This window comes from Niveispirillum sp. CC-CTL257 (assembly GCF_059489915.1).
In genome coordinates this window covers 807,401-854,103 of record NZ_JCAJXE010000004.1, presented here as the reverse complement: position 1 = coordinate 854,103, position 46,703 = coordinate 807,401, and the positions used below count along the sequence as shown (strand labels likewise).

Annotated in this window: 45 protein-coding genes and 1 pseudogene (1 of these 46 cut by a window edge); 26 read left to right on the top strand and 20 right to left on the bottom strand. The window is 64.2% G+C overall.

Annotated features, from left to right (window positions below; translation table 11 throughout):
* From ABC729_RS24195 to ABC729_RS24160, 8 genes and pseudogenes are all read left to right on the top strand, one after another.
* Positions 1–844 (top strand): annotated as a pseudogene (locus tag ABC729_RS24195) (beta strand repeat-containing protein); the annotation flags it as partial.
* A gap of 139 nt (positions 845–983) precedes the next feature.
* Entirely contained in the window at positions 984–1,430 is a 447-nt protein-coding gene (locus tag ABC729_RS24190) for a hypothetical protein (protein WP_495610175.1), read from the top strand.
* A 430-nt stretch (positions 1,431–1,860) separates the two neighbouring features.
* Positions 1,861–3,459: a sigma-54-dependent transcriptional regulator gene (locus tag ABC729_RS24185; protein WP_495610174.1), complete on the top strand. Its 1,599-nt coding sequence runs from the start codon at positions 1,861–1,863 to the stop codon at positions 3,457–3,459.
* 22 nt (positions 3,460–3,481) lie between these two features.
* Positions 3,482–3,805 carry a hypothetical protein gene (locus ABC729_RS24180; protein ID WP_495610173.1) on the top strand — a complete coding sequence of 108 codons (324 nt, stop codon included), beginning with the start codon at positions 3,482–3,484 and terminating at the stop codon, positions 3,803–3,805.
* 137 nt (positions 3,806–3,942) lie between these two features.
* Positions 3,943–4,134 (top strand): hypothetical protein, encoded by a 192-nt coding sequence (locus ABC729_RS24175; RefSeq protein WP_495610172.1) that lies wholly within the window; start codon positions 3,943–3,945, stop codon positions 4,132–4,134.
* A gap of 185 nt (positions 4,135–4,319) precedes the next feature.
* Positions 4,320–5,096 (top strand): tonB-system energizer ExbB, encoded by a 777-nt coding sequence (gene exbB / locus ABC729_RS24170; protein ID WP_495610171.1) that lies wholly within the window; start codon positions 4,320–4,322, stop codon positions 5,094–5,096.
* 5 nt (positions 5,097–5,101) lie between these two features.
* The gene (gene exbD / locus ABC729_RS24165) at positions 5,102–5,542 is read left to right on the top strand and encodes a TonB system transport protein ExbD (protein ID WP_495610170.1); all 441 of its coding nucleotides are present in this window, start codon (positions 5,102–5,104) and stop codon (positions 5,540–5,542) included.
* A 5-nt stretch (positions 5,543–5,547) separates the two neighbouring features.
* Positions 5,548–6,240 carry an energy transducer TonB family protein gene (locus tag ABC729_RS24160; protein ID WP_495610186.1) on the top strand — a complete coding sequence of 231 codons (693 nt, stop codon included), beginning with the start codon at positions 5,548–5,550 and terminating at the stop codon, positions 6,238–6,240.
* Between the two features lie 7 nt (positions 6,241–6,247).
* On the opposite strand, the gene ABC729_RS24155 is transcribed toward ABC729_RS24160, so the two are convergent.
* The 4 genes from ABC729_RS24155 to ABC729_RS24140 form a co-directional block, all read right to left on the bottom strand.
* A complete protein-coding gene (locus ABC729_RS24155) occupies positions 6,248–6,487 on the bottom strand; it encodes a DUF1272 domain-containing protein (RefSeq protein WP_495610185.1) in 240 nt (79 codons plus the stop codon).
* Positions 6,488–6,584: 97 nt separating this feature from the next.
* Positions 6,585–7,364, bottom strand: a complete 780-nt coding sequence (locus tag ABC729_RS24150) for an amino acid ABC transporter permease (RefSeq protein WP_495610169.1) — start codon at positions 7,362–7,364, stop codon at positions 6,585–6,587.
* Positions 7,361–8,167 carry a transporter substrate-binding domain-containing protein gene (locus ABC729_RS24145; RefSeq protein WP_495610168.1) on the bottom strand — a complete coding sequence of 269 codons (807 nt, stop codon included), beginning with the start codon at positions 8,165–8,167 and terminating at the stop codon, positions 7,361–7,363. The genes ABC729_RS24150 and ABC729_RS24145 overlap by 4 nt, the downstream gene beginning before the upstream one ends.
* A gap of 184 nt (positions 8,168–8,351) precedes the next feature.
* Positions 8,352–8,813: a hypothetical protein gene (locus ABC729_RS24140; protein ID WP_495608608.1), complete on the bottom strand. Its 462-nt coding sequence runs from the start codon at positions 8,811–8,813 to the stop codon at positions 8,352–8,354.
* Positions 8,814–9,490: 677 nt separating this feature from the next.
* On the opposite strand from ABC729_RS24140, the gene ABC729_RS24135 reads away from it, so the two are divergent.
* The gene (locus tag ABC729_RS24135) at positions 9,491–10,762 is read left to right on the top strand and encodes a GGDEF domain-containing protein (protein ID WP_495610167.1); all 1,272 of its coding nucleotides are present in this window, start codon (positions 9,491–9,493) and stop codon (positions 10,760–10,762) included.
* 86 nt (positions 10,763–10,848) lie between these two features.
* On the opposite strand, the gene ABC729_RS24130 is transcribed toward ABC729_RS24135, so the two are convergent.
* The 4 genes from ABC729_RS24130 to ABC729_RS24115 form a co-directional block, all read right to left on the bottom strand.
* Positions 10,849–12,282, bottom strand: a complete 1,434-nt coding sequence (locus ABC729_RS24130; RefSeq protein ID WP_495610166.1) for a mannose-1-phosphate guanylyltransferase/mannose-6-phosphate isomerase — start codon at positions 12,280–12,282, stop codon at positions 10,849–10,851.
* Positions 12,283–12,380: 98 nt separating this feature from the next.
* A complete protein-coding gene (locus ABC729_RS24125) occupies positions 12,381–13,895 on the bottom strand; it encodes a tetratricopeptide repeat protein (RefSeq protein WP_495610165.1) in 1,515 nt (504 codons plus the stop codon).
* A 135-nt stretch (positions 13,896–14,030) separates the two neighbouring features.
* On the bottom strand, positions 14,031–14,849 hold the full coding sequence (locus ABC729_RS24120) for an enoyl-CoA hydratase/isomerase family protein (protein WP_495610164.1): 819 nt from the start codon (positions 14,847–14,849) through the stop codon (positions 14,031–14,033).
* Between the two features lie 227 nt (positions 14,850–15,076).
* Complete coding sequence (locus tag ABC729_RS24115; RefSeq protein ID WP_495610163.1) at positions 15,077–16,363, bottom strand: class I SAM-dependent methyltransferase; 1,287 nt, start codon at positions 16,361–16,363, stop codon at positions 15,077–15,079.
* Positions 16,364–16,806: 443 nt separating this feature from the next.
* On the opposite strand from ABC729_RS24115, the gene ABC729_RS24110 reads away from it, so the two are divergent.
* The 6 genes from ABC729_RS24110 (at position 16,807) to ABC729_RS24085 (ending at position 23,579) form a co-directional block, all read left to right on the top strand.
* Positions 16,807–18,060 carry a porin gene (locus tag ABC729_RS24110; RefSeq protein ID WP_495610162.1) on the top strand — a complete coding sequence of 418 codons (1,254 nt, stop codon included), beginning with the start codon at positions 16,807–16,809 and terminating at the stop codon, positions 18,058–18,060.
* An 82-nt stretch (positions 18,061–18,142) separates the two neighbouring features.
* A complete protein-coding gene (locus ABC729_RS24105) occupies positions 18,143–19,186 on the top strand; it encodes an alpha/beta hydrolase (protein ID WP_495610161.1) in 1,044 nt (347 codons plus the stop codon).
* Positions 19,187–19,313: 127 nt separating this feature from the next.
* Complete coding sequence (kynU, locus tag ABC729_RS24100) at positions 19,314–20,549, top strand: kynureninase (protein WP_495610160.1); 1,236 nt, start codon at positions 19,314–19,316, stop codon at positions 20,547–20,549.
* 119 nt (positions 20,550–20,668) lie between these two features.
* Complete coding sequence (locus ABC729_RS24095) at positions 20,669–21,505, top strand: hypothetical protein (RefSeq protein WP_495610159.1); 837 nt, start codon at positions 20,669–20,671, stop codon at positions 21,503–21,505.
* 90 nt (positions 21,506–21,595) lie between these two features.
* Positions 21,596–22,594, top strand: a complete 999-nt coding sequence (locus tag ABC729_RS24090; protein ID WP_495610158.1) for an MBL fold metallo-hydrolase — start codon at positions 21,596–21,598, stop codon at positions 22,592–22,594.
* A gap of 205 nt (positions 22,595–22,799) precedes the next feature.
* Complete coding sequence (locus ABC729_RS24085) at positions 22,800–23,579, top strand: class II aldolase/adducin family protein (RefSeq protein ID WP_495610157.1); 780 nt, start codon at positions 22,800–22,802, stop codon at positions 23,577–23,579.
* Between the two features lie 19 nt (positions 23,580–23,598).
* Here ABC729_RS24085 and ABC729_RS24080 read toward each other — a convergent pair whose 3' ends face one another.
* From ABC729_RS24080 to ABC729_RS24065, 4 genes are read right to left on the bottom strand one after another with little or no spacing between them, the layout of a single operon-like run.
* Complete coding sequence (locus ABC729_RS24080) at positions 23,599–23,970, bottom strand: hotdog family protein (RefSeq protein ID WP_495610156.1); 372 nt, start codon at positions 23,968–23,970, stop codon at positions 23,599–23,601.
* Positions 23,967–24,353, bottom strand: coding sequence for a MaoC/PaaZ C-terminal domain-containing protein (locus tag ABC729_RS24075; RefSeq protein WP_495610155.1), 387 nt, complete (start codon positions 24,351–24,353; stop codon positions 23,967–23,969). Before ABC729_RS24075 ends, ABC729_RS24080 begins: the two co-directional genes overlap by 4 nt.
* Positions 24,354–24,363: 10 nt before the next feature.
* Positions 24,364–25,854, bottom strand: a complete 1,491-nt coding sequence (locus ABC729_RS24070; RefSeq protein WP_495610154.1) for an acyl-CoA synthetase — start codon at positions 25,852–25,854, stop codon at positions 24,364–24,366.
* The gene (locus tag ABC729_RS24065; RefSeq protein ID WP_495610153.1) at positions 25,851–26,480 is read right to left on the bottom strand and encodes a TetR/AcrR family transcriptional regulator; all 630 of its coding nucleotides are present in this window, start codon (positions 26,478–26,480) and stop codon (positions 25,851–25,853) included. The genes ABC729_RS24070 and ABC729_RS24065 overlap by 4 nt, the downstream gene beginning before the upstream one ends.
* A 192-nt stretch (positions 26,481–26,672) precedes the next feature.
* On the opposite strand from ABC729_RS24065, the gene ABC729_RS24060 reads away from it, so the two are divergent.
* The 3 genes from ABC729_RS24060 to ABC729_RS24050 all read left to right on the top strand — a co-directional run bounded on the left by ABC729_RS24060 (position 26,673) and on the right by ABC729_RS24050 (position 31,208).
* Complete coding sequence (locus ABC729_RS24060) at positions 26,673–27,554, top strand: alpha/beta fold hydrolase (protein ID WP_495610152.1); 882 nt, start codon at positions 26,673–26,675, stop codon at positions 27,552–27,554.
* Positions 27,555–27,571: 17 nt separating this feature from the next.
* Positions 27,572–29,794: a TonB-dependent receptor gene (locus ABC729_RS24055; protein ID WP_495610151.1), complete on the top strand. Its 2,223-nt coding sequence runs from the start codon at positions 27,572–27,574 to the stop codon at positions 29,792–29,794.
* A 133-nt stretch (positions 29,795–29,927) separates the two neighbouring features.
* On the top strand, positions 29,928–31,208 hold the full coding sequence (locus tag ABC729_RS24050; RefSeq protein ID WP_495610150.1) for a spinster family MFS transporter: 1,281 nt from the start codon (positions 29,928–29,930) through the stop codon (positions 31,206–31,208).
* Between the two features lie 6 nt (positions 31,209–31,214).
* On the opposite strand, the gene ABC729_RS24045 is transcribed toward ABC729_RS24050, so the two are convergent.
* The 3 genes from ABC729_RS24045 to ABC729_RS24035 are packed head-to-tail and all read right to left on the bottom strand — an operon-like array spanning position 31,215 to position 33,181.
* Positions 31,215–31,847 (bottom strand): glutathione S-transferase, encoded by a 633-nt coding sequence (locus tag ABC729_RS24045; RefSeq protein WP_495610149.1) that lies wholly within the window; start codon positions 31,845–31,847, stop codon positions 31,215–31,217.
* Positions 31,848–31,866: 19 nt separating this feature from the next.
* Complete coding sequence (locus ABC729_RS24040; protein ID WP_495610148.1) at positions 31,867–32,760, bottom strand: pirin family protein; 894 nt, start codon at positions 32,758–32,760, stop codon at positions 31,867–31,869.
* A gap of 7 nt (positions 32,761–32,767) precedes the next feature.
* Complete coding sequence (locus tag ABC729_RS24035) at positions 32,768–33,181, bottom strand: acyl-CoA thioesterase (RefSeq protein ID WP_495610147.1); 414 nt, start codon at positions 33,179–33,181, stop codon at positions 32,768–32,770.
* Positions 33,182–33,363: 182 nt separating this feature from the next.
* Here ABC729_RS24035 and cysE point away from each other — a divergent pair, with 182 nt between their 5' ends.
* On the top strand, positions 33,364–34,203 hold the full coding sequence (gene cysE / locus ABC729_RS24030; protein ID WP_094455239.1) for a serine O-acetyltransferase: 840 nt from the start codon (positions 33,364–33,366) through the stop codon (positions 34,201–34,203).
* Between the two features lie 50 nt (positions 34,204–34,253).
* Here cysE and ABC729_RS24025 read toward each other — a convergent pair whose 3' ends face one another.
* On the bottom strand, positions 34,254–35,027 hold the full coding sequence (locus ABC729_RS24025) for a ferredoxin--NADP reductase (protein WP_495610146.1): 774 nt from the start codon (positions 35,025–35,027) through the stop codon (positions 34,254–34,256).
* Between the two features lie 336 nt (positions 35,028–35,363).
* On the opposite strand from ABC729_RS24025, the gene cysG reads away from it, so the two are divergent.
* From cysG to cysC, 7 genes are read left to right on the top strand one after another with little or no spacing between them, the layout of a single operon-like run.
* Positions 35,364–36,770 carry a siroheme synthase CysG gene (gene cysG, locus ABC729_RS24020; protein WP_495610145.1) on the top strand — a complete coding sequence of 469 codons (1,407 nt, stop codon included), beginning with the start codon at positions 35,364–35,366 and terminating at the stop codon, positions 36,768–36,770.
* Between the two features lie 19 nt (positions 36,771–36,789).
* Complete coding sequence (locus ABC729_RS24015) at positions 36,790–37,113, top strand: DUF2849 domain-containing protein (protein WP_495610144.1); 324 nt, start codon at positions 36,790–36,792, stop codon at positions 37,111–37,113.
* 37 nt (positions 37,114–37,150) lie between these two features.
* Positions 37,151–38,869, top strand: a complete 1,719-nt coding sequence (locus ABC729_RS24010) for a nitrite/sulfite reductase (RefSeq protein ID WP_495610143.1) — start codon at positions 37,151–37,153, stop codon at positions 38,867–38,869.
* On the top strand, positions 38,856–39,365 hold the full coding sequence (locus tag ABC729_RS24005; protein ID WP_495610142.1) for a DUF934 domain-containing protein: 510 nt from the start codon (positions 38,856–38,858) through the stop codon (positions 39,363–39,365). Before ABC729_RS24010 ends, ABC729_RS24005 begins: the two co-directional genes overlap by 14 nt.
* On the top strand, positions 39,362–40,087 hold the full coding sequence (locus ABC729_RS24000) for a phosphoadenylyl-sulfate reductase (protein ID WP_495610141.1): 726 nt from the start codon (positions 39,362–39,364) through the stop codon (positions 40,085–40,087). Before ABC729_RS24005 ends, ABC729_RS24000 begins: the two co-directional genes overlap by 4 nt.
* Positions 40,087–40,902 carry a sulfate adenylyltransferase subunit CysD gene (cysD, locus tag ABC729_RS23995; protein ID WP_495610140.1) on the top strand — a complete coding sequence of 272 codons (816 nt, stop codon included), beginning with the start codon at positions 40,087–40,089 and terminating at the stop codon, positions 40,900–40,902. The genes ABC729_RS24000 and cysD overlap by 1 nt, the downstream gene beginning before the upstream one ends.
* An 18-nt stretch (positions 40,903–40,920) precedes the next feature.
* Positions 40,921–42,852 carry an adenylyl-sulfate kinase gene (cysC, locus tag ABC729_RS23990; RefSeq protein ID WP_495610139.1) on the top strand — a complete coding sequence of 644 codons (1,932 nt, stop codon included), beginning with the start codon at positions 40,921–40,923 and terminating at the stop codon, positions 42,850–42,852.
* A gap of 54 nt (positions 42,853–42,906) precedes the next feature.
* Here cysC and ABC729_RS23985 read toward each other — a convergent pair whose 3' ends face one another.
* The 4 genes from ABC729_RS23985 to ABC729_RS23970 all read right to left on the bottom strand — a co-directional run.
* On the bottom strand, positions 42,907–43,362 hold the full coding sequence (locus ABC729_RS23985; RefSeq protein ID WP_495610138.1) for a hypothetical protein: 456 nt from the start codon (positions 43,360–43,362) through the stop codon (positions 42,907–42,909).
* A gap of 21 nt (positions 43,363–43,383) precedes the next feature.
* Positions 43,384–44,496 (bottom strand): hypothetical protein, encoded by a 1,113-nt coding sequence (locus ABC729_RS23980; RefSeq protein ID WP_495610137.1) that lies wholly within the window; start codon positions 44,494–44,496, stop codon positions 43,384–43,386.
* Positions 44,497–44,630: 134 nt separating this feature from the next.
* Positions 44,631–46,073, bottom strand: coding sequence for a sulfite reductase subunit alpha (locus tag ABC729_RS23975; RefSeq protein ID WP_495610136.1), 1,443 nt, complete (start codon positions 46,071–46,073; stop codon positions 44,631–44,633).
* Positions 46,073–46,703, bottom strand: the 3' portion of a protein-coding gene (locus tag ABC729_RS23970; RefSeq protein WP_495610135.1) for an FAD:protein FMN transferase. Its footprint extends 356 nt past the window's final position; 631 of the gene's 987 nt are visible here — the last part of the coding sequence; the start codon falls outside the window, past its right edge — the gene reads right to left on this strand; it ends in the stop codon at positions 46,073–46,075. Before ABC729_RS23970 ends, ABC729_RS23975 begins: the two co-directional genes overlap by 1 nt.

Genomic DNA, 46,703 nt, shown 5'->3' with positions numbered 1-46,703 from the left:
GCAGATCACCACCCTCACCACCACTCAGATCGGGGCACTGAACAGCACACAGTTCGGGGCCATTGAGACGACCGATCTGGCCGTGCTGACCACCACCCAGTTCCGGATACTGAACACCACCCAGATCGCAGGCCTGACCTCCACACAGGTCGGTGTGCTCTCCACCACCCAGATCGCGGGCCTCACCACCACCCAGGTCCGCGCCATCGAGACAACCGATCTGGCAGCCATGAGCTCCACCCAGATCGGCGTCCTGACGACTACTGCGGTTGGCGTCTTGAGCACGACGCAGATTGCATCCCTGGAAACGACCGATGTAGCGATCCTGAACAGCACCCAGGTCGCCACATTGTCCGCGACATTGGTTGCGGCGATGACGACTACTCAGTTTGCTGTCTTCGGCACCACTCACATCGGCGCCATGAACACCACCCAAATCCGGGCGATTGAAAGCAGCGACATTGCTGTACTGGGCACTGCACAAGTCACCTTCCTGAACAGTACCCAGCTTGCAGCACTGACGACTACTCAGGTATCCAGCTTCAGCACTACATCCGTGGCGCAGCTGACAGGTGGACAGCAGTTCCCGGTGTTCACCACCACCTTTGTCTCCGGCTTGACCACAACCCAGTTGGGTGTGTTGAGCACAACTCAGATTTCTGCCTTCACCACAACCGCAATGAGGGGTCTGTCGACCACGCAAATTGGTTCCCTCAACACGACACAGATCGGTGGTCTTGAGACGAGCGATCTTTCCGCTCTGACCACCACGCAGATTGCAGGCTTCCAGTCCACGCAGGTTGCTGCCATGACCTCTACCCAAATCAGCTCGATCTTCCTGTAAGAGCGGATTTAGAAAGAAGCCGGGCCTGTCCCTTCGGACAGGCCCGGCTTTTCTTTTTAGGGCTTCCCGATCCGGTCGCATTGCCCCCGTGTCCGACATCGTCCAGGATGGAACATCGTCAATTATCGGGCCGTGAGACATGCATCATCGCCAGATTCTGGATATGGCGTTGCGGGAGTTGCCAGCGGCAAAGGCCGCCTACCTTTCCCGTGTGGCCGACAGTCTGTCGCGCGACCCGACCCTGGATGAGCGTTCACATCTGCTCTATCCGGTACTGGCGGCAGCGGCGTCAGGCATCGAGCCGGTTCTGGAGCCTGAGGAATGTGCAGCGTTGGTGGTGCATTTTCTGATCGCCAATGCCGACGGCATCGCGCATGCCTTGTACTCTGCCGCTTATCTGCGGGATGGGCCGGGCACCATGGCGCCCTGGTCCGCACGGCTATTGGCCACGATATCAACCGCCATCATGGACCGGCTGCAACGTGGCGAGCTGATCCTGGACGAACCTAAAGTCTGGCGATTCGGCGAGAACACGCGCGACGACGCCCCCTTCCCCTATGGGGATGAGGACGACGATGATCTCTGATCGGGGAAAGTGCGGCACGGCGACCGGGGCGGGCCGCCGTGCCAACAAGTTTCCGCATCTTCGCCCTGAACCGAAAATGGGGCCCGGCGGCGGGGCTGCCGGTACGACGGTGGAAAGAAACCACTCCTGTGGAATGTTCCTCCCCACAACGCCTGTCTTACCGCCCGGACCGGATCAACCCGCGGGCGGCTAATCATTGTGGCGAACTCTGTCATCGCCGCTAAATCTGGTTATGGATAAAGCAAAGGCTAGGCCATTCCCATTGCCCTGACCCGATTTCCAGCATTTGCGCCGTTTCCATGGACACGTCGTATGGAAACTCGCTGCAGGACAAGGCCACAGCCTGACGATTTCATGCATTTTGCAATTGCTCATCCATAAATCATAAGAGTTCCTTGCTGAACGCAACGCCCCATGCAATCATCAGATCATGCCGCTCGAACCCGCCCGCATCCTGATTGTCGAACCCGCTCCGTCGCTCTCACATGCTTATGTGACGGCCCTGAAGCGTGATGGCTATGATATCAGTGTGGTGGAGGGGGCCGCCGCCGCCAGACGGGCCTTAGGCGTTTCTGGCGGTGCCGATCTGCTGCTGATCAATCTGCAACTAACCGACGGGCCAGGCATCGATCTGTTGCGGGACCTCACCCAGAATGGCTTGGTGTCCCGAGCGGTGGCGCTGACAGCGCAGGGTTCGGTACAGGTGGCCGTTGATGCCATGCGGGCGGGTGCGGCGGATGTGCTGCTGCTGCCCGTGGGCACGGATCGGCTGCGCGGTGCGGTCACCACCGTCCTGGCACAGCCGACGGCCGCGCGTGAGATGCCGGTGGGCAAGGCCGCCAAGGGCAGGGGCAGCAGGGCCCCGGCGGCCGCAGCGGAACCTACCGTCACCGAATATTCCTTTTACGGTTTCATCGGCGCCTCCCCGCCCATGAAGGCCGCCTATCGCCTGATCGAGGCGGCAGCCCCGTCCAAGGCCACGGTTTTCATCACCGGCGAGAGCGGCACCGGCAAGGAGGTCTGCGCTGAGGCGATCCATCGCCGCAGCCCGCGTGGCGATGGCCCCTTCATCGCCATCAATTGCGCCGCGATCCCCAAGGATCTGATGGAGTCGGAGATTTTTGGTCATGTGAAGGGTGCCTTCACGGGGGCCAGCACCGACCATGCCGGTGCGGCACTGCAGGCCGATGGCGGCACCCTGTTCCTGGACGAGATCGGGGAGATGGACCTGTCGCTTCAGGCCAAGCTGCTGCGTTTCCTTCAGACCGGCATGGTGAAGAAGGTGGGCAGCGAGAAGCTGGAGCCTGTGGATGTCCGCATCGTCTGCGCCACCAACCGCGATCCCTATGCCGAGGTGCAGGCCGGCCGTTTCCGCGAGGACCTGTTCTACCGCCTGCAGGTGATTTCCATCGAACTGCCGGCGCTGCGCGAACGCGGTGACGATATCCTGTTGATCGCCCGCCATTTCCTGGAGAAATATGGGCGCGAGGAACGGAAATCCTTCAAGGGCTTCTCCAAGGATGCCGAGGGCATCCTGCAGACCTATGCCTGGCCTGGCAATGTGCGGCAGCTGCTGAACGTGGTGCGCAATGTCGTGGTGCTGAATGACGGGGATGAGATCAAGCCCTTCATGCTGCCACCGCCGTTGAACAAGCCGACAATGATCGTGCCCCCGATTCTCCAGGATCCGCGCTGGGCCGCCGTCGCGGGACCGCTGGCCAGCCAGATCGGGCAGGCTTTCCCGGCCCTGGCCGCGCCGCCATCTGGTCCCTTCGTGGGCATGGGCATTCCGGGCGTGCCCATTCCCGGCATCGGTCCGGCGACCACAACGCCCGCCGCGTCGGCACCCGCGCCGTCGGACAATTGGCAGGATGAAGAACGCCGCATCCGCCCGCTCTGGCAGGTGGAGGAGGAAGCGATTGACGAGGCGATACGCCTCTGCCACGGCAATATCACCCGTGCGGCGGCTTTGCTGGAAATAAATCCCTGCACCATTTATCGTCGTCGCCAGAAAAAGCGCACAGGCTGAGACGGAAACGGAAAGAACGGCCATGATCACCGAGATCCGGCACATCATCTTCTCCAACGATGAACTGAAGCTTGTCTTTCAGTCGGTGCCGCTTGATGGGTTCGATCCCGCGCGGCGAATTACCCGTATTCAGGTGGTGGAAGGCCCCCCGCCCTCGATCCGCATTCAGAGCGAGGCAGCAGCCGGCGGTAGCCGGACAGAGCTGGAGGTAGAAAGCTATCAGCTGGCCCGCCTGATGGTCGCCTATTGCCGGGACAAGAAAATCCCGCTGCCCAAGGATGCGCTGAAAACCATCCATGCCCAGGGCGATGCGCTCTGCTTCTCGATCATGAGCACCTTGGGCTGAGCGACCGGCCTTCCCATCGGTATATACCGATGGAACAGGTCGCGGCTTGGATTCCATCCACGGACGTTCTATATTGTGTGGTGTAGGAACAGTCCCGGTGGGCAATCACCGGTTCACGACCAACGGAAGACACGCACATGGAAGTCAGCAGCTCTGCCGGCTATGCCACGGCCTTGAATCAGCTGAATATTAGCAGGCAGGTTCAGACCGAACAGGTGCGCGCCTCTTCGGACCAGTCGCAGCAGGTGACTGACCTGCTGGCGGGGGGCGGTTCCACCCGTCCCGCGGCGACCGGTGGTCGTGGCCAGATTGTCGATATCCAGGCCTGATCCCGCCATCTCAAGATTCTCCGAACCTAAAAAGGGCCCGGTCGGCATATCGACCGGGCTTTTCCTTTTGAGTTCAGACCCAGACGCGACGTTTCGGCACGACACCCCTATCGCGAACGCAGTTGCAACTCAATCGCATCTAAAGTACCACCAGATCGGGACATGTTTCCGTGTGGGAGCCGGCGATGGCGAAGCGAGATATCGGGTGTATGGTGGCGGGTGTCGCTCTGTCGGGACTGTTGACCGGGCCGGCCCTGGCCGAACCTGTCATTGGCGGCCACGCCTTGTCGCCCTGGGGCATGTTCATGGCCGCCGACTGGGTGGTGAAGTCGGTGATGATCGGCCTTGCCGGGGCCTCCGTCGCCACCTGGACCATTTTCGGGGCCAAGCTTCTGGAACTGTCGTCAGCTCGGCGTCGCGCCGTGGCGTCACTTGACCGGTTGGACAGGGTTCGCGGTCTGGCCGATGCCACCGCCGGCCTGGACAGTGATCAGGACCCGGCGGCCCCCCTACTGCGGGCCGTCCTGGAAGAGCTGGAACAATCGGCTGACCTGCCGCCCGACGGCATCAAGGAACGCGCCGCCAGCCGTCTGGAGCGGATCGAGGCGGCCACGGGCCGCGCCACCGCGCGGGGCACCGGCATCCTGGCTTCCATCGGTGCCACCGCTCCCTTTGTGGGCCTGTTCGGCACCGTCTGGGGCATCATGAACAGCTTTATCGGCATTGCCGAGAGCCACACGACCAATCTGGCCGTGGTGGCACCGGGGATTGCTGAGGCGCTGCTGGCCACTGCCATCGGTCTGGTGGCCGCGATTCCTGCCGTGCTGGTTTACAACGCTCTGACACGCAGCATCGGCGGTTACCGCGCCCAGGTCGGCGATATCGCCGCCGCCGTTCTGCGGCTTCTGTCGCGCGATCTGGACCGGCGTGGGGTCAAGCCCCGCCTGCGCGCGGCGGAGTAAGGACGATGGCCGCCAAGCTGCGCACCGGCGGGGATGATGACCTGTCCGTCAATCACGAGATCAATGTCACGCCTTTCATCGATGTGATGCTGGTGCTGTTGATCATCTTCATGGTGGCGGCGCCCCTGGCAACCGTCGATGTGCCTGTCGATCTGCCGGCGTCCAGCGCGCCACAGGCCGAGCGCCCGCCCAAGCCGCTGTTCCTGTCGGTGAAGGCTGACCTGTCATTGGCCATCGACGATACGCCCGTGTCCGGCAATGACGCGCTTGCCGCCGCCCTGGATGCCGCAACCGGCGGGGACAAGGAACAGCGCGTGTTCCTGCGCGCCGACAAAACCGTGGCCTATGGCGACCTGATGGCGGTGATGAACCGGCTGCGTGATGCCGGCTATCTGAAGGTGGCACTGGTCGGGCTGGATGGTGCCGCCGTGGGGGCCGCACCGTGAGCGTGATGGCCGCCGCCCCGGCCCCCGGCGGCATACGTTGGGGCCTGGCCTTCACGTTGGCCCTGGGCGCGCATCTGGCCGTCGCCGGTTTCGTGGCGTTGAAGCCGCAGGCACCCGCCCCGCTGCAACCGCCTCCGCCGCCAGCCCTGCTGCTGGACCTGGCACCACCCACACCGCTGCCACCCCCTCCCCCACCGCCGCCAAGGCCAGTGGCACAGGCACCAACGCCCAAGCCACCCCCGGTGATTGAGCGGGCGGTCGCCAAACTGCCGCCACCGCCAAAGACACCGCCCCGCGCCGAACCCGCCGCCGATCTGCCGCCCGCACCGGTGGCATCACCCGATGTCACCCCGGCCCCGATCGATCCCGCCCCGGCGCAAGCCAGCGCGCCCACCGGGCCGCCGCCCGACGTTATGGCCGCTTTTCAGGGGCGTCTGATGGCACATCTGGGCAAGCATAAGCGCTACCCGATGAGCGCGCGGCAGCGTCGGCAGCAGGGCATCGCCTGGGTGCGCCTGACCCTGAACCGCAATGGCCGGGTCCTGTCACGCCGTCTGGAACAGGGAAGCGGGATTGAGGCGCTGGATCGGGAGGCCGAAGAATTGCTGGACCGTGCCCAACCCCTGCCCCCAATCCCCGCTGACCTGAAAGAGGATCAGATGGAGCTGGTGCTGCCCGTGGAATTCAGCCTGCGGTAAGGCGTCGTCAGAAGGCGGCCCCGCATTTTTCCGGCTTGAACACCCGCACTGTGGATGGCGGTGACCCGGCCCATTTCTCCCGCGCGCGTGTCGGGCGGGGGGACAGGGTGCCGCCGCAATTGGGACAGCGTCCGCGCAAGCGTCCTTCCGCACAATCGCGGCACCAAGTGCATTCGAAAGAGCAGATGAAGGCCCCCTCCTGATCCGCCGGCAGATCCTTGTCACAGCATTCACAACCCGGTCGCATGTCCAGCATGTCACCCTCCCCATTACGGGATCAGTGAAGCGGGAAAGCAGGGCGGCGACAAGACCGGGAGCGGACGAGCGGCGGACATTTCCGGCCCTCAGCCCTTGGCCCCCCACCGCCCCTCCAGCCAGCGCGAAAGGCGCGACAGCAGCAGCAGGATGACCAGATATTCCAGCGCCAGCAGCGTATAAAGCTCCAGTGGGCGATAGGTCTGGGTCTGCAATTCCGTGGCCCGGCGGGTCAATTCCGCCAAACCGATGGCCGAGGCCAGCGAACTGTCCTTCACCGTATGGATGAACTGCCCCACCGTCGGCGGCAGCATGCGGCGCAGCGCCTGGGGCAACACGATGCGCCGCAGGGTCAGCCAGCGGCCCATGCCCAGCGATTGCGCCGCCTCCACCTGACCCTTGGGCACGCCTTCGATCCCGGCCCGAAAAATCTCCGACAGAAACGCGCCGGCATTCAGGGCCAGCGCGATGACCGCCGCCGTAAAGGGCGTCAGCTCGGCCACCCAGCCCAGCAGGGCGAAGCCCACGCCGTCACGCTCCAGTCCCTGCACCAGGATGGGCAGCGCATAGAAAACCCAGAGCAGCAGCACGAACAGCGGCAATGTCCGCATAAGCTCGACATAGGCACCGCTGAGCATCCGCACGGCCCGCCAGCGGCTACCCCGTGCGACGGCAGTAATCAGACCGATGACCATGGCCAAACCGAGCGCCGAGGCTGAGAGGCCCAGGGTCAAACCGGCACCGGTCAGCAGAAAGGACAGGTTTCCCCACCCTTCGTCGGTACGCGGATCGACGATATGCCACCCTTCTCCGCCACAACCCGACAGAAGCAACGCCAGCAGCAACAGCGGGGAGAGGCCAGGCCTCACGGCGCTTTCCCCATACCCTCGAACCAGACCTTGAACAGTGCGTCAAAGAACCCGTCGGCCAGCCGCGCATCCACCCATTTATTCAGCCACAGCATCCATTCCCCGTCGCCGGGCAGGGTCATCATAGCATTTTCCGTGTCGGTGCCGGGCCGGGCCCCCTGGGTCAGCATGGTCAGCTGCGGATATTCGCGGCCGATCTTGGTCAGGAAATAAAGATTGTCGGTAAAGGCCGCCTGCGCCCGACCGGCCAGCACTTCAGTGAAGTCGATGACAGGATCGGCGACCGACAGGATGCGGGCCTTGGCGAAGACCTTCTTTGCCATGGTTTCCGGTGCCGTGCCCTGCTGCACCGAAATGGTCACGCCCGGTTGATCCAGATCGTCCCAGCTTTTGAAGCGGTCGGCATCCTTCTTCAGGATCAGAGGGATGAAGGTTGGCCGCAGATAGGCCTTGGTGAAGGCCACGGCCTTGGCGCGTTCCGGGGTCACCGTCACGCCTGTGGCGGCGATGTCGTATTTCCGGGCCATCAGGCCCGCCACCAGGGTCGGCCACGTGGCCTGTACCAGTTGCAACTTCACGCCAAGGTCAGCCGCCAACCGTTCAGCCACCTGTACCTCATAGCCCTGGAACCCGCCCGTTTTCACATCGCGGAAGGAATAGGGGAAATAATCCCCCGTAGTCCCGACACGCAGCACCCCCGCCTTGCGCACCTTCTCCAACAACGACACCCCCTGCGCCAGGACAGGTCCGGCCAGGGCAGAGGCAAGGGAAGCAAGGATCAGGTCGCGGCGATGAAGGCGCATGCTGGCTCCGTCAGGAAGGGCGAGCCATGGTTGCCGCACTGCGAAACCGGGTCAACAGGGAAAGCGTTCGGAATAAAAAAGCCCCGCCCGGTTGCCCGGACGGGGGAGCAGGCTAGAACTGCCCGATGAAGCTGGACAGAGCGGACGAAGGCCGCTCCGGCGCCTGAGGAACTCAAAAAAACCCTTACTTGGCGGCGATGGTGACCGTGACGGTGTCGGCATAGTCGCCGGCGATATACTGATCGGAGGCGGCAATGGTGACCTTCAGGTCGGACTTCTTGCCGAACTGGGCGGTAGAGCGGTCAACGACCATCTGGCTGGTCAGGGCGCCGCCCTGGCCGTCATAATTGACGGAGTAATCGATGGTGAAGTTGCCGGACTTCAGCTTGCCGGCATTGGCGGAGGCCAGCGTGATCTTGTAGCCGGAGCCGGAATTGCAGGTCTCGGTGACCGAACCGACCGTCTTGGCGGTTTCACCGGCCTTAAGGGCCAGCGACTGGTTCAGGTCCTGGACGGCGATGGTGCAGGACAGAGCGACATTGCCCTTCAGCTGGATCGTGCCGGACGCGTTCTGGGCCATGGCGGGGGCGGCGATGGCGGCGGCGAGAGCGGCGGCGGCGGCGGTCTTGGCGAAGAACTTGTTCATGTCGGTCTCCATCGGTTCGTCGGTGTGAGGCGTTGTCGCCTTCATGCCAACCGAGGATTGCAGGCGGGATGCCAAGTGGTGCCGCCTCCGGGAAGTTGAGGATTTCTGCGGCTTTGGGGTGTGTGTTTACCTTCCATTGACATAATGCATTCTGCAAAACTGCCTTATGCATGTTGCATATAGCAATTATCACTGCAAAATGACACGATACGCGCCGCCGGGGTGCAACCTAACCTTTGGGATAGAAAATGCCTCCCCAATAGTCGGGACCGCCCCTTAAAACGCATGGCTGCCCCCGATAGGTTACGGCGACATTCCGTCCGCCGGAGGGAATAAATTTCGATCCCCCACGATTTTTAGAATCCGCACAGATCAGATTGACAAAAAAAAGATTGCTACAGTCTTCATACTTCGCATTCCAGGACAATACAGGTTATTATCAACAGAAATTATCGTTAAGATTTTGTTAATTTAAATAGAGTAACTAAATTGCAACAATCGAAACTAAAATATTACTGCTCATTTTTTCCAAGCCATGCCCCTCATCTATACTAAAAATTCATAAGAATTTTGTTATATGCAGAAAACATTGAGAGCAATTATCATCCGCATGATTTGTCAATTCGACCTAAGCCATATAGAATTGGTTGGAGTTGAGCCACGGCACATACCTGCATATGCAAATCCTATTCATCAGCGCCGAAAAGGAACGCCAGTCATTCGGTCCGCCCGAGATACTGGCCGCCCATGGTATCGAACTGACCCAGGTCTTCCCGCATGACCTGCAAGGTGCCTTGTCTTCCCCTGGCATGATCGGTCGGCATTTCGATGCCGTTATCGTTGACCCCGATGCGTTGACCGGGGTGGAGTGGCTGCTCAACCTTCTCTCGACAACGGGGCGCGCCGCCCTGCTGCTCAGCCTGACGCGCAATGACGCCCGGCAGAACGAGGCCGTCCTACGCCGCCTGGGTGTCGACACAGTGCTGGTTTCAGATCAGTTGGACGCTGCCGGCCTGACGGCGGAAATCACACGTTTGCGTCAGCTTCACGCCCAGCAGACGCCGGCGGCCACCGTGGCGGACCATGCCCCCGATGCCTTGGTCGGCGTCGATGGCGACGGCACTATCCGCTTCTTCAATGCTGCTGCGGAACGTCTGTTCGGGCGGACAACGGACATGACGGTCGGCCAACCCCTGTCCCTGCTGCTCCCGCCCCGCTTCCGGGCGGCGCACGGTCCGATGGTAATGGGTTTTCGTGACGATCTCGATGCGGACACGCACATGGCGTGGCGGCGTGGTGTCTTTGCCCTGCATACTGACGGCCATGAGATACCTGTCGAAATATCCCTGTCACGCCTGGAAACAGTTGATGGACGGCTGATGCTGGCCGCCATCCGCGATATCAGCGACCGGTTAAATCAGGAGGCGGAATATTACCGTCTGGCCACGCATGATTCGCTGACCGGCCTGTTCAACCGCGCCAGCCTGTGGGACATCCTGCGCCGCGATATCGCGCGAACGCGCCGCAACGGTCAGGATATTGCCGTACTGCTGCTGGATGTGGATCGGTTCAAGCAGGTCAATGACACGCTGGGCCATCTGGCCGGTGACGAGGTGTTGAGTGCTGTCGCCACCCGCGTCGATGATGCGATGCGGGCCGGCGACGCCTGCTGCCGCTTTGGTGGGGAGGAATTTGTTGTCATCCTGCCCGACACGTCAGCAGACGGTGCCATGGTGGTCGCCGAACGGCTGCGCGCCCTGATCGCCGACACACCCATCATCACGCGGGGCGGCACCGTCCAATGCACCGTCAGTATCGGCGTCGCGGCCTTGTCCACCATAGAGGCCAAGGACGCTGAGGCCTTGCTGCACGCCGCCGACATGGCGATGCTGAACGCCAAGCGCGCCGGCCGCAACCGGGTGCATCAACACCAGATGGAAACGGCTTAGAGCGGTTTTCCATTGACTGGAAAACCGCTCTGGCGACCGAAGAGAACGAAAAACCAGAGCGTGTTTTCGGTCAGCAGAAGCACGCCTTAAGCCCGCCCGTAATGATCCTCAATGCGCAGGATGTCGTCAGGGCTGATCATCTCGCCCGTCTGCACCTCCACCAGGCACAGGTCGGTGTCACCGTCATTTTCCAGACGGTGGGGAACGCCGGCGGGGATGAAGACGCTCTCATTCACCCGCACGATGCGCCGTTCCTCGCCCAGCGTCACCTTGGCCTCCCCCTGCACCACGACCCAGTGCTCGGCGCGGTGTTCATGCTTTTGCAAGGAGATTTTGTGGCCGGGCCGGATGGTCAGGCGCAGCACCTGGAAGCCGGGGGCGGCATGCACCAGATGCGAATAGCCCCAGGGGCGATAGGTGCGGCGATGATCCAGCCGTTCGGTTCGCCCCTCCGCCTTCAACCGGTCCACGACCGCCTTCACATCCTGCACGCGGGCGCGGTCGGCCACCAGGACGGCATCGTCGGTGGTAATGACCACCAGATCCTTGACGCCAACCAACGCCGTCAGCCCGACCTCGCCACGCACCAGATTGTTGCTGGCATCGACCAGGATGGCATCGCCCAGCACGGCATTGCCGCCCGCATCCTTCTCCGCGATATCCCATAAGGCACTCCACGCCCCCACATCGGTCCAGCCGATATCGCAGGGCACGATGGCCGCACTGTCCGTTTTCTCCATCACCGCGAAATCGATGGAGATATTGGGGGCCTTGGCAAAGGCGTCAGGGTCAAGGCGCAGGAAATCCAGGTCCACGCGCGCCGCTGCGATGGCCGCATCGGCGGCGGTCAGGGCATCCGGGGCATGGCGTTCCAGCTCGGCCACGAACTTGTCGGCGCGGAACAGGAACATGCCGCTGTTCCACAGGTGCCGCCCGCCGGCCAGATAGGCCTGCGCCACCTCCAGCTTCGGCTTCTCCGCGAACTGCTTCACGGCAAAGGCACCATCGGCACCCGGCACGCCGTCGCCCTTCTCGATATAGCCATAACCGGTTTCGGGGCTGGTCGGCTGAATGCCGAAGGTCACCAGCTTGCCCTGCGCTGCCGCAACGGCACCCGTTGCCACCGCCGCGCGAAAGGCATCGGGTGCCAGGATGGCGTGATCGGCGGGCAGCAGCAGGACCAGGGCCTGCGGATCGCGCCGTGCCGCCAGACGCGCCGCCACGGCTGCCGCCGGTGCCGTATTGCGCCCGAACGGTTCCAGAACCAGTTCGGTGGGGCGAATGCCCACTTCCTGCAACTGCTCGGCAATGGCGAAGCGATGTTCCTGATTGCAGATGACGATGGGGTCGGCAAAGCCGAAATCCCGGCCCACGCGCAGGGCGGTTTCCTGGATCATGGTCCGGTCGCCGCACAGGTTCAAAAGCTGCTTGGGAAACCGTTCGCGCGATACCGGCCACAGGCGGGAACCCGATCCGCCGGACAGAAGAACGGGAATGATGGTGGCAATGCTGTCGGTCATCTCTACACGCGGAATATCATTCGGGAAAACCAGGCGTCAGGCACCACGCATCCAGGCTCCGCAGCCCTGACCCATGGTGATTGCGCGGCAACGCCCTTTCAGCGGCTGGCGATGGCCAGAACGCCTTCGACAGCCCGGCCGCCCTCATAACGCAGCACCATGGGCATCAGTTCCAGAACCTTCAGCCCCGCTGCATTCAGGCTTTCCTGCAAATGGGCCGGATCATGGGCGTAACGCCCGCTTTCCTGCAAAATATAGGGCTTACCGCCCGACATCGTCTCCGCCGACACGATCCACAGCCCGCCGGGCCGCAGGGATGCCGCCACCTGCTGGAACAGGTCCCCGACCTCCCCGAAATAGCACAGCACGTCCCCCGCCACGATCACGTCGAAGCTGGCGGGTCGCGCCATCAGATAGGCACCCAGTTCCGCCTGATCCAGCGAAGAGTACAAGCCCCGGCGCAGCGCCTGCTGCAACATGGACAGCGACAGGTCGACACCCGTCAGGCTCTTGGCATAGGCGGCCAGGTGCGGGGCGGCCAGACCCGTGCCGCACCCGGCATCCAGAATATCCTTGTCGCCCTTGCCCGGCCCCAGATGGCGCAGCAGGGCCTCGCCCAGTGCCTCCGGCACGGCATAGCCCAAGGCACCGATCATTTCGTCAAACCGCTTGGCCGACGCATCGAAGGTCTGGGACAGGTAGGCGTCGCTGGCCCGGGCCGGGGGCGGTGTCTCACCCAACGCTGCCAGCGTATGCTGATACTGCGCCGTCTCCCCGGCGACCTCGCGCCAGCTTTCCAGCAGGACCTTCAGCGTCGCCTCATCCCCCGTGCGGCGCAGATTGGCGGCCACGGACCCCAGTTCCACCTGGGCCGGCGTGCTGTCGGGTGCCAGCTTCAGCGCCTTCAGCGCGGCATCGGCCGCCATGTCCAGCCGCCCAACCCCGCGCCAAGCCAGCGAGATATTGATATGCAGGGATGAACTGTCAGGGTCCATAGCCAGCGCCTGCCCGAAACAGGCAATGGCCTCATCATAATACCCGGCCTCGGCCAGGGTCAGGCCCAGGTTGGAATGGGTGATGGTCAGGTCGGGACGCAGACGGAGCGCCAGACGGAACTGCTCAATCGCCTCGTCCTGGCGACCAAGGCGGCGTAGGGCCAAGCCCAGATTACTGGCGGCTTCGGCATAGTCGGGCCGGGCCTTCAGGGCATTACCATAATGCTCCGCCGCGATCTCGATATGGCCGGCATCAAAGAACAGGGTGCCCAGATTGTAATAGGCCTCGGCGAACATCGGTTCCCGTTCCAGCGTGTTCAGGTAATGGTTGGCCGCGTCATGCGGCCGCCCCTGCGCCTGCGCCACGGCCCCCTGGTTGAAATGATAGATTGGATTGTCCGGCTCCAGCGCGGCTGCCGCCGCATAGGCCTGGGCGGCCCCGTCATAATCCTCCAGCGTTTCCAGGGCGACCCCCAGGTCAGCGCGCAGCGTCGCGTCACCCGGATCATCCAGGATGGCCTCGCGCAGCAGGCCCACAGCCTCGGCATGATTACCGGCATCCATCGCCATGCGGCCCATGTCCGCCGGGCCACCCACGCCAATGGAGATGTCACTCATGCCCTGTTCCTTCCTGACCGCCGCTTTCGGGGCGCTGCTTTTGCCCCGTCTTTTCCGGCGCACAGGATAACGGCTTGGAATCGCAAAGGATAGGGGTCCTTCGCGGGCCTGCCCATAAAGGTTAAGGGCGGATGGTCAGCACTTGCCGAAAAACGGCTTGCGCCGTTCCACGAAGGCGGTGATGCCCTCGGCGAATTCGGGGCTATCGATGGCCGACAGGAAGGTTTCCCGCTCCGCCGCCAGCTGCTGCTGGAAATTATGTTCCAGCGACAGGTACAGCAGCCGCTTGGTCCGCCCCGACGCCAGGGCCGCCCCACCCGCCAGCTTCCGCGCCACGCAGCGCGTCTCCTCGGCCAGCATCGGGGCCGGGCAGATGCGGTTGACAATGCCCAGTTCCAGCGCCTCCAGCGCCGTCAGCCGCCGGTCCAGCAGCGCCAGTTCTGCGGCGCGGCGTGATCCGACAAGGCGCGGCAGAGCATGGGTGGCGCCCGCCTCCGGCGTGGTGCCCAGCGGGCCATAAGCCATCTGGAAAATCGCACGGTCCGACGCCACCACCAGATCACAGGCCAGCGTGATGCCGATACCGGGCCCGGCGGCGGTGCCATGGATGCCGGCGATCACCGGCTTTTCCATGCGGCGCAGCGCCGTGACGGCCTGATGGGTGAAATCGATCAACCGGGCAATATGGTCGCGCCGTTCGGCGGCGGTGGCCGACAGCAGCTTGTGAAAAGCGTGGATATCGCCGCCCGACATGAAGCTGGTGCCCCGCCCTGTCAGGACCAGGACCCGCACCTTGGGATCATTGGCGGCGGCGGTCGCGGCCTCGGCAAAGGCGGCGGCCATGTCCAGGTTCAGCGCGTTCAGGCAGTTGGGCCGGTTGAAGGTGATCTCCGCCACCCCCTCCGCGCCATGGCGGGTATAAAGCAGGCAATCGCTGGTGGTCACGGTGCTCATGGCGCCTCTCCCCTTTGCCGGCGGCCCCGTCCGGGCCTTTCGGGCAAAGAGTATCAGAGGTTTTGCGAGATGAGGGAGCGGAAAGGTAATGACCTTTCGGCCACTACCGGATCAAACCGTCGGTCAAGTCCTTGACCGACGGTACGGCGGCGACTGCCGCCGCGCGGCCCATGCCGCGTAAGCCAAGCCGCCGGATGGCGGCACCCGGCGCTTGAGGGCGCGTGAAATCACTCCAAAATCAACGCCACCTGCCCCGTGAAGGGGCTGATCGCTATATGCCGGAACCGGATGCCGGTACGTGCCGCGAACTCGCCAAAGGCCTTGAATTCATGCTCGGCCCAGGTGCGGTTGCCGATGAACTCATCAAAAACCAGCACCGATCCCGGCACCAGCCGGGACTCCAGTTCGCGCAGGACGGTCACAGTGGAACTGTAAATATCACAGTCGATATTGACGAAGCGCACCGGTCCCGGATGCGCTGCCAGGAACCCCGGCAGCACCTCATCGAACCAGCCCTTATGCAGGCTGACATTGTCCGGCATGGCGGGCAGCGGGACGGCATCGCCATCACCCAGGCTGAAGGTCCCCGCCATCTCATTGCCCCAGCCTTCGGGCAGGCCTTCGAAACTGTCGAACCCATGCACATGCTGCCCGGCAGCCGCCGCGATATGGCGCAGTGATGTCCCCCGCCGCACCCCAAATTCCAGCACCAGCCCCGGCACCTGGGCTTGCGACAGGGCAAAGCGCAGAACCTCCGCCGACACCCCGAATATCCGGCAATCCGGGGCCATATGCGCCATCAGGGCGCGGGCACCGTCCAGGATGGGCGACGGGGCCGCCCCCGCAGCATCCCCGCCCGTCAGCACCTCATAGGCCGCCAGGAAGCCCGCATATTTGCGGTTCGCCCCCGGACTGGTCACCGCCCGGCGCAGCCGTTCCTTCGCCGGCTCCAGCCCCTGATCGCCGATCAGACAGGCATGGCTGGCGAACCAGGCCGCCCCATGGCCCGGATCTTCCGCCACGATCACATCGAAATCGGCCAGCGCGCCGGCGGGATCGCCCAGATAATGGCGCGACAGGGCGCGGTGATAGCGCACACCCTTGTTCAACCGCCCCCCTGCCGCCTCGGCATCGACCAGCGCGATGGCCTCTTCATACCGCGCATCCCGGCGCAGGGCATTGGCCAGCATCTCCGTGACCCGCAAGTCTGTCGGGTCGCCTTCATGCATCGCCGCCAGGATTGGGACCGCCGCATGCATCATGCCCAGCCCGTTCAGCGCACGGGCCAGATCAAAGCGCATACCCGGATCGTCGGGACGCTCCGCCAGGGCGGCGCGCAGCAGCGGCAATGCCCGCCCATGCTCATTCATCCCGATCAGGGCACGGGCCAGCAGTCCCATGCCCGCACCATCCGCCGGCTCCCCACCCTCGGTCAGCACCCGCCGCGCCACACGGAACCGCCCCGCCTGCAAAAGCTGGTCGGCCTGCGCCAGGATGTCGGGCGGGGTCTGCATGGGGCGCTTCCGGTCTGTCTCTCGCCGTTTCTGGTAAAGGCTACGGGCACGGAATGCAATGTCACGCGCCAACAGCTATACTCCGCCGAAAATTTGTGATTAAAAAATGACAAAACCCAATTGACGAAGTGGGGAATTAAATTCAATATCCCAATCGGTGGTGTTGAACCCATCCGCGGGCATTTGACCTGACAGCTTGCGCCGCGTCACCAAACGCTAAAGCGCCACGAAGCCTCGTGGTGTCCTGAACCTTGAAGGAGACACCCGATGACCTGCTGTTGTCCCTGACACGACAGACACCGGCCACGGCATCCCTTACGCCGTAAGGCCCTGATCACGCAAATGAAACCAAGGCAGGAACCGGCGCTTTTGAGCGACCGGCGCGGGGTCCTTATGCCCCGCATAATCCGGCCACAGAAAACAGATCCATGAAGGGAAATCCCATGTCCTCCTTCCGTTCCAAGACCGCCGCCCTGCTGCTGACGGGTGCCGCCCTGACCGCGCTGGCCCTGCCCGCCACCGCGCAGTCAACGTCTGAGGTTGAGGCCCTGCGCGCCCAGGTACAGTCGCTGCTGGCCCGCATCGAAAAGCTGGAAAAGGCCCCCAGCACGCCCGCCGGCCCGCCCTCCAGCAAGGACGCCCCTCTGGTCGCCGCCGATGCCTTCAAGGCGCCGCAGGTGGTGCAGTCGGGCAATGGCAAGGTGAAGCTGACCCTGTCGGGGCAGATTGGCCGCGCCCTGATCGTGGCCGATGACGGTTTCGATAGCGACGCCATCCATGGCGACAACGCCACGGCGTCGTCGCGCCTGCGTCTGTCCAGCCAGGCCAAGCTGGACGATAACTGGACCGCCGGCACCGATATCGAGCTGGAAACCTCGTCGGCCTCCACCCGCAATACCGGCTTCGGCACCGACAGCGGCGCCTTCTCGGTGAATGAGCGCAAGGTGGAATTCTGGGTGCAGCACAAGAGCTTCGGTCGTCTCTGGGTGGGTCAGGGTGACACTGCCACCAACCAGACCTCTGAGACGGACCTGTCGGGCACGTCCGCCCTGATCAGCCATTCCGACATCGGCGCCACCTTCGGCGGCATCGCCTTCCGTAATAGGGCAACGCGCACTGCCGGCCCGACCATCAACAACGCCTTTAATAACTTCGACGGTATGCACCGCGAGGATCGGGTGCGGTACGATACGCCCAGCTTCGGCGGCGGCTTCCAGCTGTCGACCAGCGTGACGGAGGGTGGGGCCACCGATGGTGCCGTGCGCTACAACAGCAAGATCGGCGATACCGAGGTGACCGCCGCCATCGCCTATACCGATAATGACAGCCGCACCGGTTTCGACACGCAGACCAACGGCTCCATCTCGGTGAAGTTCGCCAGCGGCTTCAACGTCACCGCCGCCGCCGGCACGCGCGACCTTGGCCCCCGCGACAGCGATTTCTGGTACGGCAAGGTCGGTTACATCGCCAAGCTGACCAGCATCGGCAACAGCGCCTTCGTGGTGGATTATTTCAGCCAGGAGGATTTCGCGGTGGCGGGTGCGGATGCCAAGGCCTGGTCGGTTGGCTATGTCCAGACCGTCGATGCCTTCGCATCTGACTTCTATATCAGCTTCCGCAACCACAGCTACGACACCCGCACCGCCGACTTCAAGGACGTGTACGGCGTGATCACCGGGGCGCGCGTGCGCTTCTGATGATCCGTCTGGGTGCGGGAATGTTGTCCCCAATCATCGTTCCCGCACCCGCCTTTCCCTACCCCCCACCCGGAGACAGGCCATGACCGGCACAATCCTGCCCATCGCCCCCGTTCCCCATCGCGCGGCGTCCCTGTGTCTGGTTCCGGAAAAGCCGGGCTTCACGGTCGGCCCCGACCTGTCGCCGGAAGTCGCCGAAGTGGTCCGCATCATCGCGGGTAGTGCCACGGGCGCTGGCGATCTTGCGGAAACCCGCCGCATCTTCACCCGCGTGCGCCGCGCCCTGGGGCCAGAGGCACCGGATATCGCCTCGGTGCGCGAAGAAACCATCATCGGCCCCGGTGGCCCGCTGCGCCTGCGCCTTTACCGCCCCTCCTTTGGCTTCCGGCCTTTGCCGGCCCTGTTGTTCTTCCATGGCGGCGGCTGGACATTGGGCGATCTGGACAGCCATGACACGCTCTGCCGGCAACTGGCGGTCGCCACGGGCCATGCCATCGTGGCCGTGGATTACCGGCTGGCACCCGAACATCCCTGGCCCGCCGCCATTGAGGATGGCTGGGCAGCGCTCCGCTGGCTGGCGGCTTACGCGCCCCTGCTGGCCATCGATCCGCTTGCCATCGGCGTGGCGGGCGACAGTGCGGGCGGCAATATCGCCGCCGTTCTGGCCCTGAAGGCACGCGATGCCGGCGGGCCGATCCTGAAGACCCAGGTGCTGATCTATCCCGCCGTCGATCTGGCCGCCGGCCTGCCCAGCCATTTCACCCGCGCCGACGGTTACCTGCTGACGCGTCAGGCCTATGTCGCCTATGTCCGCAACTATCTGGCGGGCCAGGAGGTGGAGGGCGACTGGCAGGTCTCGCCCCTGCGCGCCGACCGTCTGGATGGCCTGCCGCCCACGGTGATCATCACGGCGGGCTTTGATCCGCTGCTGGATGAAGGCCGGGCCTATGCCGGCCGGCTGGCCGCCGCCGGGGTGCCGGTGCTGCACCGGCTCTATCCCGACATGGTGCATGGTTTCATCACCATGGGCGGTCGCCTGCCCGCCGCCAACCGCGCCATCGCCGATATCGGGCGGGCCCTGGCGTCTTACGACATCTATGCTTTCAGCGATGGGGGTGGGATTTAGCAATTTCCATGCGTGGCGTCAGGCTTCGACGGCATAAAACGCCTTTGTCCGCCGCCTGCCCGCTGTCCTCTTGACGGCAGGGCGGGCGTCGGCATTTTCGGGGGTTCCGACAGTGACGGGGAACCCCATGCCGACGCGCGCCGAGATTGAGGCCCTGGACCGTAACGACCCGCTTTCCGGGTTCCGGGAAGAATTCACCCTGCCGCCGGGGGTGATCTATCTGAACGGCAACTCGCTGGGTCCGATGCCGACCAAGGCGGCACAGCGCGCGGCAGAGGCGGCGACGCAGGAATGGGGCGTCGGCCTGATCCGGTCCTGGAACAGTGCCGGGTGGTTCGCCGCCCCTTACAAGCTGGGCGACAGGCTGGCCCAACTGCTTGGGGCGGACGCCGGGGAGGTCGTGGTGACCGACGCCACCGGCGTGAACCAGTTCAAGGCCGTGGCCGCCGCCTGCGCCCTGCGTCCCGACCGGCGCGTCATTGTGATGGAAGGCAGCAACTTCCCCACCAATAATTACATGGTGCAGGGTCTGGCCGCCTTCCTGGGCCAGGGCCATGACATCCGCTTTGTGGAAAAGGATGGCATCCTGGATGCCATTACCGACGATGTCGCCGTCGTCGCCCTGACCCATGTCCATTACAAGAGTGCCCATATCCTGGACATGGCCGCCATCACGGAAAAGGCCCATGCCGCCGGTGCCCTGACCGTCTGGGACCTGTGCCATTCCGCCGGGGCCATTCCGGTAGACCTGAACGCGGCCAAGGCCGATTTTGCGGTCGGCTGCACCTACAAATACCTGAATGGCGGGCCGGGTAGCCCGGCCTTCATCTTCGCGGCAAAGCGTCATCATACGGCCATGCAACAGCCCTTGTCCGGCTGGTGGGGCCACGCCGCCCCCTTCGCTTTTGGCCGTGATTACCGCCCCGCCGATGGCATCGGGCGTATGTTGACCGGTACGCAGGGCATCCTCTCCATGCAGGCCGCTGAACCCGGCATCGATCTGGCCGTGCGCGCTGACAAGCATCTGGCCTGGGCCAAGGCCCGCACCATGGGCGACCTGTTCATCGCCCTGGTGGAGGAAAGGCTGGGTGCGGACACCTTCCGCCTGGACAGCCCGCGCGACGGGCATCAACGCGGCGGCCATGTGGCGCTCGCCCATCCCCAGGGCTATCCCATCATGAAAGCTCTGATCGAGGCCGGCGTGATCGGCGATTTCCGCGCGCCTGACACCCTGCGCTTCGGCTTCTCCCCGCTCTATCTGCGCTACGCGGATGTGGCCGATGCCGTCGATATCCTGGCCGATATCATGGCGCGCGGCGTCTGGCGGGAGGAACGGTTCCAGGCAAAGGACGCCGTAACCTGAACATGCGCCCCACCGCGCCATAAGCCAGATAACACGTTTCGCGTGTGCACACTCATTGCCCGATCCCGTCTTTACCGCTATCAGTTATACCCACAAGGGCTTAACACCGGGGGGATGTCATGTCGCGGATCTGGCTGTGGCGGGCGTGTGTGGTGGGGGTGGCTTTGGCGCTGCCCGTGGCAGGGGCCATGGCGCAGGTGGATGCCGGCGGGGCGGCCACGGGCGCACAGAGCGTGCCGGCGGTCGCCACCATGGCGGGCGGCAGCAATATCTATGACGCCTCCGTTGCGGCGCTGACCAAACTGGCCATGATCGCGGTCATCCTGGAACAGGCACTGGCCCTGATCTTCGACTGGAAGCCGTTCCGGGAGACCTTCGACCGCTCAGCGGTGAAGCCCATCGTCAGCTTCCTGTTCGCCGGTGCCATCGTGCATGAATTCGGCTTGGACGTGGTGGCGACCCTGATCAAGGCCTATGGCGGCGATCAGGAAGGTATCGGCATCGTGTCGAAGCTGGTGACAGCTCTGGTCCTGGCCGGCGGCAGCGGCGGCATCAACCGCATCCTGCAGCGTATGGGCGTTCGCAGCAATCTGAACTTCAAGGACGAAAACGCGCCGCCGCCCACCACCGCCTTCGTGGCCGTGGTGCCCATGCCGAAATCGGCCAAGAGCGACATTGCCTGCGTCACCGTCGTCGGCATCGACAGCGCGGGCACCAGCCATTCATTGGGCACCGTCGCCGGCCCCAGCGTGGGCCGCGACCCCACCGGCTGGCGTGCATTCTTCCTACAGGAAAAAGGCCGCTTTCCGACAGAGGGTGGCTTCGCCCTGACGCCCGGCCAATGGTCCATCCGCCTGGACGCCACCGACGGCAGCGGCACCGTGAGCAGCAGCAGCCTCTGGGGTCCCTATCAATTGGATGCTGGCGCGCAGATCGACCTGACGATCAAGGTGTGACACAGCCGTCCGCTCCCTGTCCGTTTCCGGCCTTGCACCCACATCATGCTTCCGCTCCAATGCCGGAAACAAAACGGGTAGGGAACAAAAATGAACTCTTGCGACTGCAACCGGCGGGGCTTCTTCGGGCATGCTTTCGGTTGCGGGGCCTGGGTTGCAGTGGCGCTGGCCGCTGGCACGACCCAGGCCCGGCAGGCGCAGGCCCGCACCCTGGCCGACCCCGTCACCACCACCCCCTTCGCGCGCATTGAGAAGATCGCCGACGGTGTCTGGGCCGTGGTCAGCACACCGTTTACCGCCGATGGCGGACGCGGCGACCGCACCACCCTGTCCAATGGCGGCATCATCGCGGGTCGCGATGCGGTACTGGTGGTGGAAGGTTTCTTCACCCCCGCCGGTGGCCAATGGCTATCGGATCAGGCGCTGGCCCTGACCGGCCGCCGCCCTACCCATGTCGTCGCCACCCATTACCATCTGGACCATGTCGGCGGTCTGGCCGGCTTCCGGCAGGGGGCCGACGGGCCGGAACTGCTGATGACGGCGCGCACCGGGGCGCTGTCCGCCGAACGCAACGCGCTGGCCAAACCCACAGACGGCAGCCCCTTCCCCAAGGCCCCGCCCATCCTGCTGCCCACCCTGATCCTACCGGAGGGCGAGGCAAAGCTGGACCTGGGCGGGCGTACCGTGCGCCTAATCGCCCGCACCGGCCACACCGACAGCGATGTGACGATGGAACTGGATGACCCGCGCGTGATTTTCGGCGGCGACCTGCTGTGGAACGGTATCTTCCCCAACTATGTCGATGCCGATCCGCTGAAGCTCTCCAGTGCCGTCACGGCCCTGTTGTCCGACCGCACCGCCACCATCGTGCCCGGCCACGGCCCCCTGGCTAATGCCGCCGACCTGTCGGGTTACAAGGGTGTGCTGGACGCGGTGGAGGCGGCGGCGCGCCGCGCCCATGCCGCCGGTCTGCCGTTGGAGGATGCCGCCAAAGCCTTCACCCTGCCGGCCAGCCTGGGGGCCTGGACCCTGTTCAATCCCGGCTTCTACACCAACGCCTTCAAGGCCTGGTACCGCGTGCTGGGATAGAGCAGTTTTCGGCTACCCGAAAACTGCTCCGGCGGCGACTGCCGCCGCGCCGCACATGCGGCGTGAAGCCAAGCCGCGGATGCGGCGCCGGCGCTTGAGGAATTGAAAGCGAGAGCGTGTTTCCGGTTACCGGAAATACGCTCTACAGACGGGCCGAACCGCGCTACACTCCATCCAAACAAGTGTTTGAATATGGGAGGGTGCGATGACGCAGAACATGGCGATTGCCGGGGCCGGTGGTGCGGGTGCGACGGCAAAGGATGAGGCCTCGATCCGCCGCGACTTGGCAGCGGCCTATCGGCTGACGGCGCTTTATGGCTGGGATGATCTGGTCTTCACCCATATCTCCGCCCGCCTGCCCGGCCCCGATCATCACTTCCTGATCAACCCTTACGGCATGCTGTTTGAGGAGATTACCGCCTCCTCCCTGGTGCGCGTCGATATGCATGGCAACAAGCTGGATGACAGCCCCTATCCCGTGAACCCGGCCGGTTTCACCATCCATTCGGCGGTGCATGAGGTGCGGGACGATGCCGGCTGCGTCATGCATCTGCACACACCCGACGGCACCGCCGTCGCCACCCTGGCCGAAGGGTTGCTGCCTTTGAACCAGACCGCACAGCTGGTCCTGGCCGACCTTGCCTATCATGATTATGAAGGCGTCGCCCTGGACCATGCCGAAAAGCCGCGCCTGCAGACGGACCTGGGCACCAAATCCACCATGCTGCTGCGCAATCACGGCACCCTGACGGTGGGCGCGACAGTGGCGGAGGCCTTTACCCGCATGTATTTCCTGGAACGGGCCTGCACCATGCAGGTGCGCACCCTGTCCATGGCCGGGCGCGTCCTGTACGACACCGAACCCGGCGTCATCGACAAGAACATGGCGCTGGGCCGCATGGCCGTGGCGCCTGCCGCCAACCACCTGATCTGGCCGGCGCTGCTGCGCAAGCTGGACCGGGTGTCGCCGGGGTATCGTGAGTGACGGGGCTTACCCTCGCCCCTCACCATCCCTTGTCGGCCACATCCTCCACATAGACCAGCGCCCGCCCCTCGGCCAGCAGCACCCCGTCCGGCCCGTGACAGGTTGTCTCCAGATCGACCAGATGCTTATCTGCCCGGATGCGCGTCACGGCCACCCGCGCCGTCAGCTCCCCGCCCAGCGGCACCGGATTCAGGAACCGCGTCTGCTGCTTCAGGTAATTGGTCCCCGGCCCCGGCACCTTGACCCCCAACAGGTAGGAGAACAAGGCCCCGACCAGCGGTTCCGGCACCTCCCCCTCGGGCATTTCCGCCCCGCCCAGCGCCCGGTAATCGGCCACATCCTGCACCGTGAAGGCGCGTTTCACGATGGCTTCATCGCCCAGCCGGATCATGCTGCCGCTCCCATCCCAAACACACCTTCGCAGGTGACGACACCATCCGCCACCCGTTCGGCCTTCACGGCCACTTGGGTCACACCCTCCACCTCCTCCGTCACCTCGGCGGTAAAGCGCATGGCCTCCCCGGTGTAGGTGGGGGCCGGAAAGCGCACATCCTTGGACAATTGCCGCGCACCCGGCCGCACTTGCCCCGCCAGTCCGCGCAGGATGGAACACAGGAACAAGCCATGCGCCACCGTCCGCCCGAACCGGGTGCGGGAGGAGAAATCGGGATCGACATGGATGGGATTGTCATCACCCGACAGGCGGGCGAACAGGTCGAACTCCGCCTGTGTCAGGCTGCGGTCGATGCTGATACGGTCAAGCAACGGGGGCATGGAACCTCGATCAATGCTGGAGACGATGTTTCTGCACCTTCCCCGCCGCCGTGCGGGGGAAGTCGGTGACCGCGACAAAACTCTTAGGCACCTTAAAGGGCGCCAGCCTTTCGCGGCAGAAAAGGGTCAGTTCATCCGCCGGCGGCAATGTCTGACCGGGACGGGGCAGGATATGGGCGCGTCCCACTTCCCCCCATTTCTCATCCGGCACGCCCACGACGGCGGCCTCCAGGATGGCGGGGTGCTGCGACAGCACATTCTCCACCTCCGCCGGATAGACATTCTCCCCGCCGGAAATGAACATCTCCTTGATGCGCCCCACGATGTAATAGAACCCGTCCGCGTCACACCGGGCGAGGTCCCCCGATTTCAGCCAGCCATCTGCGGAGAAAGCGGCTTCGGTGGCATCCGGGCGGTTCCAGTATCCGGGCGTGATCCCCGGCCCGCCGAACCACAGTTCGCCTGCCTCACCCGGCCTCACATCCACCCCGTCCGGGCCCACGATGCGCACGCCGGCCAGGACCTGCGGCTTGCCCACCGACCCGATCTTTTCGGCCACCCGATTGGGGTCCATGATGAAGGCGGTGGGGCCCGTCTCCGTCATGCCCATGCCGTTGCATACGCGCACCCCGCGTTCCAGGAAGCGCTGCACCAGCTGATCCGACAGCGGCGCCCCGCCACAGCCCCAGGACCGCAGCCTTGTCAGATCGACCGAGGCGAATCGCGGATGCAGCGACAGCATCTGATAGATGGCGGGCACGCCGAAAATCGCGTCCACCCGTCCCGCCGCCACTAGGTCCAGCATCACATCGACATCGAACCCCGGCATGATCAGCACCCGCCCGCCGATGATGAGCGTCGGCAGCGTGTGCAGATTGATGCCCGCCGTGTGGAAAAGCGGCAGGAAATTCAGGGTCGTATCGCGCGAGGTCAGGCCGATGGGCTGCGAGATGTTGATATAGTTCACCATGGCCATGGTGAAGGTATAGATCACGGCCTTCGGCTTGCCCGTCGTGCCCGACGTGTAGAGCAGATACCAGATGCCATCCGCCGGCCAGAGACGCCGCCCTTGATGGATCGCCGTCCCATCCCGCCGCTCCGTATAATCCGTATCCAGCCCGACCAGGGCCGGCACCTCGGCGGACAGCTCCGCCGCCACACCCGCATCCTCATCGCCAAAGAACAGGACGCGCGGGCTGCTGTCGGCCAGCAGGGGCCGGATTTCCGCCGCCGGCATGCGCCAGTTCAGCGGCACCAGGATGGCCCCCATCTTGGCGCAGGCAAACAGCAGCTCGAAAAACTCAATCCGGTTGCGGCACAGGATGGCGACGCGGTCGCCCTCACCCACGCCCAAGGACAGCAGCAGCCCCGCCGCCCGCGCCGCGCGTTCATCCAGGCCGGCATAGGTGACGGTGCGGCCCGTCGCCACCTCCTCCATGGCGATGTCACTGCCGGCCAGTTCGGCCCGCTTGACGGTAACGTCGAAGATACAGGGGATCATGCACCACCTCCGCCACGCGCCAGGGGCGACAGGCCGAAGGTGATCAGCTCTGCCGCCGCGTCGGCCACTTCCTTGGCTGTCTTGTCGCTGCTCCAGACCGCATAGCGCATGCCCAGGAACACGCTCATCCCGATCAAGGCCCAGGCGCGCTCCTCCTCATGCCCCGGCCGGATCTCGCCCTTTTCGGCGGCCTGGGCCAGGTTGCGGGTATAGGCGGCGGCGAAGACCTTGTAATAATTCAGATACGCATCCTCGGCGACGAACTGCGCCTCCATGACGATGCGGTACAAATCCTTGTGTTCGCGCACAAACTCGATGAACGCTTCCAGGCCCAGCCGTTCCGCCGTCAGACGGTCGACATTGCCGGGCACACGCTCGGCAATGTGCTGGCGCGTCAGGTGGCCCATATCATCGACCAGGGCGCGGAACACCTGCTCCTTGCTGTCGAAGTATGTGTAGAAGGTGCCCAGCGCCGCGCCGGCCCGCTGCGTGATGCCGCTGATCGACGCGTCGTGATACCCGCGTTCCCCGAACTCCGCCGCCGCCGCGTCCAGCAGCTTGCGCAGCGTCCGCTTGCCTCTTTCGGTGCGCGGGGCCTTGGACGTTGCCGTCTCTTCGCCGCCCATGATTTCCTCCCTGGCTGCAACTTGAATATTGACTCAGGTTTCGATTTGCCGCAAGCATGGGGACAAGCCGGACGGAAGATCGATCAACCGATCTCCATCAACCCCAGCCTTCCACGACCAGTGTAATCGGTCCAGGGCGGGATAACGAACATCGGCACGGGATGGAAGCTTCAAGAGGGGGTAGACCGGCGCATGCCGTATCTGGTCACCAGCGATCAGGCGAAAATCGCCTATGATGATGTGGGGCACGGGCGGCCGCTGCTGCTGGTCCACGGCTGGGCCACGCATGCTGGTTTCTTCCGCCCGCAGGTCGAAGGCCTGTCGCAAAGCTTCCGTATCATCAGCGTCGATCTGCGCGGCCATGGCCGCTCGCGGGCGGCGGATGGTGACCTCTCCATCGATCTTCTGGCCCGCGACATCGTGGAACTGGCCGACCATCTGGACCTGAACGACCTGCTCGTCGTGGGCTGGTCGATGGGGGCCATGGTGCTATGGCGCGCCCTGCTGGATGGTCTGGCCGCCCGCGTGGCCGGCATGATCTCTATCGACATGGCCCCCCGCGTCATCAATGGCGATGGCTGGGATCTGGGCCTTCGCGGCAGCTCGGCAGCGAAATCGGCACGGCAGAGCCAAGCCGCCATGGTCGCCAACTGGGCCGCTGTCGGCCCCCGCGTTGCGGCCCGCATCTTCGCCGAAGGGCTGGATGTGGAACAGGCCATCCTGCGCCGCTGGGCAGAGACGGAGGTGGCGGACAGCGACCCCGTATCCATGGCCCGGCTCTGGACCTCGCTGACGGCCCAGGATTTCCGCCCCCTGCTGCCCGGCATTTCCGTGCCCGTCCTGGTGACGCATGGGAAACTGTCGCGGCTCTATTCCCAGGATACGGCCCAGGCGCTGGCATCGCTGCTGGCCCATGCCGTCACCATCGGCTTCGACCGGTCGGGCCATGCCCCGCATCTGGAAGAACCCGACCTGTTCAACAGCACGCTGACCCGTTTCGCCGCCACCCTGCCCCCGGCGGGTGGTGCGGAAGCAACCGGTGCCGGGCGGGATGAACCCGCCGGCGCTCAATGAGAATGAAAGGGAGAACCATGAAGTCCTCGTTCGGTAAATCCTCCATCACCGCCCTGCTCTGTGCCGGCACCGCACTGACCAGCTTGGCGGCCCTGCCCGCCCTGGCCCAGCAGGCCCCGGCCCAGGAAACGGCCAGCGAAAGCATCCTGGGTGAGATCGTTGTGACGGCCCGCCGTCGCGCGGAAAGCCTGCAGGACGTGCCCGTCTCCATCTCGGCCTTTACCGCCGAACAGCTGGAAAATGCCGGTACGCCCGACATCACCTCGCTGACCAAGACCACGCCGAACCTGACCATGCAGGTGGCGCGCGGTTCCAACTCCACCCTGATCGCCTTCATCCGCGGCGTGGGTCAGCAGGACCCGCTGTGGGGCTTTGAGCCGGGCGTGGGTCTTTATGTCGACGACGTCTATGTGGCCCGCCCGCAGGGTGCGGTGCTGGACATTTTCGACATTGAACGGATTGAAGTGCTGCGCGGTCCGCAGGGCACGCTTTATGGCCGCAACACCATCGGCGGTGCGGTCAAGTATGTGACCAAGAAGATTGATGACGAACCGCACATGAAGGCCAAGGTGCAGGTCGGCTCCTACAAGCAGACCGACCTGATCCTGTCTGGCTCTGCCCCCGTGACGGAGACTGTGGGCGTGTCGGGTGCGGTGGCCCTCTATCGCCGTGACGGCTTCGGCAAGAACCTGACCACGGGTCAGGAACATTACGACAAGGACGTGTCCGCCGGCCGCCTGTCGGTGGAATTCACGCCCAATGAGGACGTGTTCATCCGTGTTGCCGCCGACAAGACGGTGGATGACAGCAATCCCCGCCATGGCTACCGCCTGCTGGCAACGACCGGCTTTCCGGTGCTGGGCGATGTCTATGACACGCGCGCAGGCCTGACGGGCAAGCAGAAGGTAAAGAACCAGGGTGCCTCGCTGACGGCAGAGTTCAACGTCAATGATGAGGTGATGGTGAAGTCGATCACCGCCTATCGCGATGGCCGCTCCGACACCGTCATCGATTTCGACAATCTGCCTGCCAAGATCCTGGACATCCCGGCCTATTACGAGGATGACCAGCTGAGCCAGGAATTGCAGCTGGTCTATGAGGGTGAGCGCCTGAAGGGTGTTGCCGGCCTCTATTACATGGACGCCCATGCCGAAGGTGCCTTTGACACCATCATCGGCAATGCCAACCTGACCACCCTGACCTCTGGTGCCGTCGATACCAAGTCTTATGCCGCCTTCGCCGATTTCAGCTACGAACTGACGGACCAGGTCAAGGCCTCGGTTGGCGCCCGCTATACCTCGGACAAGAAGGAAGGCACCGTTTATCGCGCGAATTTCGCCGGCCTCACCAGCCCGCCGTTCGGCGGCACGGCCCGCAACCCGACCCTGATCCGTTCCGACTACACCAACAAGCGCACCTTTGACGAATTCACCCCGCGCGTCAGCCTGACCTATGAAGCGACGAGCGACCTCACGCTTTACGCCTCCTATGGCCGGGGCTTCAAGTCGGGCGGCTTTGACATGCGTGGTGACGTCATCCTGACGCCTGACACGGCCAAGGGCTACAACCCGGAGCTGGTTGATACCTACGAAGTGGGCTCCAAGTCCCGTTTCTGGGATGGCCGCGCCACCTTGAACCTGGCTGCCTTCTATTCCGACTATAAGGGCCAGCAGGTGACGACACAGGTGCCGTCGGGCACCACCATCGCCAGCTTCGTGGACAATGTGGGTTCTTCGACCATCAAGGGCCTGGAAGCCGAAGGTCTGCTGGCGATCACTGACGAACTGACGGCCAATTTCGCCATCGGCTATATCGATGCGGAATTCAACAAGTTCCTGCGCTACGATCTGGTCACCCGCCAGTACGTCAATATCGCCAACACGGCCGTGTTTCAGAACACGCCGAAATGGACGGCGAATTTCGGCCTGACCTATGTCCATGACATGGGCGAGGCCGGTACCCTGACCCTGACGGGCAATGCCGCACATCGCAGCGATTTCTCGATGTTTGAATTCCCGAACCCGGTTCTGGATCAGAAGGGCTACACGCTCTACGACCTGTCGGCCGTCTGGACGGCTGAAAGCAACAACTGGTCGGTTGGCCTGCATGGCAAGAACCTGGGCGACAAGAAGTACCGCGTGGGCGGCTACAACTTCCCCGGCGCTCTGCTGGCGGACAGCGTGATCGGTTATTACGGCCCGCCGCGCACCGTCACCGCCACGGTGGAATACCGGTTCTAAGCAATGGCGGGGTGGTGTCACCGCACCACCCCTCTCGCCTTTGGGCGGCGTTTCATGTGACTATCTCCCTACTTGGTGCCGCGTTCCCTGGGACGCGGCCCTCCTTTTTACACACCTCTCATAAGGGATCGTGATGAACAGCGACGCGACCACGGGCCGCCAAGGCGGCAATGCCTATCGCACCTATGTGCTGGTCGTCCTGATCCTGGTCTATATCTTCAATTTCATCGACCGGCAGATCCTGGGCATCCTGGCGCCGTCGATCAAGGCAGAGCTGAACCTGACCGACAGCGACCTGGGCTGGCTGGGTGGTTGGGCCTTTGCCCTGTTCTACACGGCCATGGGCGTACCCATCGCCATGCTGGCCGACCGGTTCAGCCGGACCTGGATCATCACCGTCTCGCTCGCCATCTGGAGCGGCTTTACGGCCCTGTGTGGTGTCGCCACCAGCTTCTGGCAGTTGTTCCTGTGCCGGCTAGGCGTCGGCGTGGGTGAAGCGGGCGGCGTGGCCCCGGCCTATTCGCTGATCGCCGACTATTTCCCGCCGAAGGAACGGGCCCGCGCGCTGGCGGCCTACAGTTTCGGCATCCCCATCGGCATGTCGCTGGGCATCCTGTTTGGCGGCCTGATCGCGCATCAGATCGGCTGGCGCTGGGCCTTCATCATCTGCGGTCTTGTCGGTCTGGCGCTGGCCCCGCTGCTGAAACTGACGGTGAAGGAACCGGCGCGCGGCGGTCTTGATGCAGCACAGGCCAAGCCGCAACCCGCCAGCCTGAAGGCCGTCCTGTCCACCCTGTCGGGCAAGCTCTCCTTCTGGCTGCTGGCCTTTGGTGCCTCCTTCTCCTCCATCATGGGCTATGGTCTGGCCTTCTGGCTGCCCTCCTTTTTCCAGCGCAGCCACGACATGTCGCTGGTCGATCGCAGCCTGTTCTTCTCGGCCATCGTCTTCATCGGCGGGCTGATCGGGGTCTGGCTGGGCGGGTCGCTGGGCGACCGGCTGGGGGCCGGGAACAAGGCGAACTACGCGCGCGTGCCTGCCACGGCTTTCCTGATTTCCCTGCCCTTCTTCTTCGGGGCCGTGAATACCGGCTCCCCCGTCCTGATGTTCTTCCTGTTCGTGGTGCCGCAGGCGCTGGCCCTGATGTGGCTGGGCCCAACCCTGTCGGCGGTCCAGCATCTGGTGCCCGCCAATATGCGCGCCACCGCGTCGGCGATCTTCCTGTTCATCAATAATCTGATCGGGATCGGCTTCGGCACCTGGTTCCTGGGTAAGCTGTCGGACATTCTGCGCGCCGGATATGGCGATGAAAGCCTGCGCTACTCCATCCTCTACTGCCTCAGCTTCTACGCCCTGGCCGCCATCCTGTTCTTCCTGGCCTCGCGCCGCCTGGACCGGGATTGGCATCGGGAATAAGCCCCCTCACGGCACCCCGTTCGCCTCAAACTCCCGGAACCCCGGCCGCTCGCGCAGCCGCGCCCACCAGTCTTCCACCGCCGGCAGATGCGGCCGCTCCATGGGCGTCATCTTCCAGCGGTTGGTGGACAGGCCCAGGACGATATCGGCCAGCGTGAAGCCCGGTCCCGCCACATAGGCCCCGGTCTTCACCAACTGCCCTTCCAATATCCGCATCTGGCGGTTCCAGCCGGCAATACCCGCCGCGATGGCATCGGGATCGGCAAAGGCTGGGCTTTTGCGGACCAGCGCCATGAAGGCATAACGCCAGGCGGGGTTCAGTTCCGTGGCCTGCCAATCCATCCACATTTCCACCCGCGCCCGCGCCAATGGCTGCATGGGCAGCAGGTCCGCCCTGCCCGCCTCCCCCGCCAGAAAGCGACAGATGCTGTTGCTCTCCCACAGATAGCCGTCGGCGACCTGCACCACCGGCACCTGGGCGTTGGGGTTCATGGCGCGAAATTCGTCGGTATCCACGGGCCGGAACCCGCTGCCCCAATCTTCGCGCACAAAATCCCGCCCGACCTCCCGGCAGGTCCATAGAACCTTGCGGACATTGATCGAGGATTCCTTGCCCAGGATGCGCAGCGGCTCAGTCATTTCGGACCCGTATCAATCATTATTCCGGTAACGGAATAAACTCCGTCTCCCCAGGCACCGTTGGGAACCTGCCATTGCGCCAGTCGGATTTCGCATCCTCGATCCGTTCCTTGGAGGAGGAGACAAAGTTCCAATAGATGTAGCGCGGGCCATCCATCGGCTCCCCACCCAGCAGCAGAAGGCGGGTGTTGCATTCGGCTGTCACCGTCAGGGCGTCGCCCTCCCGCAGGACCAGCAGCTGCCCCTGCCCGCCCTCTGCGGTGAACACATCGCCGGCGATATTGATCCGCCCATCGAACAGATAAAGCGCGCGTTCGGGATGGCTGGCCGGGATTTCCACCTTGGCCCCGGCATCCAGCAGCATCTCCATATAGATGGTTTCAGACAGGGTGCGGACGGGCGACGCCTCCCCGAACAGCTCGCCCGCGATCAGGCGCATCCAAACGCCATGGTCGCTGATGATGGGCAGGCCCTCGGCGGGATAATGGCTGAACCCCGGCTCGATCTCCTCAAACCGCTGCGGCAGGGCGATCCAGCTCTGGATGCCGGCCAGATGATTGCCATTGGCACGCAGGCCTGCCTCCGTGCGTTCGGAATGCACAATGCCCTTGCCGGCAGTCATCCAGTTGATGGCACCGGGCCGGATGGCCTGCACGCTGCCCACACTGTCGCGATGCATGATCTCGCCCTCCGTCAGATAGGTGACGGTGGACAGGCCGATATGCGGGTGCGGGCGCACATCCAGGCCGGTGCCGGCGGGGAAATATCCAGGCCCCATCTGATCCCAGAAGATGAAGGGGCCGACCATGCGGCGCTTGGCGCTGGGCAGGGCGCGGCGCACCTCGAACCCGCCGACATCATGGCTTTTGGGAACGATGATCAGCTCAACCGGACTTTGGGTGGGCAGGGTCATGACCGTGCTACTCCTGGGTGTCGGCGGCTGGGATGGCGCGCGGGCGGCCATTCTCGTCAATGGCGACAAAGGTGAACAGGGCCTCCGTCACCTTGAACCGCGCCTCGTCAAACCGCGACCGGCGCCAGGCCTCGACATGGATTTTCATCGATGTGCGGCCAATATGCTCGATGATGGCGTAAAGGCTGACCTCATCCCCCACCGACACAGGCCGGTGAAAGACCATGCCATCGACGGCGACCGTGGCGCAGCGCCCCCGCGCCCGCCTTGCGGCGGCATTGCCGGCGGCCAGATCCATCTGCGCCATCAACCAGCCGCCGAAGATGTCGCCCGCCGGGTTGGTATCGGCCGGCATCGCGATGGTCCGCACCGCCGGCTCGATGGGACAGCCATCGCCGGCCCGCATCACCTCATCCCCCATCACGCCCCCCGGAATTTCTTTTGGAAAACAGGATGATGCATGGCAATTCCGCCCCTGTCGACCGCCACCGCGCGCAGGCCAGCGTACCACCCATGCCGCAAACGCCCCACAATCGCCCTTGCCACGCCCCCCTGCTATGATCAAATAGCCGTTAAGAATTGCCCTTTGTTTCGAGGCAGCCCATGTCCGCGCGTGTCGCCCCCGTTTCCCAGACGCTTGCCAATCTGGACCCGATCTGGGCCGCCCTGCGCAATGAGGCGGCGCAGGCCGTGGCGGATGAACCGTTGCTGGCGGCCCTGTTCTATGGTGCCATCCTGAACCAGCCCTCGCTGGAAATGGCCATCATCCACCGCATCGCTACCCGTCTGGCGCATCAGGATGTGCAGGGTGAGTTGCTGGTGCAGGCCTTCACCGACGCGCTGAACGCGGAGCCGGAGATGGGTCAGGATTTCCGCGCCGATGTCGCCGCCGTGCTGGACCGCGACCCCGCCTGCCACCGCCATATCGAACCGGTTTTGTATTTCAAGGGCTTCCAGGCCCTGGAAACCCACCGCATGGCCCACCGGCTGTGGCATCTGGGCCGCCGCGACATGGCGCTTTACCTGCAAAGCCGCTCGTCCGTGGTCTTCGGCGTCGATATCCACCCCAATGCCCGCTTCGGGCGTGGCGTGATGATCGACCATGCCACCGGCGTGGTGGTCGGCGAAACCGCCGTGGTCGGCGACAATGTCTCCATGCTGCATGGGGTCAACCTGGGCGGCAATGGCAAGGATGATGGCGACCGCCATCCCAAGATCGGGTCGGGTGTGCTGCTGGGTGCCAATGCCAAGGTGCTGGGCAATATCCATGTCGGCGACTGCGCCCGTGTCGCCGCCGGCTCCGTCGTCCTGCGCGACGTACCCCGCGCCACCACGGTGGCCGGCGTGCCTGCCAAGATCGTGGGCGAGGCCGGCTGCTCCAACCCCGCCCGCGTCATGGACCATGTCTTCGCCGATTACAGGGATCAAGGCGCGGATATTTGAGGGTACGGCCCCAAAGCAAACCGGGGCACCCTTGGGTGCCCCGGTCTTCCTCACTTTTCCACAAACGCCTTTTCGATGACGTAGTTGCCCGGCGTATGCCCGGCCCCTTCCGTGAAGCCGCGTTCCTTCAGCAGTTCCACCGTCTCGGCCAGAACGTCCGGCCCGCCGCAGATCATGGCGACGTCGTTGGCCGGGTCCAGCGGGGCGGCCTTGATATCCTCAAACAGCTTGTGGTTCCGGATCAGGTCGGTGATGCGGCCCTGGTTACGGAACGGCTCGCGCGTGACGGTGGGGTAATAGGTCAGCTTGGCGGCCACATCCTCGCCCAGGAACTCGTCGTTCGGCAGGTCGTTGGTGATGTAGTCGTGATAGGCCAGCTCGCCGACCGTGCGGCAGGTATGGGTCAGGATCAGGCGGTCATATTTGGCATAGACCTCCGGGTCCCGGATGATGCTCATGAACGGGGCCAGGCCCGTACCGGTGGAGAACATGTAGAGGTTCTTGGCCGGGACCAAGGAACTGGTCACCAGCGTGCCCACCGACTTGCGGCCATGGATCACGGTGTCGCCCACCTGGATATGCTGCAACCGGCTGGTCAGGGGGCCGTTCGGCACCTTGATCGACAGGAATTCCAGATGTTCGGCATAATTGGGCGAGACGATGGAATAGGCGCGCGTCAGCGGTTTGCCATCCACCGTCAGGCCGATCATCACGAAATGGCCGTTCTCAAACCGGAAGGAAGGTTCGCGTTCGCAGGTAAAGCTGAACAGTGTGTCGGTCCAGTGATGGACGGACAGCACCTTGCTTTCGATGAACGCGCTCATTTCCAACTTCCTTCGTCACAAACGGTCGGGGCAGAGTCCCGGCCATGATTCCGCATTGCCACGACAGCTAATGTACATAGGTCGGGCGTTCAACCGGGTATTTCACACCCTTGTGCTCCATCGGCGCATGGCTGCCGTGTACACCCCCGATAAGTGCCCTTAACACCTACTTTACCCCTTCAATCATGTCATTGATAAATATCAAAGTTTTCTCTCGGGATTAATCCCTATATTTAACCTAGGAATATTGGAGAAATAATATTTCACCTCGACACGCCGTAAAAACGGGATCAAATCTCCCTCATTCCGCAGGTGCGGTAGAGGTGGAGCTGAACAATGGCTTTGCGTGGATTTCCGGTGTCACTGCCTTTGGAAGGGCAGAAGGTTCTGGTGGTGGGCGGCGGCGAACTGGCTCTGCGCAAGGCGCGGCTGGTGGCCAAGGCCGGTTGCCGCCTGACCATCATCGCCGGGGAAATCCATCCCGACCTCGCCAAACTGGCCGACACGGTCATTGTCCGGGATTTCACACCAAATGATGTGGAAGATCACCGGATCATCTTCGCCGCCACCGATGTGGAAGAGATTGACCGCGCCGTGGCCGATGCCGCGAACAAGGCCGGCATCCTGGTCAATGTCCCGGACAAGCCGGCGCTCTCCAGCTTCATCATGCCGGCCATCATCGACCGGGAACCCATCACCATCGCCATCTCGTCCGGTGGGGCCAGCCCCGTTCTGGTCCGCCGCCTGCGTGAACGGCTGGAAGCGGCCCTGGAACCCGGTCTGGGCCGGCTGACGACCCTGTTGGACAGTTTCCGCACCGCCGTGAAGGCCACGCGTGAGGGCGAAACCAACCGCCGCCGCTTCTGGGAGGCCGTGATCGACGGCCCCGTGGCACGCGACTTCCTGGCGGGCCGTGAACAGGCCGCCCGGGAGGCCCTGCTGGCCGCCGTCAACAACCCCGATTATGGTCAGGCCAAAACCGGCACGGTCGCCCTGGTCGGTGCCGGCCCCGGTGACCCGGACCTGCTGACCCTGCGCGCCCTGCGCGTGTTGCAGGATGCCGACGTGGTCGTGCATGACAAGCTGGTGGATGAGCGGATCATGGATTATGTCCGCCGCGACGCCCGCCGCATCTATGTCGGCAAGTCCAAATCCCACCACACGATGAGCCAGGAAGCCATTAACCAGCTGCTGGTGGCGGAGGCCAAGGCCGGTCACCGCGTGGTCCGGCTGAAGGGTGGCGACCCGTTCCTGTTCGGGCGGGGGGGCGAGGAAATGCAGGCCCTGCGCGCCGCCAATATCCCCGTCGAAATCGTCCCCGGCATCACGGCGGCGCTGGGCTGCGGTGCCTCCACCGCCATCCCCGTCACCCATCGCGACCATGCCGCCGGCGTCACCTTCGTGACTGGTCATGGCAAGGATGGGGAACCGGATCTGGACTGGCAGGCTTTGGCCCGTCTGCGCCACACGCTGGTCGTCTATATGGGCCTGTCGGCGGCTGAAACCATCGCGCGGCGCCTGACGGAGGCCGGGATGCCGGCCGACACCCCCGCCGCCCTGATCGAAAAGGGCACGCGGCCGGATCAAAAGCTGATCACCGGCACCCTTGCCACCCTGGCACCGCTGGCGGCGGCGCATGGGCTGGTGGGGCCGGCGATCATCATCATCGGCGATGTCGTCCGTCTGGCCGACCCCGCCCTTATCACCACGCTGGTGCCCGATCACCTGCGCGAAGCCGTTTGAGACAGGGAAGACCGTAGAGATGTTGGTCAAAGCCAAAGGAACCCAGCAATCCGTCGCCGCCAGCCGTCTTCTGGACGGAGAGGCCGTATGGCTGGGCACCGGCAATATCTGGGTGGAAGACGTGGCCCAGGCCGCCGTGTTTGACGGGGGCGACGCCATTGCCGAGGCGCTTGCCTTCGCAAAGGCCGAGGAAAAGCGCCAGGTCGTGGTCGATGTCTACCCGCTGGATGTGGAGATCACCGAGGCCGGCACCCGCCCCACCCATCTGCGCGAGCGGCTGAAGAATATCGGCCCCACCGTGCGCCGCGACCTGGGCAAGCAGGCCCGCCAGCCCGCCGCCTGACCCCATTCGAATGACAGAGAAGACAGGCCAAACCCCCATGCCTGATACGCACAGCCCCGCTCTCCGCAGCAATCAGCCGGCCGACGCCCACGCCGCCGTCTATCGCTATGACGAGTTCGACAAGACCTTCATCTTCGAGCGTGTGGAGCAGTTCCGCGCCCAGGTCGAACGCCGTCTGAAGGGGGAGATCACGGAGGAGGAGTTCAAGCCCATCCGGCTGATGAACGGCCTCTACCTTCAGCTCCATGCCTATATGCTGCGCGTGGCCGTTCCCTACGGCATGCTGTCTTCCACCCAGGTCCGGCGTCTGGCCCGCATCGCGCGCGTCTATGACAAGGGCTACGGCCATTTCACGACGCGCCAGAACATTCAGTTCAACTGGCCCAAGCTGGAGGATGTGCCCACCATCCTGCGCGAGTTGGCCGAAGTGGACATGCATGCCATCCAGACCAGCGGCAACTGCATCCGCAATGTGACGACGGATCAGTTCTGCGGTGCGGCGGCGGATGAGCTGGTGGACCCCCGCGTCTATGCGGAGATTCTGCGGCAATGGTCCACCCTGCACCCGGAATTCACCTATCTGCCGCGCAAGTTCAAGATCGCCATCACGGGCAGCCCGAACGACCGCGCCGCCGTGCAGGTGCATGATATCGGCCTGATCGCCAAAAAGGATGAGGTGTCGGGCCGCGTCGGCTTCACCGTCTATGTCGGCGGCGGCCAGGGGCGCACCCCCTATCTGGCCGTCAAGGCGCGGGACTTCGTGCCGGTGGAAGAGATCATCGGTTATCTGGAAGCCATCCTGCGCGTCTATAACCAGCTGGGCCGCCGCGACAATATCTATAAGGCACGCATCAAGATCACCGTGAATGAGATGGGGGCCGAGAAGTTCATCGGCTTGATCGAAGAGGAATATGCCCGCCTGCCACGGCAGAAATTCTATGTCGATCCCGCCATCGTGGACGCGATTCAGACCCATTTCGCCCCGCCGCCCTGGGTCGATCTGCCCGCCGTGTCCGACAGCTTTGAGGCCGCGAAGGCTGTCGACCCGGCCTTTGCCCGCTGGACCCGCACCAATCTGACGGCGCACAAGACGCCCGGATACGCCATCGCCACCATCTCCCTAAAGCCCATCGGCGGCATTCCGGGCGATGCGGAAGCTGACCAGCTGGAAACCGTCGCCGATCTGGCCGACCTGTACAGCTTTGGCGAGGTCCGTGTGACGCATGAACAGAACCTGGTTCTGGCCCATGTGCGCCAGGATGATCTTTACCCGCTGTGGCGGGCTCTGGACGCTGCCGGCCTGGGCACCGCCAATGCCGGGTTGATCAGCGATATCATCGCCTGCCCCGGCCTGGATTATTGCGCCCTGGCCAATACCCGCGCCATCCCGGTGGCGCAGCGCATTGCCGAACGCTTTGCCGATCTGGACCGGCAGCATGATCTGGGTGAGCTGAAGATCAAGATCAGCGGCTGTATCAATGCCTGCGGCCATCACCATGTCGGCCATATCGGCATTCTGGGCGTGGACAAGAAGGGCGAGGAATTCTTCCAGATCCTGTTGGGCGGCGATGCCGGCACCCATGCGGCCCTGGGCGAAATCGTCGGCCCCGGCTTCGATTATGACGGCATCATCGATGCGGTCGAAACGGTGGTGAACACCTTCGTGAAGCTGCGTCAGCCCGGTGAGATTTTCATTCAGACGCTGGCCCGTACCGGCCACGCCCCGTTCAAGGAGGCTCTCTATGCCCGTGCTTGATCGTGGTCTGCCCATCGACGACCGCTGGACCGACCTTGCCGATGACCAGGATATCCCCGCCGAAAGTGCCGTCATCGTCTCCCTGGAACGCTGGCGCGCCGAACGCGACGCGCTGACCGCGCGGCGCGATGCTGTCGGCGTGCGGCTGAAATCCAATCAACTGGCGACCGAGATCGCGGATGATCTGGGCTCCCTGTCGCTGGTGGCCCTGGAATTCCCGAAATTCCGCGATGGCCGCGCCTTCTCCGCCGCCCGCGAGTTGCGCGAACGGTTCGATTATAAGGGCGAGATCCGCGCCTTCGGCCATATCATCCCCGATCAGTATCTGTTCCTGACCCGCGTGGGCGTGGATACGGTGGTGGTTCCGGCAGACCGTGTCGGCCCCGCCTGGGCGCATGCGCTGAAGGAAATCTCGGTGGCGTTTCAGCCGGCGCTTGGCCGGGAGGAAGGCGTCTCCCTGCTGCGCCGTCACCTGAAAGGCACGGTCCCGGCATGATCACCGACCTTCAGGCCCGCGCCCGCGACCTGAACGCCCGTTACGGTCACCTGACGGGGGTGGAGCTTCTCCGGCCCCTGATCGAGACGGAGTTCAAGGGCCAGTTGGCGCTGGTCTCCTCCTTCGGCACGGAAAGTGCGATCCTGCTGCATCAGGTTGCACAGATCGACAAGGCGCTGCCCGTGCTGTTCGTTAACACCCGCAAGCTGTTCGGCGAAACCCTGCGCTACAAGCGCAAGCTTGTCGAAACGCTGGGCCTGACCGGCCTGCGCGAACTGTCGCCGACCCCGGAAGCCGAAGCGGCCCACGACCAGGACGGCCTGCTCTGGCGCACCAACAACACCGCCTGCTGTGATTTCCGCAAGGTACAGGTGCTGGATGCCGGTCTGGCACCGTTTGCCACCTGGATCACGGGGCGCAAGCGTTATCAGGCCACGACGCGCATCGAACTGCCCTTGTTCGAAGCAGCGGATGGCCGGATCAAGATCAACCCGCTGGCCGGCTTCACCCGCGCCGATGTGGAAGACTATCTCGACCGGCACAACCTGCCGCGTCACCCGCTGGAAGAGGATGGTTACCTTTCCATCGGCTGTATGCCCTGTACCGACCGCGTGGCACCGGGCGAAGATATCAGAGCCGGCCGCTGGCGCGGTCAGGAAAAGACGGAATGCGGGATCCACCTGCCGCTTTCGTCCGTAACAAATCTGGTGGGAGCCTCCTGATGAGCAGCATCGATCAACATCTCGACCATCTCGACCAGCTAGAAGCCCAGAGCATCTATATCCTGCGTGAAGCGCGCGTGCGCCTGAAGCGTCTGGGTCTTCTCTGGTCGCTGGGCAAGGACAGCAACGTCCTGATCTGGCTGTGCCGCAAGGCCTTCATGGGCGAACTGCCCTTCCCCGTGGCGCATCTGGATACCGGCCTGGAATTCCCGGAAAGCTATGAGTTCCGGAACCGGTATGCGCAGGAATGGGGCCTCAACCTGATCAAGGATGAATGCCCGCCGATTGAGATGACGGATCCGACCCTGCCGCCCGGTACGCGCATCGCGGCCCGCAAGTCGCTGGGTCTGGCCGCCGCCTTGGAGAAGTATCAGTTCGACGGGCTGATCACCGGTATCCGCCGCGATGAGCAGGCGACCCGCGCCAAGGAACGTATCTTCAGCCCACGTGGCCTGGACGGTGCCTGGCAGGCGGCCCACCAGCCGCCCGAATTCTGGGACCAGTACACGATTGAGCGCCACCCCGGCACCCATACCCGCGTGCATCCGCTACTGGCCTGGACCGAGGTTGACGTCTGGCGCTACATCAAGCGCGAGGAAATTCCCCTGGTACCGCTCTATTTCGCCAAGGATGGCAAGCGTTTCCGCTCGCTGGGCGAAATCGGCATCACCTTCCCGGTGGACAGCAACGCCACCACCATCGACGAGATCATCGACGAACTGGAAACCACGCGCACGCCCGAACGCGCCGGCCGGTCCATGGACCATGAGGCCGAGGATGCGTTCGAACGGCTCCGCGCCACTGGTTACCTGTAAGAAGTGGATGTAAAGAACATGGCGAACGCCGCTCTCCGGATCGATACGGCTCCGGCTCCGACACTGTCCCAAGGCCCCATCGTGAAGAAGGCCCCCCTGGCCCCCTATCCCATCGTCATTGTCGGCCATGTCGATCATGGCAAGTCCACCCTGATCGGTCGCCTGCTGCACGATACGGACAGCCTGCCCGAAGGCCGTCTGGCGGAGCTGAAAAAGGTTTCCGAACAGCGCGGCCTGCATATGGAATGGTCGTTCCTGCTGGACGCGTTGCAGATTGAGCGCGATCAGGGCATCACGCTGGACACCACGCGCATCTGGTTCAAGACGGCCAAGCGCCCCTATGTCATCATCGACGCGCCGGGCCACCGCGAATTCCTGCGCAACATGGTCACCGGGGCCGCCGCCGCCGACGCCGCTGTGCTGGTCACCGATGCCGAACGCGGCATTTCCGAACAGACGCGCCGCCACGCCTACCTGCTGTCGCTGCTGGGCGTGCGCAAGGTGATCGTGGCCGTCAACAAGATGGACTTGGTCGACCATGCCGAAGACGCCTGGAAGGGCGTGGCCGGCGATGTCAGCGAGTATCTGCAAAAGCTGGGGATCGAGCCGCTTTACGTCATCCCGCTCTCGGCCCGTCATGGCGATAACATCGCCGCACGGTCGGACAAGATGGGTTGGTATCGTGGCCCCACCCTGCTGGAGGCGCTGGATCTGCTGACGCCGACCGCCGCCCGCACCGAGGCGCTGCTGCGCCTGCCCATCCAGGACGTGTACCGCAAGGGTGACACCCGTCTGGCCGTGGGCCGGATTGAGACGGGTCGCCTGAAGGTCGGCGACAAGGTCGAAATCGCGCCCACGGGTCAGCCGGCCACGGTCGCCAGCATCGATGCCGGCAAGGGTTCAGTGACAGAGGCCCGCGCCGGACAGTCGGTCGCCGTCTCCTTCATCGAGGACGCGGCCCTGAACCGGGGGCAGATCATTGCACCCGCCGGCCATATGCCGCATATCGCCACCACGATCCGCGTCCGCGCCTTCTGGCTGGACCCGGAAAGTCTGACCGCGGGCAGCCGCATCACCCTGCGCCTGACCACGTCTGAACATCCGGTGGTGGTGGAGAAGTTCGAGCGTCTGGTGGATGTGGAGAACCTGAGCGACAGCGAAGGGTCAGAGTTGGGCCAGGGCGGCATTGCCGAAATCGTGCTGCGCTCGTCTGCCCCCATCGCCTTCGACCATGCCGCCGACCTGCCCGTCACGGGCCGCGCCGGTCTGGCGCGCGGCGGCCGCATTGTCGGCGGCTGCATCCTGCTGGGTGCGGCGGCCAATGTCACCGTTGCCGGCCCCGTCACCGCCGTCAACAGCTCCGTTGACCGCGACGCGTTCGAGGCACGCAACGGCCATCGCGGTGGTGTCATCTGGCTGACAGGCCTGTCGGGGGCCGGCAAGTCCACGCTTTCCATGGGCACGCAGCGCCGTCTGTTCGATGATGGCTGGCGGGTGTCGGTGCTGGATGGCGACAATCTGCGCAAGGGCCTGAACAAGGACCTGGGCTTCACGCCTGCCGAACGACAGGAAAATGTCCGCCGCGCCGCCGAGGTGGCAAAGCTGATGGCCGAAACCGGCACCGTCGTCCTGGTCAGCCTGATCACCCCGACCGTGGAACTGCGCGATCTGGCCCGCTCCATCATCGGTGACGGGTTCCATGAGGTGTGGGTGAAGGCGGACGTCGCCACCTGTGCCGCGCGCGACCCCAAGGGTCTCTATGCAGCGGCCCAGGCCGGCAAGATCCAGCAATTCACCGGCGTCTCGGCCCCGTTTGAGACCCCGGTGAACCCGGAACTGGTGCTGGACACGTCGGAAACCGACATCACCACCGGCACCGAACTGCTGATCGCCCATATCCGCCGCCACCTGGCGCTCAGCCAGGCTGACGGTCACGCCGTCGGCATCTGACCCGGCTGTGAACGAAAAGGCCCGCACCGGGAAACCGGCGCGGGCCTTTCTGCGTTAATACCCCACCTTCCCCAAATCCTTCCACGCGACGATCTCATCCACCAGGACCAGCCCGGCGGACATGTTGAAATGACCGTATCCCTCCAGGGGCTGGCGGTTCATGTCCTTGGCTTTTCTTGCGACAATGGTGAGTTGATAGGCATGCCCCCGTTTTGATGCAAAGCCGGCTGGCATCATGGTCTGGTCATCCATGGACAGCCAGACAGTGGACCGGACCGCCAGCGCCTTGTTCACATCGACAACCCCTTCGTGAAAGGCGGAGCCTTCGAACTGGTTGATCCATATCCCCCTGATCGTTTCCTGGGCCCGAAACTCCACGCATTTCCGATCGCCGATATAGGCCATGACCCGCGCCGTGCCGTGTCCTTCCATTACGTAGCAATGTTCCGGCGCCGCCGATGCGGGGAGGATGAGCGTTATCATAGCCGTCGTCGCAACCAGGTATTTCATATCGCGTCCCCTCGGCCTGACCTACAGGTTTGGCTTGTCCCGCTGCTCCATCAGCACCAGCCCCATACCCAGGCAGACCCGCAGCACATCGCCATCACGCGGATAGATCGCCACGATCCGTTCCACCCCGAAGGCCCGCATCCAGTCGGGCAGCGGCGGGGCCACACCGTCGCCGCCGATCCCCATCAGGTCCAGCTTCAGATAATCCACCGCCTCCAGCGGCAGGTACCCCGACTCCTCATGACGCAGCGACAGATGGTCGATGGCGACCCGGCAATCCCACAGGCGCAGCGTATCGATGGCCTCCATCAGCCCCTCGGCGGTCAGGCCCGCATCGATGGCAGAGATTTCCACGATCAGGTTGCGGCGCTGGTCATAGGTCAGATCGCGCACGAAATCCAGGAACAGCGGGTCCAGAACCGACCGCCATTGCAGGTTCATGCTGTGCGGGCTGGCCAGACGTGACGGTTCATGCTGGAAATGCCGGATGGTGCGGCGGTCCAGGACGGGCGTGATCTGCTCCAGCAGCCACGGGTCGCGGCGCAGCGGCGTGCCCACCGCGCGTTCCAGATGGTCCAGCGCCACCGTCACCTCGCCAAACTCCAGGCTCCACACGCCCGACGCCCCTCGCCGCCAGACCGGGCTTTCCCGGACCAGCGATGACACATCCGCCCCGGCCAGCACCTGTTCATACACGGCAAGCTTCTGCACCCCCGCCAGTTGCTGATGCTCCACGGCACTCAGCGCCGGTGCCTCCTCCTCCGCAGCTGCGGCCCCCGCCGGCACCAGCTTCTTCAGCAAGGCCGCCAGACGCCCGGCATCATGGGGCAGGTGATGGATGGAAAAACGCGGCGCACCCATATGCTGCTCGGCGAAATCCGCCGCCACGGCTTTCAGCTTGGCGATGAACGGGTGGGCATTGGTATCGGTGAACAGGAACACCTGCGCGTAACGCCCGACATCCACGATCTCGGGCAGGAACTGTGCCGCGAAATGATCCAACAGATGCACGATGGAATGCCGGAACAACGGATTTTCGGCATAGGGAACGTCGCGCAGATCGACCAGCACAGCCGTCCCCCGACTATCCCCTTCGGCCAGCAACCGCAGCAATCCGGCCGTCCCCGTCAGCATTCATCCACTCCCGATCTTGATCCGGTATCAAGACTAGCAGATCAAATACCTGCGCGTGTATATGCCGAAGGTGCCATGACCTTTCCCACGCTACCTGCGAAGGTCACAGGGGAGCATTCTGTCTTCCGCCTCCCTCAATAAACATCCCGGCAGTACCGCCGCGTCGCAGCCAGTTCCTCCAGCATCTCCGTGCCCAGCACCTCACCCAGCACCTGATGCACCCCGCCCGCCATACCCTCCAGGCTGCCGCAGACATAGATCGCGGCCCCGTCCGCCACCCATTGCACCACCTCGTCCCCGGCGGCGGCCAGCAGATGCTGAACATAGACCGGCTGGTCGCCATCACGCGAAAAGGCCAGATCCAGGCGCGTCAGCACGCCACCCGCCTGCCATTTCGCCAACTCATCGGCAAACAACCGGTCATGCGCCGCCGTGCGTTCCCCGAACAGCAGCCAGTTGCGTCCATGCCCCGCCCTGGCGCGGGCCTTCAGATGTGCGCGCAGGCCCGCGATGCCGGTGCCATTGCCGATCAGGATCAGGGGACGGTCGTCGGGCGGCGGGTGGAACCCGGCATTGCGGCGAAGGCGCAACCGCACCGTGCCACCAACCGCGACATGCCGGGTCAGCCAGCCGGACCCCAGACCCAGCCGCCCGTCCGGCCCCGTCACGCGCCGCACCACAAGGTCCAGCGTGCCGTCGCCGGGCAGGCTGGCGATGGAATATTCGCGGTGGGGGAGCTTTTCCCGGCCCGCCGGCAGGATGGTTTCCGACAGCCAGCGTGACAATGGCCGCGTCACCCCGTCGCGCGTCTCCGCCCGCTCCCCCCCGGCGGCGATCAGGGCGGCGGCAACCGCGTCGGGCGGGTTGCACGGCCCAATCTCCGCAATATCGCCTGCCTGCCAATCCGTCTTCACCCCAGCCGGCGGCGTCAGGCGCAGGTGGAAAATCGGGGCACCGGGACTGCCCGGGTTCAGATGCCGACGCTCGCTCAACACCCAATCCTGATAGTCGGGCGGGGTCCAGTCGGCCAGATGCACATGCCCCGCGATCTGGCCCAGATGATGCTGCCAATGGCGCAGGGCGCCGGCATCGCCATCATCCACCTCCACCAGATCGAACAAGGGCTGCGCCCCCTGCCGGCGCAACCATCCGTCCAAGGCATGGCCAAAGGCGCAGAACCCCGCATAATCCCGGTCGCCCAGCGCCAACATCCCATAGCGCAGGCCCGACAGCGCCGCCCCTGCCCCCATCACTCTGCGCACGAAACCCGCCGCATGGTCGGGCGCGTCGCCCTCCCCCGTGGTGGAGACAATGAACAAGGCCCGGTCCAGCCCCGACAGTTTGGCGGCATCCAACCGGTCGATCCCCTCCGCCCAGGCCTTCTGCCCGGCCTCCTGCAATCCCGCCACCGTGCGGCGCGCTAGTTCCTCGGCAAAACCCGTCTGCGTGGCATAGGCGACCAGAATGCCCTCCCCCGCACCCACAGGGCGGTTACGGGCCGCATGCCGGCGAAAAATGACGGCACAGAACAGGGCATAGGCGGCCAGCACCAGTGCGGCCAGACCGTAGCGATCCATCACCCCTCCTCGGCAAGCGCGGCAAGCGCCGGGGTCATGATCTCCGCCACGCCCATATCCAGGCGGCGCACAAACAGGGCCATGATCCCCCGCGCCGCCGCCCAATCCGGCCCTGCCTCCGGTCCCAGTATCGTCAGGGCCGTCGCCAGGGCATCGGCCATCATGCAGTCTGCATGCAGCACCGTCACCGATGCCAGATCATCGGCCACCGGATATCCTGTGCGCGGGTCCAGCGAATGCGACAGGCGGCGTCCATGGGCCCCGATCATGAACCGGTTACGGTCCCCGCTGGTCGCCACGGCCAATCCATGCAGGGCGATGCGCGTCGGCGTCTCGCCCGTCCGGCCATCACGGCCCGCGACGGATTCCAGATCGACCCACCAGGGGTTGGCATCATGCTTGATGCCCAATCCACGCAGTTCCCCACCAATATCGACCAGATAACTGACGACACCCTGCCCGGCCAGACACCGGGCGACGCAATCAACCGCATAGCCTTTGGCGATGGCAGACAGGTCCAAGCGCACGCCCCCCGGCTGCCAGACCCGCGCCCCCTCCACCCGTATATCGGCCCAGCGCGGGCCGGATAGCAGGGCCTTGATCTGCTCATCGGGCGGCGGTTCCGCCACC

Excerpts from the sequence above, each read along its gene's own strand:
- ABC729_RS24060 (WP_495610152.1), top strand. The coding sequence starts at position 26,673 with ATGCCGTATCTGGTCACCAGCGATCAGGCGAAAATCGCCTATGATGAT.
- ABC729_RS24155 (WP_495610185.1), bottom strand. The coding sequence starts at position 6,487 with ATGCGACCGGGTTGTGAATGCTGTGACAAGGATCTGCCGGCGGATCAG.
- ABC729_RS24105 (WP_495610161.1), top strand. The coding sequence starts at position 18,143 with ATGACCGGCACAATCCTGCCCATCGCCCCCGTTCCCCATCGCGCGGCG.
- ABC729_RS24090 (WP_495610158.1), top strand. The coding sequence starts at position 21,596 with ATGAACTCTTGCGACTGCAACCGGCGGGGCTTCTTCGGGCATGCTTTC.
- ABC729_RS24130 (WP_495610166.1), bottom strand. The coding sequence starts at position 12,282 with ATGACCGACAGCATTGCCACCATCATTCCCGTTCTTCTGTCCGGCGGA.
- ABC729_RS24065 (WP_495610153.1), bottom strand. The coding sequence starts at position 26,480 with ATGGGCGGCGAAGAGACGGCAACGTCCAAGGCCCCGCGCACCGAAAGA.
- ABC729_RS24120 (WP_495610164.1), bottom strand. The coding sequence starts at position 14,849 with ATGAGCACCGTGACCACCAGCGATTGCCTGCTTTATACCCGCCATGGC.
- ABC729_RS24080 (WP_495610156.1), bottom strand. The coding sequence starts at position 23,970 with ATGATCCGGCTGGGCGATGAAGCCATCGTGAAACGCGCCTTCACGGTG.
- ABC729_RS24070 (WP_495610154.1), bottom strand. The coding sequence starts at position 25,854 with ATGATCCCCTGTATCTTCGACGTTACCGTCAAGCGGGCCGAACTGGCC.
- ABC729_RS24045 (WP_495610149.1), bottom strand. The coding sequence starts at position 31,847 with ATGACTGAGCCGCTGCGCATCCTGGGCAAGGAATCCTCGATCAATGTC.
- ABC729_RS23980 (WP_495610137.1), bottom strand. The coding sequence starts at position 44,496 with ATGCTGACGGGGACGGCCGGATTGCTGCGGTTGCTGGCCGAAGGGGAT.
- ABC729_RS24085 (WP_495610157.1), top strand. The coding sequence starts at position 22,800 with ATGACGCAGAACATGGCGATTGCCGGGGCCGGTGGTGCGGGTGCGACG.
- ABC729_RS24005 (WP_495610142.1), top strand. The coding sequence starts at position 38,856 with ATGCCCGTGCTTGATCGTGGTCTGCCCATCGACGACCGCTGGACCGAC.
- ABC729_RS24160 (WP_495610186.1), top strand. The coding sequence starts at position 5,548 with ATGGCCGCCGCCCCGGCCCCCGGCGGCATACGTTGGGGCCTGGCCTTC.
- ABC729_RS24050 (WP_495610150.1), top strand. The coding sequence starts at position 29,928 with ATGAACAGCGACGCGACCACGGGCCGCCAAGGCGGCAATGCCTATCGC.
- ABC729_RS24115 (WP_495610163.1), bottom strand. The coding sequence starts at position 16,363 with ATGCAGACCCCGCCCGACATCCTGGCGCAGGCCGACCAGCTTTTGCAG.
- exbB (WP_495610171.1), top strand. The coding sequence starts at position 4,320 with ATGGCGAAGCGAGATATCGGGTGTATGGTGGCGGGTGTCGCTCTGTCG.
- ABC729_RS24185 (WP_495610174.1), top strand. The coding sequence starts at position 1,861 with ATGCCGCTCGAACCCGCCCGCATCCTGATTGTCGAACCCGCTCCGTCG.
- ABC729_RS24040 (WP_495610148.1), bottom strand. The coding sequence starts at position 32,760 with ATGACCCTGCCCACCCAAAGTCCGGTTGAGCTGATCATCGTTCCCAAA.
- ABC729_RS24075 (WP_495610155.1), bottom strand. The coding sequence starts at position 24,353 with ATGCCCCCGTTGCTTGACCGTATCAGCATCGACCGCAGCCTGACACAG.
- ABC729_RS24095 (WP_495610159.1), top strand. The coding sequence starts at position 20,669 with ATGTCGCGGATCTGGCTGTGGCGGGCGTGTGTGGTGGGGGTGGCTTTG.
- ABC729_RS24055 (WP_495610151.1), top strand. The coding sequence starts at position 27,572 with ATGAAGTCCTCGTTCGGTAAATCCTCCATCACCGCCCTGCTCTGTGCC.
- ABC729_RS24140 (WP_495608608.1), bottom strand. The coding sequence starts at position 8,813 with ATGAACAAGTTCTTCGCCAAGACCGCCGCCGCCGCCGCTCTCGCCGCC.
- ABC729_RS24145 (WP_495610168.1), bottom strand. The coding sequence starts at position 8,167 with ATGCGCCTTCATCGCCGCGACCTGATCCTTGCTTCCCTTGCCTCTGCC.
- ABC729_RS24010 (WP_495610143.1), top strand. The coding sequence starts at position 37,151 with ATGCCTGATACGCACAGCCCCGCTCTCCGCAGCAATCAGCCGGCCGAC.
- exbD (WP_495610170.1), top strand. The coding sequence starts at position 5,102 with ATGGCCGCCAAGCTGCGCACCGGCGGGGATGATGACCTGTCCGTCAAT.
- ABC729_RS23985 (WP_495610138.1), bottom strand. The coding sequence starts at position 43,362 with ATGAAATACCTGGTTGCGACGACGGCTATGATAACGCTCATCCTCCCC.
- ABC729_RS24175 (WP_495610172.1), top strand. The coding sequence starts at position 3,943 with ATGGAAGTCAGCAGCTCTGCCGGCTATGCCACGGCCTTGAATCAGCTG.
- ABC729_RS24190 (WP_495610175.1), top strand. The coding sequence starts at position 984 with ATGCATCATCGCCAGATTCTGGATATGGCGTTGCGGGAGTTGCCAGCG.
- ABC729_RS24025 (WP_495610146.1), bottom strand. The coding sequence starts at position 35,027 with ATGAGCGCGTTCATCGAAAGCAAGGTGCTGTCCGTCCATCACTGGACC.
- ABC729_RS24125 (WP_495610165.1), bottom strand. The coding sequence starts at position 13,895 with ATGAGTGACATCTCCATTGGCGTGGGTGGCCCGGCGGACATGGGCCGC.
- ABC729_RS23975 (WP_495610136.1), bottom strand. The coding sequence starts at position 46,073 with ATGGATCGCTACGGTCTGGCCGCACTGGTGCTGGCCGCCTATGCCCTG.
- kynU (WP_495610160.1), top strand. The coding sequence starts at position 19,314 with ATGCCGACGCGCGCCGAGATTGAGGCCCTGGACCGTAACGACCCGCTT.
- ABC729_RS24110 (WP_495610162.1), top strand. The coding sequence starts at position 16,807 with ATGTCCTCCTTCCGTTCCAAGACCGCCGCCCTGCTGCTGACGGGTGCC.
- ABC729_RS24180 (WP_495610173.1), top strand. The coding sequence starts at position 3,482 with ATGATCACCGAGATCCGGCACATCATCTTCTCCAACGATGAACTGAAG.
- ABC729_RS24135 (WP_495610167.1), top strand. The coding sequence starts at position 9,491 with ATGCAAATCCTATTCATCAGCGCCGAAAAGGAACGCCAGTCATTCGGT.
- cysC (WP_495610139.1), top strand. The coding sequence starts at position 40,921 with ATGGCGAACGCCGCTCTCCGGATCGATACGGCTCCGGCTCCGACACTG.
- ABC729_RS24035 (WP_495610147.1), bottom strand. The coding sequence starts at position 33,181 with ATGGGGGATGAGGTGATGCGGGCCGGCGATGGCTGTCCCATCGAGCCG.
- cysE (WP_094455239.1), top strand. The coding sequence starts at position 33,364 with ATGTCCGCGCGTGTCGCCCCCGTTTCCCAGACGCTTGCCAATCTGGAC.
- ABC729_RS24015 (WP_495610144.1), top strand. The coding sequence starts at position 36,790 with ATGTTGGTCAAAGCCAAAGGAACCCAGCAATCCGTCGCCGCCAGCCGT.
- ABC729_RS24000 (WP_495610141.1), top strand. The coding sequence starts at position 39,362 with ATGATCACCGACCTTCAGGCCCGCGCCCGCGACCTGAACGCCCGTTAC.
- cysD (WP_495610140.1), top strand. The coding sequence starts at position 40,087 with ATGAGCAGCATCGATCAACATCTCGACCATCTCGACCAGCTAGAAGCC.
- cysG (WP_495610145.1), top strand. The coding sequence starts at position 35,364 with ATGGCTTTGCGTGGATTTCCGGTGTCACTGCCTTTGGAAGGGCAGAAG.